The following is a 56722-nucleotide window of genomic DNA, read 5'->3' as shown; positions in this document are numbered from 1 at the left end:
AATGTGCTCAGTCACGCACTGGATTTTCCCCCACGCCTCGCGGCGCCGGTCAGCGGGCGCGAACCCGGCCGCCGCGCCGGTAGGTGCCGACCGCGGGAGAGCCGTCGATCCAGAACCGCCAGGGGATGTCCATCGCCGCCGCCACCCCGACCCGGGGGCCGGTGCGGATCCGCTCCTCGGGCACCGGGGTGCCGTCGAAGAGCCGCACGGACGAGTCCGGATCGGTGAGGTCGATGCCGTTGTGCGCCCTGTCCACGCCGAGCACCGACGTGAGCACGGCGGGGCCCTTCGCGACCGCGCCGTTGCCCCTCGCGGTCGGACGTCGCATCCTCGCGAGCTCGCTGCCCGTCTCCACCTCGCCCGCTCGCAGCAGCACCGCGCCGGGCTGTCCCTCGGTGAGCCCGACGATGTTGGCGCAGAAATGCATGCCGTAGACGAAGTAGACGTACAGGTGCCCGGCCGGGCCCCACATGACCTCGTTGCGCGGGGTCCGGCCCCGATAGCAGTGCGACGCCGGGTCGTCGAGCCCGCGGTAGGCCTCGACCTCGGCGAGCCGGACCCGCACGGTGCCCTGCTCGCTGCGCGACTCCAGCACGCGGCCCAGCAGCCGCCGGGCCAGCTCGACCGGATCGATCGCGAGCTCGTCCCGCGTGAGCTGACGGCTCATCGCGACCCGGACCTCTCGGTCGGCAACGGCACGGTTCCCCCAGCGGTCTCGGTCGGACAGGCCAGCCGACACTCTAAGAGCCCGCCGGGGCGAGCGATCACCGCGTCGCCCACTCCCGGTGCTCTGCCAGCCGCGCCACCAGCCGCTCGCGCTGCTCGGAGACCCGCGCGGGCGCGGTGCCGCCACGGGCGTCGCGCGAGGCCACGGAGCCCTCCACGGTCAGCACCTCACGCACGCTCGGGGTCAGCGCGGAATGGATCTTGGCCAGCTCGTCGTCGGTCAGCTCGTCGAGGCCCGTGCCCTTGCCCTCCGCGACGCGGACGCACTCGCCCGCGGCCTCGTGCGCGCTGCGGAACGGCACGCCCTGCCGCACGAGCCACTCCGCGATGTCGGTGGCCAGCGTGAACCCGGCGGGCGCCAGCTCGGCGAGCCGCTCGGTGTGGAACGTCAGCGTGCCGAGCATCCCGGCGATCGCGGGGAACAGCAGCTCCAGCTGCTCGACGGAGTCGAAGACCGGCTCCTTGTCCTCCTGCAGATCCCGGTTGTAGGCCAGCGGCTGCGCCTTCAGCGTGGCGAGCAGGCCCGTGAGGTTCCCGATCAACCTGCCCGACTTGCCCCTCGTCAGCTCCGCGACATCGGGGTTCTTCTTCTGCGGCATGATCGAGCTGCCGGTCGCCCACGCGTCGTCGAGCGTGACGTAGCCGAACTCGGCCGTGTTCCAGACGATGACCTCCTCGGCGATCCGCGAGAGGTTCACCGAGAGCATCGCCACGGCGAACGCGAACTCGGCCGCGAAGTCGCGCGAGGCGGTGCCGTCGATCGAGTTGTCCACCGAGGTGGAGAAGCCCAGCTCCTCGGCGACGGCCTCGGGGTCGAGACCGAGCGAGGAACCCGCCAGTGCGCCCGAGCCGTACGGCGACTCCGCGGCGCGCACGTCCCAGTCCCGCAGCCTGCCGACGTCACGCAGCAGCGACTGCGCGTGTGCCTGCAGGTGGTGCGCGAGCAGCACCGGCTGCGCGTGCTGCAGGTGGGTGCGGCCCGGCAGGATCGCCTCCGGGTACCGGCTCGCCTGCGCGACCAGCGCGTCGACGACGTCGAGCGTGCCGATGACGACCCGGCGGGCCGCGTCGCGCAGCCACATCCGGAACAGCGTCGCCACCTGGTCGTTGCGCGAACGTCCCGCGCGCAGTTTGCCGCCGAGCTCCGCGCCGGCGCGTTCGAGCAGACCGCGTTCGAGGGCCGTGTGCACGTCCTCGTCCGCGATGGTCGGCGTGAACGCGCCGGACGCGACGTCGTCGGCCAGCGTGCCGAGTGCGACGAGCATGGCGTCCAGCTCGTCGCCGGTCAGCAGACCCGCCCTGTGCAGCACGCGGGCGTGTGCCCGCGAGCCCGCGATGTCGTAGGGCGCCAGTCTCCAGTCGAAATGGGTCGAGGCCGACAGGGCCGCCATCGCTTCGGCGGGCCCGCTCGCGAACCGCCCGCCCCACAGGGCAACCGGCTGCCCGCTGTCCTTCTCGGTCACGCTGTCACTCTCTACTGTCGTTGCCGTCAGTTCTTGCTCTGCTGCCGCTTCGCGGCGATCTTGCTGGGCAGGCCCCACAACTGCACAAAGCCCTTCGCCAGCGACTGGTCGAAGGTGTCGCCCTCGTCGTAGGTCGCCAGGTTGAAGTCGTACAGCGACTCGTCGCTGCGGCGGCCCGTGACGGTGGCGGTGCCGCCGTGCAGCACGATGCGGATCTCGCCGGTGACGTGCTCCTGGGTCTTCGCGACGAAGCCGTCCAGCGCGTCCTTGAGCGGCGAGAACCAGAGGCCGTCGTACACCAGCTCGCCCCAGCGCTGCTCGACCTGCCGCTTGAACCGGGCGAGATCGCGCTCGACGGTGACGTTCTCGAGCTCCTGGTGCGCGGTGATGAGCGCGATCGCGCCAGGCGCCTCGTACACCTCACGGCTCTTGATGCCCACCAGCCGGTCCTCGACCATGTCGAGCCTGCCGATGCCGTGCGCACCCGCCCTGGTGTTGAGCTGCTGGATGGCCTCCAGCATCGTGACCGGCTTGCCGTCGATGGCCACCGGCACGCCCTTGTCGAACGTGATCACCAGCTCGTCGGGAGCCTGGAAGTGCACGGTCGGGTCCTGCGTGTAGGAGTAGACCTCCTTCGGCGGCGCGTTCCACAGGTCCTCGAGGATGCCCGTCTCGACCGCGCGGCCCCACACGTTCTGGTCGATGGAGAACGGCGACTTCTTGGTGACGTCGATGGGCAGGTCGCGCTCGTCGGCGTAGGCGATCGCCTTCTCGCGCGTCCACGCGAAGTCCCGCACCGGGGCGAGCACGTTCAGGTCGGGCGCCAGCGCGCCGATGCCGACCTCGAACCGCACCTGGTCGTTGCCCTTGCCCGTGCAGCCGTGCGCCACGGTGGTCGCGCCGTGGTACTTGGCGGCCTCGGCGAGGTGCTTGACGATCACCGGCCGCGACAGCGCCGACACCAGCGGGTACCGGTCCATGTACAGCGCGTTGGCCTGCAGCGCGGGCAGGCAGTACTGGTCGGCGAACTCGTCGCGCGCGTCGGCGACGACGGCCTCGACGGCGCCGCAGTCCAGCGCGCGCTTGCGGATCGTCTCCAGGTCCTCGCCACCCTGCCCGAGGTCGACGGCCACGGCCACCACCTCGGCCCCGGTCTCCTCGGCGATCCAGCCGATCGCCACCGAGGTGTCGAGCCCGCCCGAGTACGCGAGCACCACCCGGTCAGTCATGGTTGTTCTCCTCACTACCGTTTACGTCCGAAGTAGACGATCGCTGCGCCATGCCGGCGAAGCGGTCTGCCAGGTCCTTGCCCGACAGCGGTTCCCTGGCGATCACCGCCACCGTGTCGTCGCCCGCGATCGAGCCGACGACCTCTTCCAACGCCGCCCTGTCGATCGCACTGGCCAGGAACTGCGCGGCCCCGGGAGGGGTCCGCAGCACCATCAGGTTGCCCGAGGCGTCCACCGAGACCATCAGCTCGGCCAGCAGCCGCGACAGCCGTGACGTGCCACCCTGCACCCCTCGCACCGGGCTGCCGTCCTCCGGGATCACGTACACCGGCGCACCGGAGTCCGCGCCCCGCAGCTTCACCGCACCCAGCTCATCGAGGTCTCTGGACAAGGTAGCCTGCGTGACGTCGATGCCTTCGGCGGCCAGCAGCTTCGCGAGCTCAGTCTGGCTGCGCACGGCCATTGTGGACACCAGCTCGGTGATCCTTGCCTGGCGGGCGGCTCTGCTCATTGCGCCTCCGCCGGAGGGAGCACGTCGGCGCGGCTCATCGTCGTTCCAGCAACCACACCAGCAACGCCTTCTGTGCGTGCAGGCGGTTCTCCGCCTCGTCCCACACCGCGCTGGCCGGGCCGTCGAGCACCTCGTCGGTGATCTCCTGGCCGCGGTGCGCGGGCAGGTCGTGCAGGACGACCGTGTCCTTGCCCGTGCGGCCCAGCAGCTCGGTGTTGACCTGGTAGGGCCGGAACGGGCCGACCCTGTCCTTGCCGTCGTTCTCCTGCCCCATCGAGGTCCACGCGTCGGTGGTGACCACGTCGGCGCCGTCGACGGCGGCGTGCGGGTCGGTGAGCACCGTCGCGCTGCCGCCCGTCTCCGCCGCCCGCTTGGCCACCGTGTCGAGCAGCCACGGCGCCGGGTGGAAACCCTCGGGCGCCGCGACCCGCACGTGCAGGCCCGCGGTGACGCCACCGAGCAGCAGCGAGTGGGCCATGTTGTTGCCCGCGTCGCCGAGGTAGGTCAGCGTCAGCCCGGCGAGAGTGCCCTTGCGTTCCCGCACCGTCTGCAGGTCGGCGAGGATCTGGCACGGGTGGAACTCGTCAGTGAGCGCGTTGACCACCGGCACGCTCGACACCGACGCGAGCGAGTCGATCCGGGCCTGCGCGAACGTGCGCCACACCACCACGTCGACGTAGCGGGAGAGCACTCGCGCCGTGTCCTCGATGGTCTCCTCACGGCCGAGCTGCATGCTGCGCCCGTCCACCACCACCGGGTGGCCGCCGAGCTGGGCGATGCCCACCTCGAACGAGAACCGGGTGCGGGTCGAGTTCTTCTCGAAGAGCACCGCGACGGCCCTCGGGCCGGCCAGCGTGTCGCGGAAGGGCTGCTTCTTCAGCTCGTCGGCGAGGTCGAGCACCTCGAGCTGCTCGGCCGGGCTGAGGTCGTCGTCGCGGAGGAAGTGGCGGAGCATGTCAGTCGGTGTCCTTCGTGGTGGTGGAGTCGAGCGCGCCAGGAAGCGCGGTCAGAAACTCGTCGGCCTGCTCGTTGCCGAAGATCAGTGGCGGAGCGAGCCGGATCACGTCCGGCTGGATCGGGTTGATCAGCAGGCCTGCCCGCTGCGCCGCCGCGGCGACCTGTGCCGACACCCGCTCGCGCAGCAGGATACCGATCAGCAGGCCCGAGCCACGGACCCCGCCGATCAGCGGGTGGTCGAGCCGCTCGACGCCCGCGGCGATCTCCTTGCCGAGACCGGACACGTGCTCGAGCAGTCCGTCCGAGGCGATTGTGCCGAGCACCGCGAGTCCCGCCGCACAGCACACGGGATTGCCCCCGAACGTGGTGCCGTGCTGGCCGGGCTCGAACAGCTCGGCCGCCTCGCCCATCGCGATGCAGGCGCCCAGCGGCAGCCCGCCGCCGAGGCCCTTCGCGAGCGTGACGACGTCGGGCACGATGCCGGCCTGCTGGTAACCGAACCAGCTGCCCAGCCTGCCGATGCCCGTCTGCACCTCGTCCACCACCAGCAGCGCGCCGTGCTTCGCGGTGATCGCACGGGCGGCCTGCAGGTAGCCCTCCGGTGGCACGACGACGCCGTTCTCGCCCTGCACAGGCTCCACGACGAACGCGGCCGTGTCGCCGTCGACCGCGGCCTCCAGCGCGGCGACATCGCCGAACGGAATGTGCTCGACGCCGGGGACGAGCGGTTCGAACGGCGTCCGCTTGCCTGCCTGACCGGTGAGGGCCAGCGCGCCCATCGTGCGGCCGTGGAAACCCCCCTCGGTGGCGATCACCTTGGTGCGGCCGGTGCGCCGGGTCAGCTTCAGCGCCGCCTCGACGGCCTCGGCGCCGGAGTTGCAGAACAGGACCTTGCCCGCTCCGTCCACGCCGGACAGATCGAGCAGACGCTCGGCGAGCTTCAGCGCGGGCTCGTTGATGTAGAGGTTGGAGGTGTGGCCGATCGTGGAGATCTGCGTCGTCACGGCCTCCACCACGGCAGGGTGGGCGTGCCCGAGCGCGTTCACCGCGATGCCCGTGAGCAGGTCGAGGTAGCGGTTGCCGTCGGCGTCCCACACCACGGCGCCCTCACCGCGCTCCAGTGTCAGCTGCGGGGTGCCGTAGTTGTTCATCATCGCGGCCCGCCACCGCAGCTGGTTGTCCTCGTTGGACACTACGCTCCCCCGTCTCTCGGCAGGACCATCGTGCCGATGCCCCGCGACGTGAACACTTCGAGCAGAACCGAGTGCGCGATCCTGCCGTCGATGACATGCGCCCTGCTGACGCCGCCCTCGATCGCGCGCAGGCACGCCTCCATTTTCGGGATCATCCCGCTGGCGAGCTCCGGCAGCAGCTGCTCGAGCCGGTCGGCCTCGATGCGGTCGATCAGCGACGAGCGGTCGGGCCAGTTCGCGTACAGGCCCTCGACGTCGGTGAGCACCACGAGCTTCTCCGCGCCCAGAGCCGCGGCGAGCGCTCCGGCGGCGGTGTCGGCGTTGACGTTGTGCACCACGCCGTCGATGTCGGGCGCCACGGTGGACACCACCGGGATCCGGCCCGCGTTGACGATGTCCAGCACGGCGTCCGGGTTGACGCTGGCCACCTCACCGACGAGGCCGACGTCCACGGCCTCGCCGTTCACCGTCGCGTGCTTGCGCTCCGCGGTGAAGAGCTGGCCGTCCTCGCCGGAGATGCCGACCGCGTACGGGCCGTGCGTGTTGATCAGTCCCACCAGCTCACGGCTGACCTGGCCCACCAGCACCATGCGGACCACGTCCATCGTCTCCGGGGTGGTGACGCGCAGCCCGCCCTTGAACTCGCCCTCGATGCCGAGCCTGCCCAGCATCGACGTGATCTGCGGACCGCCGCCGTGGACCACCACCGGCCGCAGGCCCGCGATCCGCAGGAACACCATGTCCTGCGCGAAAGCCCGCTTGAGGTCGTCGTCGATCATGGCGTTGCCGCCGTACTTGATCACCACGGTGGCGCCGTGGAACCGCTGCAGCCACGGCAGCGCCTCGATCAGCACGCCCGCCTTCTCCGCGGCGGTCGCCAGCCGTTCGTCCGCGGGCACCAACGATTCGGCCCCGGTCATGTCGAGTACGCCGAGTTCTCGTGCACGTACGCGTGCGTGAGGTCGTTGGTCCAGATCGTCGCCTTCTCGGTACCCGCCTTGAGATCGACGACCACGTTCACGGCGCGCTCGGTCAGGTCGACCTTGTCGCGCGACTCCCCCGGCTGGCCGTCGCGGCAGATCCAGACGCCGTTGAACGCGACGTCCAGCGCGCCCGGTTCGAAGACCGCGTTGGTGGTGCCGACCGAGGCGAGGATGCGGCCCCAGTTCGGGTCCTTGCCGAACACCGCGGTCTTGAAGAGGTTGCTGCGCGCGATGGAGCGGCCCACCTCCACGGCGTCGTCCTCGGTCGCCGCGTTGACGACCTCGATGGCGATGTCGTGGTCGGCGCCCTCGGCGTCGCCGAGCAGCTGCTGGGCGAGGTCGTGACAGACCTCGGTGAGCCGGGTGGTGAGCTCGGCCTCGTCCGGCGTGACCCCCGAGGCGCCGCTGCACATCAGCAGCACGGTGTCGTTGGTGGACATGCAGCCATCGGAGTCGAGCCGGTCGAAGGTCGCCCTCGTGGCGGCGCGCAGCGCGCGGTCGGCGGTCTCGGAGTCCACCTGCGCGTCGGTGGTGACGACCACGAGCATCGTGGCGAGCGCGGGCGCGAGCATGCCTGCGCCCTTCGCCATGCCGCCGACGCACCAGCCGCCACCCTCGCGCAGTGCCTCCTTGCTACGGGTGTCGGTGGTCATGATCGCCTCGGCCGCGGCGAGCCCGCCGGTCCCGGAGAGCCCCGCGGCCGCCTCGGTGATGCCGCTCATGAGCTTGTCGGACCGCAGCTGCTCGCCGATCAGGCCGGTCGAGCACACGACCACGTCGATGGCACCGATGCCGAGCTTCTGCGCCACCAGCTCCGCGGAGGCGTGGGTGGTCTGGAAGCCCTCGGGGCCCGTGTAGCAGTTGGCGCCGCCGGAGTTGAGGACGACGGCCTTGGCCTTGCCGCCCTCCAACACCTGCTCGCTCCACAGCACCGGGTTGGCCTTGCAGCGGTTGGTGGTGAACACGGCGGCGGCGACGTCGGAGGGCCCGTCGTTGACGACTAGCGCGACGTCGGACTTGCCGCTGGGCTTGAGCCCCGCGGTGACGCCTGCGGCCCGGAAGCCCTGGGCTGCGGTGATCGTCATGGTGCGACTCCTACCGTCGGAAGCCCCGTGGTCTCGGGCAGTCCGAGTGCGATGTTCATGGACTGGACGGCACCGCCCGCGGTGCCCTTGGTCAGGTTGTCGATGGCGGCCACGACGACGAGGCGGCCGGCCCCCTCGTCGATGGCGACCTGCAGCTGCACGTTGTTGGAGCCGACGGTCGCCGCGGTGGTCGGCCACGAGCCCTCGGGCAGCAGCCGCACGAACGGCTCCGCGTCGTAGGCCTTCTCGTAGGCGGCCCGCACCGAGGCGAGGTCGGCACCCGGCCGCAGCGGTGCGCTGGCCGTGGTGAGGATGCCGCGCGGCATGGGCGCGAGCACCGGCGTGAACGAGACGGTCACGCGCTCACCCGCGACGAGCCCGAGGTTCTGGGCGAACTCCGGGGTGTGCCGGTGGGCTCCGCCGACGCCGTAGGCGCTGGCCGAGCCCATGACCTCGGAGCCGAGCAGGTGCGGCTTGAGGCTCTTGCCCGCGCCGGAGGTCCCGGTCACCGCCACGACGGTGACGTCGGGCCGCACCAGGCGCTCGGCGAAGGCGGGAGCCAGCGCCAGTGAGCCTCCCGTCGGGAAGCAGCCGGGCACGGCGATGCGCGCCGCTCCTCGCAGCTTCTCCCGGGCACCGGGCAGCTCGGGCAGGCCGTAGGGCCAGGTCCCGGCGTGGTCGCCGCCGTACCAGCGCTGCCAGTCGCTCGCGTCGGCGAGGCGATGGTCGGCGCCGAGGTCCACGACCAGCACGTCGGGCCCGAGCTTCGCCGCGATCTCCGCGGAGTGCCCGTGCGGCAGCGCGAGAAAGACCACGTCGTGGCCTGCGAGCGTCTCGGGGGACGTCTCGGCGACGATGCGCTCCGCGAGGGGCGCCACGTGGGGCTGGTGCTGCCCCAGCGGGGAGCCCGCACTGCTGGCGGCCGTCAGCGCGCCAATCTCGATTTCCGGGTGGGCGAGCAGCAGGCGGAGGAGCTCCCCGCCCGCGTATCCGGTGGCACCGGCCACCGCAACCTTCACCGTCATACGAATGATTATGCATCAGCACGAAATATCAATCAAACCGGTTTCGCGGTGACAGCTCCGTTGGCGCCGATCGCCGTTCAGGGGGCCGGTTCTGTCGGTGCCCCTTCCTACGGTCGGTCAGATCAGCGAGAACGACAACCGGAGGCATGATGACCGAGCACCGACACTCCGAGGAGAGGCAGACCGGGGATGACGCATTCGCTGGTCCGGGCGGTCCGCAACGGGCTGGCGGAGCTGGCCGACCCGGTCAAGGCACCCGACATGCGGCGGTACATGAAGTCGGAGCTGCCGTGTCGTGGAGTGCAGAAGCCCGCTCGGCAGCGGTTGGGCCGGAGGCTGTTCGCCGAGCACCCGCTGCCCGACGTGGAGACCTGGGAGTTGGTCGTCCGGCAGCTGTGGGACGAGGCGGCCTACCGCGAGGAGCGCTACCTGGCCGTCGATCTCACCGGCCACCGCTCGTACCACGGCTGGCAGAACCCGGAGCGGCTGGCGCTGTACGAGCGGCTGATCGTCACCGGCGCGTGGTGGGACTTCGTGGACGAACTCGCCATCCACCGCGTCGGCCCGATCCTGCGTGCCGAGCCCGCGACGGTGGCTCCGCGGCTGCGCACCTGGGCCCGCGACGACGACCGCTGGAGACGGCGCAGTGCCGTGATCTGCCAGATCGGGTCCAAGGGGGCGACCGATCGTGACCTGCTCGCGTTCTGCGTCGAGGCCACGGTGGGCGACCCGGACTTCTTCCTGCGCAAGGGCATCGGCTGGGCCCTGCGCCAGTACGCGCGCACGGATCCCGGCTGGGTCCGGACGTTCGTCACCGACCATCCGGAGCTGTCACCGCTGTCGCGGAGGGAGGCACTCAAGCATCTGAGCGCGTCGTGACATCGGCCACGGGCAGGAACGCGAACCGCCTCCGGCCCGGGTGGTCCGGAGGCGGTCGCTCGGTGTGCTCGGTGTGCTCCGTGTGATCAGCCGCGGAGCACGGCTCCGAAGCGCTCGGCCGCGGCGGCGACGGCGGCATCGCGGGCCTGTGTCGCCTCCTCGACGGTGAGCGTCCGGTCGGGAGCGCGGAAGCGCAGCTTGTAGGCCAGCGACCGCTTGCCCTCTCCGACCTGCTCGCCGGTGTAGATGTCGAACAGGGCGACGTCCTCGATCAGGTCGCCGGCACCGGTGCGCAACGTGTCGGCGAGCTCGGCCGAGGCCACGCCGTCGTCGGTCACCAGCGCCACATCCAGCAGCACGGGCGGGAAGGGCGAGATCGACGGCGCGGGCCGCGCGTCCCGCAGCGGCACGGCGTCGAGGTCGAGCTCCATGGCGACGGTGCGCTTGGGCAGGCCGAGCGCCTCGACGACCTTGGGGTGCAGCTCGCCGGCGTGACCCACGGTCGCGTCTCCGACCACCAGGCGCGCGCAGCGGCCAGGGTGCCACGGCAGTAGGTCGGCGGCCTCGGCGCGCAGCTCGACGCCACCGGCTTCGGCGACGGTCCGGGCGGCCTGCACGGCGTCGGCCCACGTGGCCGCGTCGCCGGAGCCCCACCAGCCGGAGCGCTGCCGCTGCCCGGTGAGCACCACGGCGACGTGCTGCGGCTGGTCGGGCACGGACTGCTCGAGCTCGGCGATCTCGTCGTCACTCGGCCTCGCGCCCACGCCGGGGTCGGGTGCGACGGCCTTGCCCTCCGCGGGCAGCACGACCTGTCCGATGTGGAACAGCGCCAGATCGCGGAACCCGCGCGAGATGTTGCGCTGCACCGTCTCCAGCAGTCCGGGCAGCAGCGACGTCGCGAGCTGGAACTTGTCGGCCTCGAGCGGGTTGCGCACGGTCAGCCCACGACGGCGGGCATCGTCGGCGGGCAGGCCGAACGCGTCCCACACCGACGGTGCGACGAACGGGAACGGCAGCACCTCGATGTAGCCGTCCTCGGCGAGCGCACGGGACACGGTGCGGCGGCGCCGCTGCGTCTCGGTGAGCCCCCTGCCCGCGGGCGCGGGCGGCAGGGTGGACGGGATGCTGTCGTAGCCCTCTAGCCGCAGCACCTCCTCCACCAGGTCGGCGGGCTGCACGAGGTCGCTACGCCAGCTGGGCGGCACGGCCGTGACCAGCGCGGTGCCGTCGTCGCCGCTGCCCACCGCGACCTTGCAGCCGATCTGGGTGAGCCTGCTGACGGTGACGCCGCGCTCGTAGCGCACGCCCGCGATGCGGTCGGGCAGGTTGATCGGCATGGTGATGGCCTGCGCGGCAGGCACCTCACCGACGTCGGTGCGGCCGGGCCGGATGGTCCCGTCGCCGTACTGCCTCAGCAGCCGGGCGGCCCGCTCCACGGCGACCGCGCACAGCTGCGGGTCGGTGAAGCGCTCGAACCGCTTGGCGGCCTCGGAGAAGAGCTTGTGCCTGCGCGCGGTGCGGCTGATCGACGCCGGGTCCCAGTGCGCGGCCTCGAGCAGCACGTCGGTGCTGTCGGAACCGATCTCGGTGCCTGCGCCGCCCATGGTGCCCGCCAGCGAGATCACGCCGCTGTCGTCGGCGATCACGACGTCGTCCACGTCGAGCGCGCGCTCGACGTCGTCGAGGGTCGTGAGCTTCTCGCCCTGCTTGGCCCTGCGCACCACCAGGTCGCCCTTGATGGTGCCGGTGTCGAACGCGTGCAGCGGGTGCCCGAGCTCGAGCATCACGTAGTTGGTGACGTCCACGGCGAGCGAGATGGACCGCATGCCGGAGAGCAGCAGCCTGCGCCGCATCCACCACGGCGTCGGCGCTCCCGCGTCGAGGCCCGTCACCCGGCGCAGCACGAACCGGCGGCAGCCTTCGGGGTCCTCGAGGTGCACGGGCCAGGCCTCGCCCTCGGCCTCGGGCACCTCGATCTTGGCCGGGTCGCCGAGCGGCACGTCGAGCGCGCACGCCAGCTCCCGGGAGAGCCCGCGGATCGACAGCGCGTAGCCGCGGTCCGGGGTGGGGGCGAGCTCGAGGATCGTGTCGGCCAGGTCGAGCACGTCGCGGGCGTCGTCACCGGGGCTGGCGGTGCCGGACGGCAGCACGAGGATGCCGCTGTGGTCCTCACCGAGGCCCAGTTCCTTGGCCGAGCAGATCATGCCCTCGCTGACGCGGCCGTAGGTCTTGCGCGCCGCGATCGTGAAGTCGCCGGGCAGCACGGCACCCGGCAGCGCGACGACCACCAGGTCGCCCTCGGCGAAGTTGCTGGCGCCGCAGACGATGCCGTTGGTGCGGGGGCGGCTGGGGTCGACGTCCTCGTCGTCCTCGCCGGACTCCTGCGCAGCGGTGTCGTCGGCGTCGGCGTCCGCGTCGTCCAGATCGTCGGGGTCGTCGAGGTCGACGTCGCCGACCTCGACCCGGCAGTACCGGATCGGCTTCTTGAACTCGGTCAGTTCCTCGATCTCGACCACGCGGCCGATGACGAGCGGACCGGTGACCTCACCGAGCGGCTCGACGTCCTCGACCTCGATGCCGATCCGCACGAAGGCGTCGACGAGCGCGTCGGTCGTGACGTCGTCGCTGAGCTCGAGGTGCTCCTTCAGCCAGCTGACGGGGACTCGCACTTGCCTAGGCCTCCGTTCCGAAAGGAAGGGTGAACCGCACGTCGCCCTCCACCATGTCGCGCATGTCCGGGATGCCGTTGCGGAACTGCAGGGTCCGCTCGAGGCCCATGCCGAACGCGAAACCCGAGTAGACGTCGGGGTCGACACCGCAGGCGCGGAGCACGTTGGGGTTGACCATGCCGCAGCCGCCCCATTCGACCCAGCCGGCGCCGCCCTTCTTCTCCGGGAACCACACGTCGACCTCGGCCGAGGGCTCGGTGAACGGGAAGAAGTGCGGCCGGAACCGCGTGCCGGACTCCTCACCGAACATCGACCTCGCGAAGGCGTCGAGCGTGCCCTTGAGGTGGGCCATCGTGATGCCCTTGTCCACGGCGAGACCTTCGACCTGGTGGAAGACGGGCGTGTGCGTGGAGTCGAGCTCGTCGGTGCGGAACGTCCGGCCAGGGCACACGATGTAGACGGGCAGGTCGCGGTGCAGCAGCGCCCTCGCCTGGACGGGCGAGGTGTGCGTGCGCAGCACCAGGTTCGAGTCCTCGTCACCCACGTAGAAGGTGTCCTGCAGCTGCCGGGCGGGGTGGTCCTTGCCGAAGTTCAGCGCGTCGAAGTTGAACCACTCGGCCTCGAGCTCGGGGCCCTCCGCGACCTCGTAGCCCATAGCCACGAACACGTCGGCGACGCGCTCGGCGACGGTCGTGATCGGGTGCCGGGCACCGCGCGGCGTCTTGCCCCACGGGAGGGTGACGTCGACGGCCTCCTCGCGCAGCACCCGCTCGTCCCGCTCGGCCTGCAGCGCGGCGAGCCGGGCGTCGTAGGCGGACTGCACGGCCTGCCGGACCTCGTTGACGCGCTTGCCGGCCTCGGCCTTGCGGTCCTTGGGCAGCGCGCCGATCTCACGGCGCGCGAGCGAGAGCGGGGCCTGATCACCCAGGTGGGCGGGCTTCACCGTGGCGAGCGCGTCCAGGTCCGCAGCGGCCGCGAACGCCTCCTTCGCCGCCGTGACGGCGGCGTCGAGCGTCTCGGAGGCGAGCGCGTCCACCTGTGTGGACTCTTGCTTGTCGACTTCGGACATGGCTCCTCAGCGTCCGCTGACAGTTCGGGAAGCACCACGCAGGCGCGAGCGAACGTGGGCAGAAGGACGGGGAGATTCTAAGTGATCCGGGTTGGCCACCCAGCGGTCACCCTCGGTCAGGGCTCGTTTCGCAAGGCGCTCGCGTAGAGGCAGACGGCGGCGGCGGTCGCGAGGTTCAGGCTCTCGGCCTTGCCGTAGATGGGCACCTTCACGACGCGGTCGGCCGCGGCCAGCACGTCGTCGGGCAGCCCGTGGGCCTCGTTGCCGAACAGCCACGCCGTCGGCTCGGCCAGTCCCGGCGCCGAGCGCAGGTCCTCGTCGGCGTGACCGTGGGCGGCGACCACACTCAGTCCCGCGCGCGAGCACGCGGTGAGCACGGCGGCCACGTCGCGTTCCCTGGCGACGGGCACGTGGAAGAGACTGCCGGTGGAGGCGCGCACGCACTTGCCGTTGTGCACGTCGACGGTGTCGCCCGCGAAGACCACCGCGTCGGCTCCCGCGGCGTCGGCGACCCTCAGCACGGTGCCCGCGTTGCCGGGGTCCGCGATGCCTGCCAGCACCGCGACCAGCCGTGGTGTCCCGGCCAGTGCGGTCTCCAGCGGCACGGTGACCGGATCGCACACGGCGACGAGGCCCTGCGGCGAGACGGTCTCCGAGAGCAACTCGGCAGCGCGCTGGTTGATCAGCGACACGCGCGGCGCGTCCGCCAGCAGGTCGGCGTGCCTGGCCGCGGCGGCCTCGGTGACGAACACCTCGTGCACGCGCCCGTACCGCAGCGCCTCGCTCACGGCCTGCGCTCCCTCGGCGAGAAAGCGGCCCGCCTCGTCCCTGCCCTGCCTGGTGGTCAGGCGCCGGGCAGCAACGACCCGGGGTGTCCGGTGCGTGAACACCGTGACGTCCCCGGGTCGGTTCTGGCCGGTGATCAGGCCGACTTCTTCTCTTCGGTGTTGACGTTCTGCTTCGCGACCTCGGCGAGCGAGGCGAAGGCAGCCGCGTCGTTCACGGCGAGCTCGGCGAGGATCTTGCGGTCGACCTCGACACCGGCGGCCTTCAGGCCCTGGATGAACCGGTTGTAGGTGATGCCGTTCTCGCGAGCCGCGGCGTTGATGCGGGTGATCCACAGCTGCCGGAAGTCGCCCTTGCGGGCACGACGGTCCCGGTAGGCGTAGTTGAGCGAGTGGAGCGTCTGCTCCTTGGCCTTGCGGTACAGCCGCGAACGCTGACCGCGGTAGCCGCTGGCCAGTTCGAGAGTTGCGCGACGCTTCTTCTGGGCGTTCACCGCCCGCTTGACGCGTGCCACGGGTCCATCCTGTCGATCAGGGGGCGCCTCGCGCCCCGGTGGTTACGGCGGGGTTCGTCTGCGGTCAGCGACCGAGGAGCTTCTTGATCCGCTTCACGTCGGAGGCGGCGACCTCGGTGGTGCCCTCGAGGCGGCGCGTGACCCGGCTGGACTTCTTCTCCATCAGGTGGCGGCGGCCGGCCTTCTGGCGGCGGACCTTGCCGCTGCCGGTGAGGCGGACGCGCTTCGACATCCCGCTGTGAGTCTTGTTCTTCGGCATTCTTTCCTCTTTCAGACGGCAGCACACCGAGAACCGGTGTGCTGCTGTGCGTGCATTCGGCCGACGCTGGCCCTCACGACTCGGCGGACTCGGTCTCCTTCGCCGCCTTCGACTTTGCCTTCGCGTTCTTGTGCGGCGCCAGCACCATGATCATGTTGCGGCCGTCCTGCTTCGCCGAAGCTTCCACGAAGCCGAGCTCGGCGACGTCGTCCGCGAGCTTCGCCAGAAGCCGGAAACCCAGCTCGGGCCGCGACTGCTCCCGACCGCGGAACATGATCGTCACCTTGACCTTGTTACCAGCGGCGAGGAAGCGGGACACGTGGCCCTTCTTCGTCTCGTAGTCGTGCTGGTCGATCTTGGGACGCAGCTTCTGTTCCTTGATGACGGTCAGCTGCTGGTTCCGGCGCGACTCGCGGGCCTTCTGCGCGCTCTCGTACTTGAACTTGCCGAAGTCCATGAGCTTGGCCACGGGCGGACGTGCTTGCGGGGCGACCTCGACGAGGTCGAGGTCTGCCTCCTGGGCGAGCCGCAGTGCGTCCTCGATGCGGACGATGCCGACCTGCTCGCCGTTCGGCCCCACGAGGCGAACCTCGGGGACACGGATGCGCTCATTGATGCGCGTCTCGGAGCTGATGGGGCCTCCTTGGTCCAAGTGTCGCTGTTCTCATCTCGACCCTGGTGCCCACATACCACGGGCCCCGGTCACACGTACTCTTCGTACTGGTGTGCGGGGCCCTTGATCCGATCGATGCCTGGGGGTACCAGGCGTTCCGCCAACGCAGGGAACGAATGAATCCGCTCGTACGTTGCGGGACCGGACCCGGCCGCCTCATCGTGCGCGGCGACTCGGGTGGGAGCGGGGCTCCACTTGCGGCCCCCGATCGCTCGGAGGCTGGTCGCTCGTGGAAGGGTACCAGACGTGGTGCACAACGCTTCTCAGCAGCCCGAAAATTCCCCGGAGGACCGCGAGCTCCGGGAAATCCCCAGCGTGGAGGTCATCAGCAGGGCGGCGGTCATGCTGCTCTCCGCGGGAGCGGAACGGCTCGGCCTCGCCGACCCCGACCCGGAGAACAGCCCGCACCGCGACCTCGACGAGGCCCGCAGGCTCATCACGGCGCTGGCCGGGCTGGTCACGGCCTCCGGTGAATACCTCGGCCTGCACGCGGCTCCGCTGCGCGACGGCCTGCAGTCCCTGCAGAAGGCGTTCCGGGAGGCCTCCGCGGTGCCGGACGCTCCGGGTCAGGGTCCCGGCGAGAAGTACACCGGTCCCGTCTACTGACCGGCGCTAGTCGAGTACAGCCAGCGCGTCGACCTCCACGAGCAGCCCCGCCGGGAGCCCGACGTACACGGTCGTGCGCGCCGGGTAGGGCTCGACGATGAGCTGGTTGTAGGTCTCGTTCAACTCGGCGAAGTGCGCGGTGTCCGTGAGATAGACGCGCATCATCACGACGTCGGCCATGCTCGCGCCCGCCGCCTCGAGCACAGCCTCGAGGTTGGCGAACACCTGACGGGTCTGCTCGGCGACGCCGCCCTCGACCACCGAACCGGTGGCGGGGTCGATGCCCACCTGACCCGCCAGCTGCAGGATGTTGCCCTTGCGCTTCGCCTGCGAGTACGCGGCGACCGGCTTCGGCGCGGCGTCCGTGCTGATCGCACCGTTCGTCATCGGCTGGTTCCTCCCTGTTCCTTCTTCGACCATCCACAGCGGACGGACGCTTCCTCCGCGGCAGCCAGCAGGTCCGGGACCAGTGCCAGCAGGCCGTCGATGTCGAGCAGCATCGTGGGCACCGACAGCGACAGCGCGGCGAGCACCTCGCCGCGGGCTCCGCGCACCGGTGCCGCGATGCAGTGGATGAAGTCCTCGTGCTCGGTGGCGTCGAGCGCGTACCCGCATGCGAGCACGCGGTCCAGCTCGGCGAGGTAGGCCTCGGCGTCGCCGATGGTGCCGGCGGTGAACACCGGGTACTCGAGCGAGCGGGCCAGTTCTTCGCGCCGGGCTGGCGGCAGCGCCGCGACCAGCACCTTGCCGACGGCGGTGCAGTGCAGCCGGGCGCGCTTACCGACGCGGGAGTACATGCGCACCGAGTGGTGGCCCTCGAACTTGTCGATGTAGACGGCCTCGTCGTCCTCGAAGCTCGCGAGGTGCACGGTGTGCCCGGTGCGCTCGTTGAGCGCGGCGAGCGCGGGTTCGGCGCTGCGCCGGACGTCGCGCTGTTCCAGCGATCGGTTGGCGAGATCGAACAGCGCGCTGCCGAGGCGGTAGTGCCGGGCACCCTCGCGGTGCACGAAGTGGTGGGACTCGAGCGTGCGCAGCAGGCGCAGGACGGTCGACTTGTGCACGCCGACCTCCTCGGCGAGCTGGTCGAGGGTCTTGGTCTCGTCGGCCAGCGCGGCGACGAGAGTGAGCGCGCGGTCGAGGCTCTGGCTCATCCGCGCACCGTCGCCTCGCCGGAGAGCCGGGCCGCCGCCCACGCGGGGTCGTCGGCGCGCAGCAGTCCGGCCACGACGTCGGAGGGAAGCGGCCTGCCGACGTCGTCGTGGGTGAGCAGCGTCGCGGCGGCCTGCAGGTGACCCGCACGCAGCCGTGTGCGGGCGTCCTCGCCGCGCAGGGTGGCCGCGAGGAACCCGGCGGCGAACGCGTCGCCCGCCCCGACGGGCTCGACCACGTCGACGGCCGGCGCGGGTTCGAACACCGGCGCACTGCCGTGCTCCAGCAGCGTTGCCCCGCGTTCGCCGTGCTTGAGCACCACCGTGGCCGGCGAGGGCAGCAGCTCCCGCAGCCTGCCGGGATCGCCGGTGCCCCACACGTGCACGGCCTCGTCGTCGCCGGTGAGCACCAGGTCCGCTTGCGCGGCGAGGTCGGCGACCTCGGCCGGGTCGCGGCCCGCCCACAGTGCGGGCCGCCAGTTGACGTCGAACGAGACCAGCCATTCCCTCGGCGTCGCCAGCAGCGCGCGAACGAGGTCGTGGCAGCCGGGCGAGAGCGCGGGCGTGATGCCGGACAGATGTACCAGCCTCGGCGCGAGGGAATCCACTGTGGACACCAGGCTCGGGTCCATGGCCGAGGCGGCCGAACCGCCGCGGTAGTAGCGCATCGGGCTGCCGGAAGCGGCACTTTCCTTGACGTAGAGCCCGGTCGGCCGCGCGGGATCGGTGTAGGCGCCGGTGACGTCGACGCCGTCGGCGGCGAGCTCGGCGAGCAGTGCCCGGCCGAACGAGTCGTCGCCGACCGCACCGGCCCACGCGCTCGGCACGCCCAGCGCGGCAAGTGCTCTGGCCACATTGGACTCCGCGCCGCCGATGGTCCGCCGCCAGGTGCGCACCGCGTGTGCGGGCCCCGGCTCGGCCGGCGCGAACACCGCCATCGCCTCGCCGACACACAGCACCTCGACCACGTGTTGCCCTCCGAATTCAAGCGTTGACCTTGCTGCGAGCGCGATGCTACACCTTTCGAATGCGTTCTACGCAATCAGCGTTGCACATGATGCAACGCACTCCCGCGACGCTGGACACCGACGCCCTGCGCGCCCTCGGCGACGAGCGGCTCGGCTGGCGGTTCAAGGCCCTGCCCTCGAACTGGGAAGGCCTTCCGCTCGCCGAGGCGGCGGCGAGCGGGGCCAGGCTCTTCTCCGACGGCTTCGTCGGGCCGATCGTGGTGCTCGACGGGCCCGCACTGGAACACAACCTGCGGGCGATGGCCGGCTGGTGCGCCGAGCACGGCGTGGCACTCGCCCCGCACGGCAAGACCACGATGGCGCCGCAGCTGTTCGCGAAGCAGCTCGAGCACGGTGCGTGGGGCATCACCGCCGCCAACGCCAGCCAGCTGCGCGTGTACCGCGCGTTCGGCGTCTCGCGCGTGCTGCTGGCCAACCAGCTCGTCGACCCCGTCGCCCTGCGCTGGCTCGCCGCCGAGCTGGACCGCGACCCGGGGTTCGAGTTCTGCTGCTGGGCCGACTCCGTGCGCGGGGTCGAGCTGATGGCCGAAGCGCTGGCAGGTGCGTCCCGGCCCGTCGACGTGCTGGTCGAGCTGGGCGCGAGCGGCGGGCGCACCGGTGTGCGCGACCGCGGGACAGCGCTCGCCGTCGCCGCCGCCGTGCGCGACAGCCCGGCTCTGCGGCTGCGCGGCGCGGGCGGGTACGAGGGCGCGCTCGCCCACGACACCGGCCCTGAGGCACTGGCCCGCATCACGTCCTACGTGAACGAGCTGCGGGCGCTCACGATCGCGCTGGCCGAGGGCGGCTTCTGCGCCGAGGACGAGCCGCTGATCGCCACCGCGGGCGGCAGCGCCTACTTCGATCTCGTCGCCCAGGGCCTCACCAGCGGGTGGCCCGCCGGCCTCAGCGTGCTGCCGGTCCTGCGCAGCGGCGCCTACCTGACCCACGACGACGGCATCTACCGCGCGAAGTCCCCGCTCGGGGCGACGCCGCGGGTGGAGGGCACGCCGCTGAAGCCCGCGCTGCGCGCGTGGGCGCAGGTGACGTCGCGGCCGGAGCCGGGCACCGCGCTGCTCACCCTCGGCAAGCGCGACGCGTCCTTCGACGAGGGCATGCCGGAGCCGCAGCTGCACCGGCCCCTCGGCGGGCCGGTGCGCGAACTGACCGGCCACACCGTCACCAAGCTCAACGACCAGCACGCGTTCGTGGCGCTGCCGCCCGGCTCCGCGCTGGAGGTCGGCGACTGGGTGGGGCTCGGGCTCTCCCATCCCTGCACGGTGTTCGACAAGTGGCCGGTCGTGCCCGTCGTCGGCGAGGACGGCGACACCATCGTGGATCTGGTTCGCACCTACTTCTAGGAGGCCGAGATGGACACGGTCCTGCGCGGCGCACTGATCGCCGACGGCACTGGTGGCGAGCCGTACGAGGGCGATGTGAGCATCGGCGAGGGGCGCATCGCCGCGCTCGGCGAGCCGGGCTCGCTCACCGCGACGCGCGTCATCGACGGCACCGGGCTGGTGCTGGCACCGGGGTTCATCGACATGCACGCGCACTCCGACATCCAGGTGCTCGCCGAGCCGGACCACCTCGCGAAGGTCTCGCAGGGCGTCACCACGGAGGTGCTGGGCCAGGACGGGCTCTCCTACGCGCCCGTCGACGACACGACGCTGGCGGCACTGCGCGCCCAGCTGGCCGGCTGGAACGACGACCCACCCGGGTTCGACTGGAACTGGCGCTCCGTGGGCGAGTACCTCGACCGGCTCGACGAGGGCATCGCCGTGAACGCCGCGTACCTCATCCCGCAGGGCTCGGTGCGGATGCTCGCGGTCGGGTTCGCCGACCGGCCCGCCACCGAGTCCGAACTGGACACCATGCGGCGGCTCGTCGCCGAGAGCATGGGCCACGGCGCGTTCGGCCTGTCGTCGGGGCTCACCTACACGCCGGGCATGTACGCGAGCACCGACGAGCTCGTGGCGTTGTGCACGGTGGCGGGCGAGCACGGCGGGTACTACAGCCCGCACCACCGCAGCTACGGCGCGGGCGCGCTGGAGGCGTTCGGCGAGATGGTCGAGGTGTCCCGGCGCTCGGGCTGCCCGCTGCACCTGGCGCACGCGACGATGAACTTCTCCGTCAACAAGGGCAGGGCGCCGGAGCTACTGGCACTGCTCGACGACGCGCTCGCCGACGGCTGCGACATCACGCTCGACACCTACCCGTACCTGCCCGGCGCGACGTATCTGTCCGCACTGCTGCCGAGCTGGGCCGCCGAGGGCGGACTGGACGCCACGCTCGCTCGACTGTCCGATCCGGACACTCGCGAGCGGATCCGCGCCGAGATCGAGGAGACCGGTTCCGACGGCGCGCACGGGGTGCCGATCGACTGGGCCGCCATCGAGATCAACGGCGTCCGCGACCCGGCCAACGCGCACCTCGTCGGCCACAGCGTCGCCGACTCGGCCACCGCACAGGGCAGGCCACCCAGCGAGCTCTACTTCGACGTGCTGCTGGCCGAACGGCTCGGCACGTCGTGCCTGATGCACGTGGGCCACGAGGAGAACGTGCGCGCGATCATGCTGCACCGCACGCACACCGGAGGCAGCGACGGGCTGCTGGTCGGCGATCGTCCGCACCCGAGGGCGTGGGGCACGTTCCCGCGCTACCTCGGCCACTACGTGCGCGAGCTCGGTGTGCTCTCGCTCGCCGAGTGCGTCGCGCACCTCACCGGCAGGGCCGCCCGCAGGCTGCGGCTGCCCGACCGCGGGCTGGTCAGGGAGGGCTACGCCGCCGACCTGGTGCTGTTCGATCCCGGGACCGTCGCCGACACGGCGACGTTCGACCAGCCGAGACAGCAGGCCGAGGGCATTCCGTACGTGTTCGTCAACGGCGTCGCCGCGATCGACGACGGCAGGCCCACCGGAGCCCTCGCCGGTGGCTCTCTGCGCTGCCCAGGGAGGACCGCGTGACGGGATTCGTGACCTGGCTCCAGGAGTCGACGGCCGGGCTGCTGACGCTGGCCGGGGTGTCGATCGCGGTGCTGTTGCTGCTGATCATCCGCGCGAAGCTGGAGCCGTTCATCGCGCTCATCGTGGTGGGCCTGCTGACCGCGCTGGCCGCGGGCGTGCCGGTGGGCTCCCTCGTCGGGTCGGCGCAGAGCGCGTCGGACTCGCTGCTGGAGTCCGGGTTCGGCGGCGTGCTCGGGCACATCGCGGCCATCATCGGGCTCGGCACGATGCTCGGCGCGGTGCTGGAGAAGTCCGGCGGCGCGCAGGTGCTCACCTCGGCACTGCTGCGGGCCTTCGGCGAGAAACGGGCTCCGCTCGCGATGGGCATCGCCGGGCTCATCTTCGGCGTGCCCGTGTTCTTCGACATCGGCATCTTCGTCCTGGCGCCGCTGGTCTACGTGGCGGCGAAGCAGGGCGGCAAGTCGATCCTGCTGTACTGCATGCCGTTGCTGGCCGGGCTGTCGGTGACGCACGCGTTCCTGCCGCCGCACCCGGGCCCGGTCGCCGCGGCGGGGCTGCTGGGCGTCGACCTCGGCTGGGTCATCCTCATGGGCGCCTTCGCGTCGCTGCCGGCGTGGTTCATCGGCGGCGTGCTGTTCTCGTCGTGGATCGGCAAGCGCATCGACGTGCCCGTGCCCGAGGAGATGCTGGCCGCGTCCAAACAGGAAGGCCCCGGCGCCGCCACCGGCGCGCCCTCGCTGGGGCTGGTCTCGTCGATCATCGCGGTACCGCTGGTGCTGATCCTGCTCGGCACGTTCGGCAGCATCTGGCTGCCCTCGGGCTCGACGCTGACCGGTGTGGCGACGTTCGTCGGCACGCCCGCCGTGGCACTGACGATCACGGTGCTGCTCGCGTTCTGGCTGCTCGGCACCCGGCGCGGCATGACGGCGAAGGATCTCAGCGAGCTGTCGAGCACGGCGCTGCGGCCGGTGGCGATGATCCTGCTCGTGGTGGGCGCGGGCGCGTTCTTCGGCACCGTGCTCGCGGAGACCGGCATCGGGGACGCCGTGGCGAACTCGCTCGACTCGGCCGGCCTGCCCGTGATCCTCGCCGCCTACGTGATCAGCTGCGGCATGCGCATCGCGCAGGGCTCGGCGACGGTCGCGATCGTGACCACCAGCGGCATCGTGGCGCCGACCGTGGCCCAGCTCGGCTACTCCCAGCCCCAGCTGGCACTGCTCGTGGTCGCCATCGCGGCGGGCTCGATCATCGCCTCGCACGTCAACGACGGCGGGTTCTGGATCGTCTCCCGCTACTTCGGGATCTCGGTGCAGGACACGTTCAAGACGTGGACAGTGCTGGAGACGATCCTGTCGCTGGTCGGCTTCGGCATGGCCGCGCTGCTGATGGTGTTCGTGTCGTGACGCGTCACGACAGCGGCGAGTACCTGACCTCGGGACGGCCCACGCTGCCGTAGTGCGGCCTGCGCTCGGCGAGCCCGTTGTCGGCGAGGTACTCGAGGTAACGGCGCGCGGTGACGCGCGAGACGCCCGTGGACGTGGCGACGGCCGCCGCCGACAGCCCGTCGGCGGCCTCGACGAGCACCGCGCTGATCGCGTCGAGAGTCGCCCCGCTCATGCCCTTCGGCAACGCGCCGTGGTCGGGCGTGCGCAGGGTCGCGAGCATCCGGTCCACATCGGCCTGTCCGCTGACCTCGCCCGGTTTGGCAATGTGCTCGCGGAACATGGCGTAGCGCTCCAGCTTGTCCCGCAGCGACGCGAACGTGAACGGCTTGAGCAGGTACTGCACCACCCCGGCCGACACCGCGGCCCGCACCACCGCGAGGTCGCGCGCCGAGGTCACGGCGATCACATCCACCGGCGTGCCCGCGGCGCGCAGGGCCTGGCACACGGCGAGGCCGTGGGTGTCGGGCAGGTAGAAGTCGAGGAGCACGAGGTCGACGCGATGCCGTCCGCAGAACCGCACCGCCTCGTTGCCGGCGTGCACCACCCCGGCGACGGTGAAACCGGCCACGCGCTCGACATACTGCCGATGTGCGTCGGCCGCGACCGGGTCGTCCTCCACCACGAGCACGTTGATCATCGGGTGACGTCCCTTCTCGCGGAACCGTAACAGCAGCTCACCGGAGCGGGATCCGCACGGTGAACACGGCGCCGGGATCGTTGACGACATTCACGGTGCCGCCGTGCCTGCGCACGGCCTGCCCCACCAGCGCGAGTCCGAGGCCCCTGCCCTCGGCTCCCCCGCCGGGTTTGGTCGACCAGCCCCTGCGGAAGATGTCCGTCGCGTCGGCGTCGGCGATGCCCGGCCCGGTGTCGGCCACGCGCATCAGCAGTTCGCCGTCGTCGGTCCGCACGGTGACCGTGATGCGGGGCGCGCGCTCCGCCGCCTCCTCGATCGCCGCGTCCACCGCGTTGTCGATCAGGTTGCCGACGATGGTCACCAGGTCGCGCGAGTCGATGTGCGGCGTGGTGTCGTCCATCGCCGTGTCCTCGGTGAGCACCAGCTCGACGCCGCGCTCGCTGGCCTCGCTGGACTTGCCCAGCAGCAGCGCCGCGAGCACGGGCTCCGCGACCGCGCCCACCACCCGGTCGGTGAGCTGCTGCGCCGTCTCGAGCTCCGCCGTGGCGAACTCGACCGCCTGCTCCACGCGGCCCAGCTCCACCAGCGACACCACGGCGTGCAGGCGGTTGGCCGACTCGTGCGCCTGCGAGCGCAGCGACTCCGCGAAACCGCGCACGGTGTCGAGCTCGCCGGTGAGACTCTGCAGTTCGGTGTGGTCGCGCAGGGTCACGACGGTGCCCATCGCGCGGTCGCGCGAGCGCACGGGCACGGTGTTGACCAGCAGCACCCGCGTCTCGGTCACGTGCAGCTCGTCGCTCGCGGGCTCTGTGGAGACGAAGGTGGACACGAGCTCAGGCGCGAGGCCGAGCTGGCCCACCGCCCTGCCCCGGATGTCGTCGGGCAGGGCGAGCAGCTCGCGCGCGGCGTCGTTGCACAGCACGACCCTGCCGTCCCTGCCGACGAGCACGAGCCCCTCGCGCACCGAGTGCAGGATCGCCTCGTAGTACTCGAACATGCCGCTGAGCTCCGCAGGCGCGAACCCGCGCGTCTGCCTGCGCAGGCGCGCGCTCACCAGGTAGCTGCCCGCCATGCCGACCACGAGCACACCGCCTGCCACGGCCAGCACGGGCGGCAGTCGCTGGCTCAGCTCGGCCGAGATGGCGTCCACGGTGATGCCCACCGACACCAGTCCGAGCACCTTGCGGTCGGTGCCGAACACGGGCAGTACCGCACGGACCGAGGGTCCCAGCGTGCCCGTGTAGGTCTCGGTGAACACCTCTCCCCGCAGCGCGGGCGCGGTGTTGCCGATGAACCGCTTGCCGATCAGCTCCGGATTCGGGTGGGTGTAGCGGATCCCCGCCCTGTTCATGATCGTGATGAAGTCGACGCCCGTGTCCGCCCTGACCTGCTCGGTGAAGGGCTGTAGCTCGGCGCTCGGATCAGGCGAGGTCAGCGCATCGCGGACGCCCGGAGAGTCGGCCAGCGTCGCCGCCACCGACACGACCTCGTCGGTCGCCTTCTCGTCGGTGGCCTGCGCCGCGTCCAGATAGGCGAGCAGGGCACCGCCGCCCACCAGCAGGCTCACCAGCACCACCTGCAGCAGGAGCAGCTGGCGGGCGAGGCTCCAGCCACGGCGGGACGGGTCGGTCGAACGCAGACGCACGCGCACATGACATCACAGCCACCGGCGAACGAAATGAACACAACCGTGACCCTCACCCGGCCGGTGCCGATAGTCGTCCTGACGAAATTTGACCCGAGGAGGCAACGTTGCCTGAACCGTCGACAACGGCAGGCCAGGCGCCGAAGCGTCGCGACCGCATGCACTACCTCTACATCGCGGTGATCGCCGCTGTGGTGCTCGGTATCATCGTCGGGTTCGCCGTTCCCGACTTCGCCAAGGAACTCAAGCCGCTCGGCAGCGGCTTCGTGGACCTCATCAAGATGATGATCAGCCCGATCATCTTCTGCACGATCGTGCTCGGCATCGGCTCCGTGACCAAGGCCGCGAAGGTCGGCAAGGTCGGCCTGCTGGCCGTGTCCTACTTCCTTGTGATGTCCACGTTCGCGCTGGGAATCGGCCTCGTGGTGGGCAACATCCTGCACCCGGGCGAGGGCATGCAGCTCGACCCCGAGGCCGCGGCGACAGTCCGCGACCAGGCCTCCGAGGGCAGCGAGAGCACCGTCGACTTCCTGCTCGGGATCATCCCCGAGAGCATGGTGTCGGCCTTCACCGACGGCTCGGTGCTACAGACGCTGCTCGTCGCGCTGCTCGCCGGGTTCGCGCTGCAGAAGATGGGCCGCGCCGGCGAGCCGGTCCTGCGCGGAATCGAGCACATCCAGCGGCTCGTGTTCCGCATCCTGGCGATGATCATGTGGGCCGCGCCGGTCGGCGCGTTCGGCGCGATCGCCGCCGTGGTCGGCGAGACCGGCTGGGGCGCGCTGCGCAGCCTCGCGGTCATCATGATCGGCTTCTACGTCACCTGCCTGCTGTTCGTGTTCGGCGTGCTGGGCTCGGTGCTGTGGTTCGGTGCGCGGATCAACGTGTTCAGGCTGCTGGGCTACCTCGGCCGCGAGTTCCTGCTGATCGTGTCCACCTCGTCGTCGGAGTCGGCACTGCCGAGGCTCATCGCGAAGATGGAGCACCTCGGGGTCAGCAAGCCGGTGGTCGGCATCACCGTGCCGACGGGGTACTCGTTCAACCTCGACGGCACCGCGATCTACCTGACCATGGCGACGCTGTTCATCGCCACGGCCCAGGGCAGCCCGCTGGGCATCGGCGAGCAGATCTCGCTGCTGGTGTTCATGGTCATCGCGTCGAAGGGCGCGGCGGGTGTCAGCGGCGCCGGCATCGCGACCCTGGCCGGTGGCCTGCAGTCGCACCGGCCCGAGCTGGTCGACGGCGTCGGGTTCATCCTCGGCATCGACCGGTTCATGTCCGAGGCCCGCGCCCTGACCAACTTCGCGGGCAACGCGGTGGCCACGGTGCTCATCGGATCGTGGACCAAGGAGTTCGACCGGGAGCAGGCACACCGCGTGTTCTCCGGCGAGGACCCGTTCAACGAAGCGACCCTCGTCGACGATCACAAACCCGAGGCGGATCCCGCCAAGGAACCGGCGACCGTCTAGCGCGGCTCCGGAGCCGGCGTACTCGTCATCCCCCGGCCGGCCCCGAGGAACTCCAGCACACTGGGGTTCGACCGACCGCCAGGTCCTGCTCGCGATCGCGGGCAGGACCTGGCGGTTTTCTCTGTCCGGACGGTTCAGTCGAGCCGCGCGCGCAGGCCATGCAGCCCACGCCGCATCATCGCCGCGTGGTTGACCCGGAACACCGGGTGCGCGACGGGCGAGAGCACGCGCAGCAACCGCTTGCGCACCACGACGTGCTGCGCGATCTCGAGCCACGTGCCGTCGGCGCACGGCTGGACGTGCCCGGTGAGCGAGCCCTCGAGGTCACCGGTCAGCGCGACGCCGAGCCGCCCCGCGCGCTCGTCCTGTTCGACGCGGGTCATCCGCAGCCGCAACGCGAACGGCAGGCTCGCCCTGCACACCAGCTCGGCCGTGCGCTCGTCGACGCGGCTCACCGAACGCACGTCCGGCCACCACACCGGGTAGTTCGCCAGGTCGACGAGCTCGGCGAACACCCGCGGCGCGGGTGCGCCGAGCAGCCACGCGGAACGAAACCGGTAACGGGTCAGCGGCACACCGCCAAGTATGCCGCGCGAACTCAGGCCAGTACCGGCTTGAGGAACTGCCCGGTGTAGCTCTCCTCGGTGTCGGCGACCTGCTCCGGGGTGCCCTCCGCGATCACCATGCCGCCACCGGAGCCGCCCTCGGGACCCATGTCGACGATCCAGTCCGACGTCTTGATCACGTCGAGGTTGTGCTCGATCACGATCACCGTGTTTCCCTTGTCCACCAAGCCGTTGATGACACCGAGCAGCTTCGAGATGTCCTCGAAGTGCAGGCCCGTCGTGGGCTCGTCGAGCACGTACACGGTCTTGCCGGTGGAGCGCTTCTGCAGCTCGCTGGCGAGCTTCACGCGCTGCGCCTCACCGCCGGAGAGCGTCGGCGCCGGCTGACCGAGCCGGACGTAGCCGAGGCCGACGTCCACCAGCGTCTGCAGGTGCCGGTGGATCGCCTTGATCGGCTCGAAGAACTCGGCGGCCTCCTCGATCGGCATGTCCAGCACGTCGGAGACCGTCTTGCCCTTGTAGTGCACCTCGAGCGTCTCGCGGTTGTAGCGGGCGCCCTTGCAGACCTCGCACGGCACGTACACGTCGGGCAGGAAGTTCATCTCGATCTTGATGGTGCCGTCACCCGCGCACGCCTCGCACCGGCCGCCCTTGACGTTGAACGAGAACCGGCCGGGCTGGTAGCCGCGCACCTTCGCCTCCGTTGTGGCGGCGAACAGCTTGCGCACGTGGTCCCACACACCCGTGTAGGTGGCCGGGTTGGACCGCGGCGTGCGCCCGATCGGCGACTGGTCGACGCGCACGAGCTTGTCGACGTTGTCCAGGCCGCGGACCCGGGTGTGCCTGCCGGGCACCTGGCGCGCGTTGTTCAGCTTGTTCGCGAGCACCGTGGCGAGGATGTCGTTGACGAGCGTGGACTTGCCGGACCCCGAGACCCCGGTGACCGAGATCAGGCAGCCGAGCGGGAACGACACGTCGATGCCGCGCAGGTTGTGCTCGCGCGCGCCGACGACGGTCAGCTGGCGCTTCTTGTCCACCGGGCGCCGGATCTGCGGCACATCGATGACGCGCCTGCCCGCGAGGTAGGCACCGGTGAGCGACTCCTTGTTGCGCAACAGCTTCTTGTAAGGTCCACTGTGGACGATCTTGCCGCCGTGCTCGCCCGCGCCGGGGCCGATGTCGACCACCCAGTCGCTCGACCGGATGGTGTCCTCGTCGTGCTCGACGACGATCAGCGTGTTGCCGAGATTGCGCAGGCGCGTCAGGGTCTCGATGAGCCGGTGGTTGTCGCGCTGGTGCAGGCCGATCGACGGCTCGTCCAGCACGTAGAGCACGCCGACCAGGCCGGAGCCGATCTGCGTCGCCAGCCGGATGCGCTGCGCCTCGCCACCGGAGAGCGTTCCGGCCGCGCGGTCGAGCGAGAGGTAGTCGAGACCGACGTCGAGCAGAAACCGCAGGCGGGCCTGGATCTCCTTGAGCACCGCGCCCGCGATGATCGTCTCGCGGGGACCGAGCTCGAGGTCGTCGAGGAAGCCGGAGGCCTCCGCGACCGACAGCGCGCACACCTCGGCGATGGAACGCTCGCCGTGCTCGGCGTGGGCCAACGTCACGGCGAGGATCTCGGGCTTGAGCCTGCTGCCCTGGCACGCGGGGCACGGCACCTCGCGCATGTAGCCCTCGTAGCGCTCGCGCGCGAACTCGGACTCGGTCTGCTCGTGGCGCCGCTCCAGGAACGGGATGACGCCCTCGAAGTTCGCGTAGTACGAGCGCCTGCGGCCGTAGCGGTTGCGATACTGGACGTGCACCTGCTCGTCCACGCCGTGCAGCACGGCCTTCTGGACCTTGGCCGGCAGTTTGCGCCACGGCTGATCCATGCGAAAGCCGACGGTCTCGGCCAGCGACTCCAGCAGCCGCTCGAAGTAGTCGGCGCTCTGGCCGCCCGCCCACGGGGCGATGGCGCCCTCGCCGAGCGACAGCTCGTCGTCGGGCACGACCAGCTCGGGGTCGACCTCTTTGCGCACACCGATACCGGTGCACTCCTGGCACGCGCCGTAGGGCGAGTTGAACGAGAACGAGCGCGGCTCGAGGTCCTCGATCGCCAGCGCGTGACCGTTGGGGCAGGCCAGGTTCTCGGAGAACCCGCGGACCCGGTGTGGATCGTTCTCGGGCAGGTCGACGAACTCCAGCTCGACCAGACCGTCGGCCAGTCGCAGCGCCGTCTCCACCGAGTCGGTGAGGCGCTGCTTCGCGCTGGTCTTGACCGCGAGCCGGTCGATGACCACCCCGATGTCGTGTTTTTCCTGCTTCTTCAGCTTCGGCGGCTCGGTGAGCGAGTACACCGTGCCGTCGACGCGGGCGCGCGCGTAGCCCTGCTGCTGAAGGTTGGCGAACAGGTCGACGTACTCGCCCTTGCGGCCGCGCACGACCGGGGCGAGCACCTGGAACCGGACGCCCTGCTCCATCTCCAGTACCTGGTCGACGATCTGCTGCGGCGTCTGCTTGCTGATCGCCTCGCCGCACTGCGGGCAGTGCGGCTTGCCGGCACGCGCGTAGAGCAGGCGCAGGTAGTCGTAGACCTCGGTGATGGTGCCCACCGTCGAGCGCGGGTTGCGCGAGGTGGACTTCTGGTCGATCGACACCGCGGGCGAGAGGCCCTCGATGAAGTCGACGTCCGGCTTGTCCATCTGGCCGAGGAACTGGCGGGCGTAGGCGGACAGCGACTCCACGTAGCGGCGCTGGCCCTCCGCGAAGATCGTGTCGAACGCCAGGCTCGACTTGCCCGAGCCGGAGAGCCCGGTGAACACGATCATGCTGTCGCGCGGCAGGTCGATGTCGACCCCGCGCAGGTTGTGCTCGCGGGCGCCGCGAACTACGAGGCGATCAGCCACCCGAAGGTCCCTTCACTGGTCTGTGGAGTGCCGAAAGAATCGGCCGCCACCATGCTAGGTCGCACCACCGACAGAAACCGTCGGCTCGGGGCTCGGCCGGAGCTGCGCCTCGGGGACGGACCTCTTCTTCCCGGGGCGCGAACCGGTGAGCACACGGTACGCCGGTCGTTCGACGAGGACGGTCACGAGCCAGCCCAGAACGACGGCGAACGCGACCACCACGGACAAGCGTAACCACCACGGCCCGAAACCGGCTTCCGAGAGGAGCCTGGCGAGCTGGAAACCCAGCGCCTGGTGAATGAGATAGATACCGAAGCTGATCCCGCTCAGCCACGCGATCGGCCTGCGCAGTTTCCGCAGTACAGCGACGTCCCAGTCGGGCCCCTTCGCCGCGAGGCACATGAGCGCGAGCATGACGGTGAACCCGATCACCGGCACGATCACGGATTCACCGGTGCGGAACGCGTACAACCCGATCGTGGCAATGATCATCGGCACGAGGTGGGCGGTCGAGAGCCGGTCGCGCTGCCACAGCCAGATGGCGAGCCCGACCGCGAAGAGGTGGGCGTAGTAGAAGCCGGAGGCCGTCGGCAGCACCTCGATGGCGAGGCTCAGCACCGGCGACGCCGCGGAGAGGCCGATCACGGCCCACAGCACCGTGTGCGGGCGGAACCGGTGCCGGGCGCGGCTGCGCCAGAGCAGCGCCGCACCCGCGAAGGCCAGCACCTGGATCGGCATCGTCCACCACGACCCGTCGATGCGGTGGTACGGATCCGGATTCCACAGGTGCAACAGCGTGCCGTGCAGGATCAGGTCGGCCAGGTCAGGCACGTGCCACGGCGGCAGCGTGCCCGGCGCGGGCTCGGCAGGCACGATCGGCGCGCCGAAGAGCAGTCCGGACAAACCGGGCGGATGCCGCCAGCCGTTGAATCCGACCACCAACAGGCGCGCCGACACGTAGGTGATCAGCAGGGCCACGAGGTAGGCGGGCAGCACCCGCGCCAGCCGGGCCCGGAACCACGTGCCCGCGGCGCCGCGGCGGATGGTCGGGCCGATGAAGTAGCCGGAGAGCACCAGCAGGGTGGCCGTGCCGAACGGAGCACTGAAGGCGACGGGATAGGGCTCGATACCGGGCACCCGTGCGGCCAGTGCCGTGACGTGACCCGTCACCACGAAGACGATCGCGATCACCCGGATGACGTCCCAGCTGAGCCGCCGCGACGACGCACGGTGAGACCGCGAGAACGTCGTCACAGATTTTCCTCATTGCCGGTGATCTCGATCAGCGCACACTAACCGGGAGTGCGGGCGTCCCCTCGATCGGGGCGCGATCACCTACTACCGTGGGCCTGGTGAACGTCGTTGAGGAGTACACCGGCCACGTCGAGCCAGGGGGCGACGCCGCGCGGCGCACGCTCGACGCGCTGACCATCACCAAGATCTCCGTCGGCCCGATGGACAACAACGCCTACCTGCTGGTCTGCCAGGCCACCAACGAGGCGCTGTTGATCGACGCGGCCAACGACTCGGAGCGCATCTCCGATCTCATCGGGCACGGTCCCGACCGGCCCGCGCTGCGCAAGATCGTCACCACGCACCAGCACGGCGACCACTGGCAGGCGCTGGGCGCGGTCGCGGGCGCGAACGGGTCCTACACCGCCGCCCACCCCGCCGACGCGGACCCGCTGCCGGTGCCGCCGGACTTCCTGCTGGAGCACGGCGACACCATCACGGTCGGCGACTGCACGCTCGAGGTCATCCACCTGCGCGGCCACACGCCGGGCTCGCTGGCGCTGCTGTACCGCGACCCGGCGGGCCACCCGCACCTGTTCACGGGCGACTCGCTGTTCCCAGGCGGCGTCGGCAAGACGAACTCGCCGGAGGACTTCACCTCGCTGCTGAATGACGTCGAGGAGCGGGTCTTCGGAGAGCTGCCCGACGAGACGTGGTTCTACCCGGGCCACGGCGACGACTCGACTCTCGGCGAGCAGCGCCCGAAGCTGGAGGAGTGGCGCGAACGCGGCTGGTGAGCGCGAGCCCGGCTCAGACGGCGATGATCTCGATCATGCCGCCCAGACCCTGGAAAGTCCCGGCATTGCGCGTGTAGAGCGGCAATCCCCGTGACGACGCGATCGCGGCGATCATGAGATCCATGCGCCGCGGTCGCGGATCCCGGTTCGCGGCGATGACCAGGGCGACCAACGTCCCGTACCTGGCGGCCGCGTCGCTGTCGAAGGGCAGCGGCACGAAATCGACGATGGCGGCGCCGAGCTTCTCGTTGCGCGCCGCGCGGACGACGGCATCCTGCGCCGTGGCCACGCCCTGGTGCAGTTCGGCGATGGTGATCGCGGTGAGCTCCGGAACGGTGGGCAGCGCCGCCGGGTCCAGCAGACCGAGGTCGATGTAGGTGCAGGTGTCGAGCACTCCGGTCTCGTGCTCAGCCACGACCGCGGTTCCACGTGTCGTCGGCGTCGACCTGGTCACCGCCGAGGAACTCGTCGGCTTCCTCTCGCAGGTGCACGGCGTCGACCGGCGCGAGCCTGCGATGCCGCTCGACCAGTTCCCCGGCGGTGAGACGACGCCGACGCGCAACCGGCCGGAGTTCCGCCACCTCCACGCCGTTGCGGGTGACGTGATAGGTCTCCCCCGCCTCGACGGCGTCCATGACGGCGGCGGAGTTGTTCCGGAACTCGCGCTGCGTGATCACCTTCATGCCCTCAAGCGTAGCCAGGTGTAGCACACGGGGCTACACCTGTGGCAGCTGTCGTCGGCGGTCCCGCGCTCAGCCCGCTCGGCCCGCCAGTGCTCTGATCGACTCCGTGCCCGGCCCCGACGGGAGGAACGGCAGCAGCGTCGACGTCGGTGTCGGCACCGACGCGCGGAGCCTGCGCAGTTCCGGTTCCTGGTAGCGCACACACTTGTCGTGCCATTCCAGGATTCCCGACATCCAGTCCTTCAGACCGTGGGCGTGGCGGGTCAGGATCTCGCGCACCGGCTCGTCCACGTCGTGCTCGGCGAACAGTGCGGGCAGGCCCTCCGCCACGAGCGTCTCGAACTGTCTCATCCGCTGTTCCATCAGGTGCGCCACCAGGTCGCGCGCGCGAATCCGGTCGGTGTTCAGGAATTTCTCGACCACCAGCACCATGTTGTGCACCTCGCCCTCGAACTCCACCTCCTTCTGGTACGAGTAGAGGTCGTTGGTGAAGCACGCGTAGTCCTGCGCCGCCGTCTCCAGCTCTCGCAGCACCCTGGTCTGGTACAGGAACGCGGGCACCTCGTCGGCGTGGGCGAGCCGTGCCAGGCCGATCGTCATGTCCGAGCCGAACGTCCTGCGCCGCATCTCCACGTAGTCCACCGGATCCGGGATCCGGTGCTGTGCCTGGTTCGCCAGCTCCCACAACCAGCTCGCCGTCATGTCGCGCACCGCGGTGCGGAACTGTTCGCGCGCGAAGCCGGGCATCGGTCGCGCCGTGCGCTGCCACAGGTCGGCCAGGCCGCGTTCGAGCGCGGTCAGCGGCTCCGGGGTCTCCCCCGCGTCGAGCGGCATGAACAGCGCCAGCCTGTCGTCACACGCCTTGGCCGCGGCGAGATCGCGGCTCGCGCCGAACACGGCCGGGTAGTAGTCGTCGCCGAAGGTGCCCCAGCTCAGCCAGTCCGTGGACAGGTACAGCTGCTCCGGTTCGGCGTCGGCGTGGATCATTGACGCGCAGTGCGCGAGGTCGAGGCCGGCGAAGCGCTGCTCGTCCCACACCCCACCGGCCTCGACGCCCGGCACCGAGTCGAGCAGCCCCACTTCTCGCGCCCACGCCAGCGAACTGCTGCGCGCGTCGTCGAGGTGGGGGCTCATGCGGAACGCGTACGGCAGGTAGAGCTCCGGCACCGGGAGCGGGCCCACGGGAGCGAACGGCACGTGGGAGTGAGCCCGGACCCGGTCGCGAACGCCGGGTGCGAGGTTGAGCCGCGCGGACCCGGCGGCACCCTCGTTCATGTACCTGCTGGACATCGCGTGCCACTCGTGACCGCCTGCCTGCCAGTCCTGCAGTCCCTTGGCGTAGGCGAGTACCGCGGCCTGCTCGTGCGGCGGCGCGGCGTGCTCGGCCAGCAGCGCGGGCACCTCGGTGAGCGCGGTGTTCTCGAACTGCTGCAGACGCGAGGTCAGCAGGTCGTTGACGAGGTCGGCCGCGCGCTGTGTCGGACAGTCGAGGAACCGCTCGAACACCAGCACCGCGTTGGAGTTCTCCCCCTCGTCACAGACCTCGCGCTGGTACGAGAACAGGTCGTTGCGCAGGTGGACGGCGTCGGAGAACGTGTCGGTGAGCACCCGCACCGGGCGGGCGTGCGCGAGCGAGGCAGGCAGTTCGGCGCGCACGGCGTACTCCACGAGGTTCGCCGACCACGGCGCCCCGCCGACCCTGCGCCGCATCTGGATGTACTCGATGGGGTTGGCGATGCGGCCCTGGTCGATGTTGTCGAGCTCCCACATCGACTCGACCATGAGGTTGTGCGTGCTGGTGCGGAATCGCCTGCGCCAGGCGGGCGACATCGCGGGCACGGTGCGTTCCCACAGGTCCCTCAGTCCCGATTCGGCGGGATTCTCCGGTTCGGGTGGCCGCTCGTCGTCGGTCATGAACAGCTCGAGCCGGTCGAGGTAGGCCTGCGCTCCGCCGAGGTCGCGGGAGTACTTGAACTGCTCGAGGAAGTGGTCGTCGAAGAAGAACACCCAGACGTACCAGTCGGTGATCACGTCGAGTGCCGGTCCCGAACAGTCCGGGTGGGTGAAGGCGCACATGAGCGCATAGTCCATTGTGGCCAGATCCTCGTCCGTCCACACCACACCGCCGCCGGGTTTCGGCGCGTCGAGCATGCCCATCCGGCGCGCCCAGTCGGTGCTGTGCGTGCGGGTGCCCTCCAGGTTCGGGTTGATCCTCGCGGGATGGGGCAGGTAGAAGTCCGGCAGCGTGAAAGCCTGCATGCGCGTTCCAACTCCTCGGGGCCGACGGCGGTGCTGCGCTCCGGACTCGACGCTCGCAGTCGCCCGCCGCACCGGGCTACGGCCGCGAGGGGGAACCGGCGGGACGGTGGGAGGACCCGGCGAGAACACGGTCCGTGACGGCAGTGGTGACTTCCTTCCGACTTTCGACGGGTTGCCGCCAACTGTTCACAGCCACCAGCCTGACCTCATGTCGAAGACTCGCCGGGTATCCGTCGCCGCCGCCGGCCTTGGCCTGCTCCTCGCAGCCACCGTGCCCGCGACCGCGCAGGAGTCAGCCGAATCGGTGTACGAAGCGCGTACCGCCACCGCCGAGCAGCGCAGCGCGATCGCCGCCACGGGCGTCGACGTGCTGGGCGCCCGCGACGGGACCATCACGTTCGTCGCCGACCAGGAACGAGCCGAGCAGCTGCGCGCCGACGGCTTCGGCCTCGAGCGCGTCGGCGACGCGCCCGCGCCGGACACCGCGAAGACCACGGAAACCACCGCCGCGGCGGACTTCCCCGAGGGCGACGAGGGTTACCACACCTACGCCGAGCTGACCGACAAGCTGGAGCAGGCCGCGAGCGACCACGGCGACATCGCCCAGCTGTCCTCGGTCGGCGACTCGTTCGAGGGCAGGGCCCTGCACCTGCTGAAGATCAGCGGCAACGCCGCGCAGGACGAGGACGAGCCCGAGGTCCTGTTCACGTGCAACCAGCACGCGCGCGAGCACCTGACCACGGAGATGTGCCTGCGCATCGTCGAGCGCTTCACCGACGGCTACGGCAGCGACCCCGCGATCACCGAGTTCGTCGACAGCCGCGAGATCTACGTGATCCCCACGGTGAACCCCGACGGTGCCGAGTACGACATCAGTGGCGGCGAGTACCAGGGCTGGCGCAAGAACCGGCAGGACCAGGGCACCGACGTCAACCGCAACTGGGGATACGAATGGGGCTGCTGCGGCGGTTCCAGCGACGATCCCGCCGACGAGACCTACCGCGGCACCGAGGCGTTCTCGTCACCGGAGGCCAAGGCGGTGGCCGACTTCGTCGACTCGCGCGTGGTCGGCGGCGCCCAGCAGATCACGGCGCACATCGACTTCCACACCTACTCCGAGCTCGTGCTGTGGCCCTACGGCTACACCTCCGACGACACCGCCGAAGGCATGACACCGGAGGAGGCCAAGCGCTTCGCCGACGTCGGCACCGAGATGGCCGAGAGCAACGGCTACACGCCACAGCAGTCGAGCGACCTCTACATCACCGACGGTTCGATCAACGACTGGATGTGGGGCGAGCACAAGATCCTGAGCTTCACCTTCGAGATGTACCCGGCCTCGGGCGGCGGCATCGACGGCTTCTACCCGCCCGACGAGCAGATCGGGCCGCAGACCGAGCGCAACGACGAGGCCGTGGACATCCTCCTGCGGGAGGCAGGCGGCACCGCGGCGTCCGCACGGTCCTAACCGGACTCGCGGCTGACCGTGCCCGTGCTCGCGGGCACGGTCGGCCGCGCTTCAGCCGTAGAGCTGGGCCAGCTCCTCGGCCCGGTCGAACGGTGACCAGTCGACGTCGCGGCCGTCCAGCTGGGCGAGCATCACCTCCAGGCCCGCGTGCCAGCCCGCGGCGGCGGGCGCGAGGGTGTCGCGGTCGTCGACCACGTTGGTGAAGACCACGTGGCAGCCGCCCTCGCCGTCGGACGTGAGCTCCCAGCGCAGCAGCTCCTCGCCCCACGTGAACTCCAGCAGCTTCGGCGGGTCGGCCCGCAGCACCTCGCCCTCGGTGACGTGGCCGGGATCCATGCCGTAGCGCCGGATCTGTTCCGGCGTCACGCCGAACCGCAGCCGCGCGCCGGGGCTCAGATCGAACTCCACGACGGCGGGAAACCACGACCGCAGGTGCTCGGGCTCGGTGATCGCACGCCACACCTTCTCCGGCGCGTGCCGCACGTGCCGCTCGAACCGCAGCGCGGGCCTGCCGTCACCGGTCTCGATGACGGAGCCCCGCTCCAGTTCGGCAGCATAGGCAACGCGCAGGCTCTCGGTGCGCTCGGCAGGCCACGGGCACCGGATGTCGCCGTGCAGCGCCGCGAAGAACAGCTCGAGATGCGTCTGCCACGCCGCGAGCGCGGTGGCGCGCCGCTGGGCCAGCTGCGCGGGCACGGTCTGGGTCACCACCAGGCGCGTGCCGACCGGCTGCTGCTCGCGCAGCTCGAACCGCACGTGCCCGGCGGGCGCGCCGTCGTGCAGCCACGCGTACTCGACGACGCGGCCCTGCTCGACGAGCGTCACCTCACCGGGCTCGTCATAACCGTGTGTGAACCGGATCGGAGCCTGCTCGCCCGCACTCGGCTCGTCGCCCTCGGCGAGCGCGCGCCACACGGATTCGGGCGCCTGCACCAGATCGCGCTCGAAACGGATCAGGTGGCCGGACCCCGTGGGCCTGGTCTGGCCTCGGCCGAGACCGAAGCGCTCGACGTAACGCTCGGCGCGGGCGAGGAACACCGCGGGGCCGATCTCGGGCGCAGGCGTGCCGTCGAGCCACGCGCTCAGCTGGCCGAGGCAGAGATCCCAGCCGGGAGCCTGCCGCGCCACCGACGGGACGTCGCCCGCCGTGCCGGTGCCGCCGAGTGTGTGGCTGAACCGCAGCAGGCAGCCCGCGCCGTCGGGCACCAGCTCGAACCGCAGCGCCGAGTCCGCCCACCGGAAGGCGTACACCCTGGGCGGGTCGAACTCGAGCACCTCGCCTTCGGCGAAGTCTCCCTCGGCGGCCTGCTCGCCGAAGCGGAAGCGCATCCGTGCGCCGATCGCGGGCTCGGTCTCGATCGCGGCGGGGAACCAGTGCGCCGACTCGGCGGGGTCGGTCACTGCGCGCCACACCTTCTCGGGCGCGTGGTCGAGCCTGCGTTCGAAGCGCAGCACCGGTTTTCCGGCCACGACGTCCAGCGTGCCCAGCGACTCGAGATCGCCGAGCACGGTGTCCACCAGCACCTCGAGACACTCAAGCCAGCCCTGCCGGGTCTGCTGGGCCCAGTCGTTGTCGGCGAACGAGTGCAGGAACGTGAGCACGCAGCCGGTGCCGTCGGACTCGAGCTCGAACCGGAGCCGGTGCGTCCCCGTCTCGTCGTCGAACTCGTCGAACGCGAACACCGACGGCTCGGTCAGCTCGGTGATCTCGGCGCGGACCTCGTTGCCCTCCTCGTCGCGGAACCGGATCACGCCACCGACCCTCGCGTCGAACTCGGCGGCGGCGAACGGGTACCACCGGCTCAGGTGCTCGGGTTCGGTGAGCGCGCGCCACACCTTCCGGCGCGGGTGCGCCAGGCGACGTTCGAAGCGCAGCTCCCACCCCTGGTCCACGCGCCGCATCTCGTCGTTCACGAGTCGTCCTTCCCATCGAGGTCGTCGTCGGGCATCGCGTCGAGGTGCCGCTCCAGCGCGTCGAGCCGCTCGTCCCAGAACCGCCGGTAGGGCGCGAGCCACGACTCGACCTCCAGCAGTGGTTCGGGGCGCAGCCGGTACCAGCGGCGCTGGGCGTCGTGCCGCACGTCGACGAGCCCGGCCTCGCGCAGCACCTTGAGGTGCTTCGACACGGCGGGCTGGGTCAGCGTGAGCCGGTCCACGAGATCGCCCACCACGCGCTCCCCGTCGCGCAGCAGGTCGAGGATCTGCCTGCGCCGGGGCTCGGCCAGGACCTCAAACGTTGTTGCCACTCCAGTAATATAACCAACTCGGAATACACGGGCAACCTCACGACCGCCGCCACTGCGCGTGCAGCCGGCGGAAGGCGACCAGCTCCACGGCGATCAGCACGGCCACCGATTCGGCGGCCAGCAACCCGATCAGCACGAGCAGCTGGGTCACGCCCGCCTGCACCGGCCCCGCGCCACCCAGCAGCACCCCGACGAACGCGCCGGGCAGCGTCACCAGCCCCACCGTGCGCGTCTGGTCGAGCGGCGGGATCAGCGCGTGACCGGCCGACGGCCTGCAGATCTCGAGTGCCGCGGCACGCTGGGGCAGACCGAGCGCGAGCGCGGCCTCGTACTCGCCGTAGCGGGTGCGCAGCTCCTCGACGGCCCTGCGCGCGGCCTGCGACGTCGCCGTCATCGCCCCGCCGATCACGATGCCCGCGATGGGCACCACGGCCACCGGGTGCAGCGGCACCACGCCCGAGGCGAGCACCAGCCCGAGCACCGGCACCACCCCGCCACCGAGCGCGAGCGCCACCCACGCCGCGTCCCTGGGGGCGCCGATGCGCTTCGCGGCGGTGAGCACCGCGATCGTGAACATGAGCAACACGAATCCCGTGGTCAGCCAGCCCGAGCGCAGGATGCCGACGATCACCAGCGAGACCGCCGCGAGCTGCGCGGCCGCCCGCACGCCGGCCACGAGCACCGAACGCCCGGACCCGAGCCCGCCGAGCCACACGACCACGGCGGCGATCGCGAGCAACAGCACGAGCACGACCACCAGCGCCGGACCGGCGACGACAGCACCATCAGTCACACCAAGAATCGTGGCCCACGACGGCGCTAACCTCGACCCCGTGACCCAGAACGAGGCCGCAGAGCCCGAGTACCCGCAGACCCGCTTCCAGCCCCCTCCCGGAGCCGCCAGCATCCTGCTGGTCCGCCACGGCGCGTCGGCCCCGGCCCGCGAGAGCGAACCGTTCCCGCTGGTCGGCGGCCAGGGCGACCCCGAACTCGCACCGGAGGGCCGCGACCAGGCCAAGCTCGTCGGCGAACGACTCGCGGGAGAGTCCTTCGCCGCGCTGTACGTGACGACCCTGCGCCGGACCGCGCAGACCGCCGCGCCGCTCGCGGACCGGCTGGGACTCACCCCGGGCGTGGTCGCGGACCTGCGCGAGGTGCATCTCGGCGAGTGGGAGAGCGGGATCTTCCGCAAGCACATCGCCGAGGGCCACCCGATCGCCCGCGAGCTGGCCGAGAAACAGCGCTGGGACGTCATCCCCGGGGCGGAGTCCACCGACGCGTTCGCGGCCAGGGTCCGGGGCGCCATCGACCGGCTGGCGGCAGCGCACGCCGGCGAGCGGATCGCGGTGTTCACCCACGGCGGGGTGATCGGCCAGGCCCTGGCGCTCGCGAGCGGAGCGAGGCCGCTGGTATTCGCGGGCGCCGACAACTGCTCGATCTCGGAGCTCGTGGTGACCGAGGGCCACTGGCTGGTGCGGCGGTTCAACGACACGGTCCACCTCGACTAGCGCGCGTCGTCCGGCAAGACTGTCGGACCCCGGCGGCATCATGGGCGCATGTACCGCGAAACCGCTGCTCCCGCCGGGCTGCGCGGCATCGTGCGCTGCCTGTGGGAGAGCAGGCTGGGCGGGCCGAAGCGGATCGTGCCCGACGGCTGCGCCGACCTGATGGTCGCGGGCGAGCGGGTGTTCGTCGCAGGACCGGACACCGGGCCGTGGGACAGCGACCTGCCCGAGGGCACCGTCGTGCACGGCATCCGGTTCCGGCCGGGCCAGGCGCCGCGGGCACTCGGGATGGCCGCGGCCGAGCTGACGAACCAGCGCGTAGCGCTGGCCGATCTGTGGGGCTCGCGCGGCGCCAACGCCACCGAGCAGCTGCTGCACCGCCCGGCCGCGCTGGCCGAGGTCGTGGCCGGTGTGGCCGACCCGCGTCGCGACCCCGAGTTGGAGCTGCTGCTCCACCGGCTCGACGCGGGCGCGCCCCGGGTGTCGGACGCCCTCGACGGGCTGGGCGTCGGCGAGCGGCAGCTGCGCCGCCGGTTCACCCTCGCCGTCGGCTACGGCCCGGCCACGTACCTGCGGGTCGCCCGCCTTCGGCGCGCGATCGCCCTCGCCGGGAGCAGCGGCGATCTCGCGTCGCTCGCCGCCGCGGCAGGCTACGCCGACCAGGCACATCTGTCTCGCGACTGCCGCGAGCTCACCGGCAGCACTCCCGGGGCCTACTTCGCCCTCAGCCGCGCGGCGTGACCGTTCTCTTCAAGACCGGGAGAGCGCGCGCTGACAGGCTCGCGGCATGAGCACCTCCGCACTCGAGCGCGCCCGCGACTTCCTGCTCCTCAATGCCAGGCTGCTGGAACGGCGCCTGGCCGAGCTCTGGCTCGGGGAACCGGCCCCTGCCGCGGCGCACGCCGTGCTCGCGGCGCTGGCCGCGTACCGCAATCCGGACGGCGGGCTCGGGCACGCGCTCGAACCCGACGCGCGGGCCCCGGAGAGCCAGCCGCTGGCCGTCGACTTCGCGCTCCGCGTCGTCGAGCAGGTGCTCGATTCGCCCGCGGGCGACGATCCCGGCGTGCGCGCCGAGATCACCGCGTTCGCCGCGAGCCTCGTGCCGTACCTGGAGTCGGTGGCGGCTCCGTCCGGTGGACTGCCGATCGTGCTGCCCTCGGTTGCCAGGTACCCGCGGGCGCGGCACTGGGGCGACGGTGTCTTCCCGCCGGGGCTCAACCCGACCGCCGGCATCGTCACGTGCCTGCGCAGGGCCGGGGTGCGTGCGGACTGGCTCGATGCCGCCGACGTGTTCTGCCGCGAGCGGGTCGACGCACTCACCGACCTCGACGGGCACGCCGCGCACAACGCGCTGCACTATCTCGGCCACGCCCCTGACCGGCCCTGGGCGCTGGCACACCGGGACGCCATCGCGGCACGGCTCGGCGAGCTGCCCTACTTCCACCTCTATCCCGGCGAGGGCTACGGCCTGACATACGGCCTGACGCCGCTCGACATCGCACCCCTACCGCAGGACCCGCTGCGGGAGCTGATCCCCGCCGGCGCGGTGGCCGCGCACCTGGCCGAGCTCGCGGCCGGGCAGCAGACCGACGGCGGCTGGGCGTTGTCCTGGGAGCCGCCGGGCCCGGCGGCCGAACTGGAGTGGCGCGGGGTGGTCACCCTGCAGGCCGCGCGCGTGCTCGCCGCGAACTGAACGACGGCCCCTCGACAGCGGCACGAACCGGCGGGACACTGAAATTTCGCCTACGCGGCGTGTTTGGCTTTGTGCATCGAGTATTACTTCCGGTGAAAGCTCGCACATTTGAGACAAAAAAGCGCACGAACCCGCACAGGCAGGTTAGTCTGGGCGCATGTCCGTTGCGCTCGAGAATGTCCTCGCCAAGGCCGGTCTGAGGGTCAGCACCTCGCAGTTCCTGGCGCTGGTCGAAGAGGCGGCCCGCAGGCTGTCGCCGCCGAACCCGGAGCCGGCGCACTACTTCTCCACGGAACAGCAGCAGGCGCTGAGCGACGTGGGCCTCGATCTCGCGCCCCACCGTCAGGGCGAGACCGACTACCGCGCCCGCAGCGTGGCCGAGCACGCCGTGCTCGCCGACTCCGCGCTCACCGTGCTCGAGGCCTCGCGCAGGCTCGGCGTCGACGACAGCAGGATCCGGCACCGGCTCACCAAGGGCAGGCTCACCGGCTGGAAGGACCAGGGCGGCTGGCGGCTGCCCGCGTGGCAGTTCACGGCCACGAGTGTCCTGCCCGGGGTGGAGACCGTGCTCAAGGCCGTGCCCGCCGACTCGCCCGCGCTCGTCGTCGCGGCGTTCATGGGCACGCCACAGCCCGATCTCGTGATCAACGACAAGCCGGCCACGCCGCGGCAGTGGTTGCTCGCGGGCGGCGACCCCGAACTCGTCGCCACGCTCGCCACCACGCTCGGCACCCCGGCCTGATCCCAGCGACCGCACGAAGGAACGGTTAGTCACGCCCCATGGCAAGGCTGCCACTGCCACCTGCGCGCGCCGTACTGCTCAACGAGCTGCGCAGAAACGAGGACATCGTCGCCGTGCACCCGGCCACCCGCCTGGTGCGCGTCTTCACCGCGCGCGGAAACCACCCGCAACGCTGGGACACGTTCCGCTACACCGGCCCCCTGCCCCACGGCCGCTTCGACCCACAGCAGCCGCGGCACGGCGAGTCGGTGCACGATCCGCACAACGGCGTCCTCTACTTCGGACTGTCCGTGCGCACCAGCATCGCCGAGGTGTTCCAGACCACCTCGACCGTCGACCGCAAGACACGTGGCCCCCACCTGGTCGTCGTCCGGCCCTCACGCACGCTGCGGCTACTCGACCTGTCCGGGCTGTGGCCCACGCGCGTGGGCGCCTCGCAGGAGATCTCCAGCGGCCCCAAGAAGATCACGCAGGCGTGGGCCAGGGCGGTGCGCGCGGCGTTCGGCGACCTCGACGGCGTCTGGTACCGCTCGTCGATGGACTCGGGCTCGCCCGCGATCTGCCTGTGGGACCCGCCCGCGGGCGGGGCACTGCCCGTCTCGCCGGACGTCCTGCTGCCGCTCGACCACCCCGGCCTCGACGTGCCGCTCAGCCGCGTCTGCCAGGAGCTGAACTACCTGATGCTCAACTAGTCCTTGACGGGCAGGTGCCGCGACCACCACTCCAGGATCGCCTCGAAGCGCTGGAGCCGGTGCCGCGGCGTGCCCGACCGGCTGAGCTCGTGGCCCTCACCGGGGAACAGCAGGAACTCCGTGGGCGTGCCGTTCTTCTTGAGCGCCACGAACATCCGCTGCGCCTGCTCCAGCGGGCACCGCCAGTCCTGTTCGGAGTGTGCCACGGCGAACGGGATGTCGATGTCGGCGGCGTAGCTCAACGGGCTGCGCCTGCGCTGTTCCGCCGGGTCGTCGCCGACGTAGCCCTCAGTGAAGAACCAGCCGATGTCGGAGCTGCCCGAGAACGAGTCCCACGCGTTCACGGCGCGCTCACTCCACGCGGCGCGGAATCGCTGTCCGTGGTGGGAGGCGAGCCAGCCGGTCATGAACCCGCCGTAGGAACCGCCCATCACGCCGACGCGTTCGCTGTCCACATCGGAACGCTCGAGCGCGGCGTCGAGCAGCGCCAGCAGATCGTCGGCGTCGACGGTGCCGAGTGCCCCGATCACCGAGCGGCCGTGCGACTCGCCGTAGCCCGCCGAACCGCGCGGGTTGCCGAGCACCACGGCGTAGCCGGCCGAGGCGTACACCTGGGCCTCGTCGAAGAGGCTCCACTCGTAGGGCGCGAACGGTCCGCCGTGGATCACGAGCAGGACGGGGTGGGGGCCCTCGCCCTCGGGCGCGACCAGCCAGCCGTGCACCGGGTAGCCATCCGGCGCGGTGGCGGTCAGCTCCTGGGCGGGCAGCAGTGCACCCTGGTCCCGCAGTGGCGCGGAGAAGTCCGTGAGGGTCTGCGTCGTGTCGCCGGAGACCAGCACCACCTCGCCCGCGTCGAGCGGCCCGGCCTGCACGAGGGCGATCCGATCGCCGGACACGGCGTAGGAGCGCACCGCGGCCTGCTCGCCCGCCAGCAGCGGGAGCGCGTCGAGCTCGGCGTGGTCGGCGGTACGGGGCACGGAGCGCAGCTCGGCTGCGCCGCGGTGACGCACCACCACGAGCACACCGTCGCCGTGCGGCACCGGTTCGCCCACGGACTCGGCGCAGTCGACGGTCTCGGGGTCGGTGAGCCTGCGCGGTTCGGTGTCGCCGCCGCGCCGCGCCGCCCACAGCCCCGCATTGCGCGCGACGCTGGCGAGTCCCTCGAACTCCGTGCCGAGGTAGTAGATGGTGCCGTCGTCGGCGACCGTCGGATGCGACGCGGCGCCGCGGGTGCGCACGGCCAGCACGGGCTCACCGCCGTCCGCGGGGACCTCGTACAGGTCGTCGTGCTGCGTTTCGACACGTCCCCAGTCGCGCGGGGCGACGACGAGCACGGCGCGGCCGTCGGGAGTCCACGCCGGATCGGCGACGTCGATCTCGCCGGTCGTCAGCTCGACGGGTTCGGCATCGGCGTCCAGCGCGTCCACGACGAACAGCCGCTTCGGCCGGTCGCGCAGGAAGCCGACGTCGTCGATGCGGTAGTCGTAGCGGGTGATCCGCCTCGGCGCCTCGGCGCCTGCCTCGGGCGCGGTGTCCTCGTCCTGGCGCGCGAGTCCGTAACGACCGGGCTCCGGCACGCGCGCGGTGACGGCGATCCGGCGCGAGTCGGGCGCCCACACGGGTGCGTCCGCGCCGAGCGGGAGTTCGGTGATCCGCCTGGCCTCGCCGCCCGCGACGGGCATGACGTGGACCTGCGGCTTCGAGAGCGGACCCGAGGTGCCGGTCGCGCGCAGGAAGGCGACCCAGGCGCCGTCCGGCGAGACGGCGGGTGCGCTGTCGCGCTCACCGTGGGTCCACGGGGTGTCGACGCAGTTCGGCCCGACCCGGCGCAGCGAACTCCGGTAGGAGTCGCCGGCCAGATCGGGCCGAGACAGTGCGACGAGGATCGAGTCACCGGCGAAGGCCGGCCTGCCGGGGGCGGCGATCAGTTCGAGGTCAACGGGGCGCACCACCCCGACAGTACCCGATCCTTAGCGAAACTAACGAGTTATTTCTCGGTGCGCGAGCCGGCTTCCTGCTCGCTGTTGTCGTCCTGCTCCTGCTCCTCACGCTGCTCCGGAGCAGACGCCTTGAGGTCCATCCCGCCCGAGGCGGCAGCCTCCGGATCGCGCTTGGCCTTCATGAGGCTGGCGATCGTGGTGATCGTCAGTACCGCCACGATGACGCCGAGCGACATCCAGTTGTTGATCTCCAGCCAGGCCGGCGTCACGTGGTACTCGTGCAGCGCGTGCAGCACCAGCTTGGCACCGATGAAGGCCAGGATGATCGCCAGACCGTAGGACAGGTAGACGAGCTTGTTGACCAGTCCGCCCAGCAGGAAGTACAGCTGCCGCAGACCCATCAGAGCGAACGCGTTGGCCGTGAACACCAGGAAGGCGTCCTGGGTGATGCCGAAGATCGCCGGGATCGAGTCCACCGCGAACAGCAGGTCGGCGCTACCGATGGCCACGATCACCACGAACATCGGCGTGATGTAGCGCTTGCCATCTTTCTTGACGATCGAGTGGTGACCGACGTAGTCGTCGGTGACCGGGAAGACCTTGCGCACCCAGCGGGTGACCGCGTTCTCGTTGTACTCCTCGTGCGAGCCCGCGCTGCGGACCATGCTCACGGCCGTCCACACGAGAATCGCGCCGAAGAGGAAGAAGATCCAGACGAACTGGTTGATGAGCGCCGCGCCGACGGCGATGAACCCACCGCGCATGACGAGCGCGATCAGGATACCGATCAGGAGCACGCGGTGCTGGTGGATCGCCGGCACCTTGAACGACGCCATGATCACCATGAAGATGAACAGGTTGTCGACGGACAGCGAGTACTCGGTGATGTACCCGGTGAAGAACTCGACACCAGGGTCGTGCCCGCCGAACACCCATACGCCGATGCCGAAGAGCACGGCGCACGAGACGTAGAACGTCACCCAGCGAGCGGCTTCGCCCGTCGTGACCTCATGTGGTTTGCGGTCCACGATCACGAGGTCGATGGCGATCAGGACGAGCAGACCACCAATAGTGGCGAACCACAGCCACAAAGGCACCGTCATGTAACAAATCCTCCGGTTAGCGGGATAGCGGCCACTACCCGGAGGTCTCTTCCACCGGATGCACCGGCCAACGGCGCCGGGTGCCCTGCCGGGCGGCCGTGCTGACGACGCCGTCGCGAAGGAATACTCCCCTCCACAACGCCTCCATCATCGCGGGTCGAACTCCGGAAAGCCAGACACGATCACGCACGTCACGTTGTTTACGTGCGTAACCTCTGTCACAGGCGGCAACCCTATTCCTCTTCGGCCGGGTATGCCCGTCGAGAGTTCTCAGGAAACGCCCAATACTGTGAACTCCGTGCCCCGAACTCCCCTGCCACGCAGCCGTCGTGGACGCCTGCTGACGCTGCTCGCCGTGGTCGCCGTCCTGGTCGCGGGCGGAGGCGTCTGGCTGAGCTCCGGCGACGAGCCCGTCCGGTTCAGCACCCAGGACGCGACGATCGACGTGGCGGCGGCGCCCGGCTCCGAGGAGCGCGTCCAGCTCGACGCGACGCTGTACGTGCCCGAGCAGACGCCCGCGCCCGCCATCCTGCTGCCGCACGGCTTCGGCGGCGACAAGAACAGCGTCAGCCGGGACGCCGAGGAGCTCGCCGACCACGGCTTCGTGGTCCTGACCTACTCGGCCAGGGGATTCGGCCAGAGCACCGGCCAGATCTCGCTGAACGACCCCGACTACGAGGTGGCCGACGCCTCCCGGCTCGTCGACCACCTGGCAGGACTGCCCGAGGTGCTCAAGGACTCCGACGGCGATCCGCGCGTCGGAGTCACCGGCGCCTCCTACGGCGGCGCGCTCGCCCTGATGCTCGCGGGCACCGACGAGCGGGTCGACGCGATCGCCCCGGTGATCACCTACAACGACCTCGCGCAGTCGCTGCTGCCCAACGCCGCGACCAGCGGCCAGATCCAGGCAGGCACGCCCTCACCCGGCGCGTTCGGCGACAACGGCGTGCTCAAGCAGGCCTGGGCGGGCACGTTGTTCGCAGCGGGCCTCGGCGTCCCCTCACCGTCGAGCGGTCCCGGGCCCGACGCCGTCGAACCCGGCGACGAGGGCGACAACGACGACGTCGGTACGAGCGGCGGCGCGGGCGGCGCCTCGTCCCCGGCGGCGGCACCGCGCGGACAGCAGCGGCCCGGCGCGGACCAGCGCAGCGGCACGTGCGGCAGGTTCACCCAGGAGGTCTGCGCGGCCTACACCGACGTCGCCACCGACGGCCAGGCTGAGCAGAGCACGCTCGACCTGTTGCGCCGCGTCTCCCCCGCCTCGGTCACCGGCGACATCACTGTGCCGACGATGCTGGTGCAGGGCGAGAGCGACACCCTGTTCGGGCTCGACCAGGCCGACGCCAACGCCAGGCAGATCGCCGAGGCGGGCGGCCAGGTCTCCACGATCTGGTACACGGGCGGTCACGACGGCGGCGGCCCCGGAGCCCAGCTGCGCGGCAAGATCGCCGACTTCCTGCACCACCACCTCACCGGCGAGGGCGACGACCCCGGCACGCCGTTCACCTACGACGTCCAGGGTTCGTTGCGGGCCAACGGCGCGCCCTCGGTGCGCAGCGTCGAGGCCCCCGCCTACCCGGGCCTGACCTCGGGTGTCACCCAGCGGCGCGACGTCGCGCTCACCGGCGGCGAGCAGCCGGTCGTGCGGCCGCCGGGCGGCACCCCGGCCGCGGTCAGCGGCATCCCCGGGCTCAACCGCGTGGTGGCGGGCTCGTCCCGGCTGTCCGGGCTGTTCTCGGTGGATCCGCCCGGCCAGTCCGCGACGTTCACCTCGCAGCCGGTGGACTCACAGCTGCTGGTCGCGGGCTCCTCGACGGTCCGGCTCCGCGTCGCCGCCGAGGGACCGGCTCCCGAGGGCGGCGCGGTCCTGTTCGCCAAGCTCTACGACGTCAACCCCGATGGCAGCCGCACGCTGCCCGGCAGCGCGATCGCCCCGATCCGCATCCCCGACCTGCCCGCCGACGGCTCTCCGGTCGAGGTCACCGTGACCCTGCCCGGCGTGGTGCGGCCGATCGAGTCGGGTCACGCGCTGCAGCTCGTCGTGGGCACCACCGACCAGTCCTACGCCACGCCCACCGCACCCGCCGCCTACCGCATCTCGCTGGCCGGGGATCCGGCGCTGGCGGTGCCCGTGGTCCCCGGCACCACGGTGACCTCCGGCTGGCCCGTGCCGCAGCTGCTCGGCATCGCGGGCACGCTGCTCGCGGCGGCCGTGGTGGCCGCGATCGGCGCGATGCGGCGCAAGCGCTCGCACCGGGTCGACCCCGAGCTGGCCGAGACACCGATGGTGATCGAGGGGCTCACCAAGTCCTACCCCGGCGGGCTCACCGCGGTGAACGACCTGTCGTTCCGCGTCGAACCCGGCCAGGTGCTCGGTCTGCTCGGCCCCAACGGAGCGGGCAAGACCACCACCCTGCGCATGCTGATGGGGCTGATCACGCCGAGCAAGGGCGAGATCAAGGTGTTCGGCTACAAGATCACCCCCGGCGCGCCCGTGCTCTCGCGCATCGGATCGTTCGTGGAGGGTTCCGGCTTCCTGCCGCACCTGTCCGGCGAGGCGAACCTGCGGCTGTTCTGGCAGTCCACCGGACGGCCCGAGGAGAAGGCGCACTTCACCGAGGCACTCGAGATCGCGGGACTCGGCGACGCCGTGCACCGCAGGGTCCGTACCTACAGCCAGGGCATGCGGCAGCGGCTCGCGATCGCCCAGGCCATGCTCGGCCTGCCGGAGCTGCTCGTACTCGACGAACCCACCAACGGGCTCGACCCGCCGCAGATCCACCAGATGCGCGAGGTGCTGCAGCGCTACGCGGCGACCGGGCGCACGGTGGTCGTGTCCAGCCACCTGCTGGCAGAGGTGGAGCAGACCTGCACGCACGTGGTCGTCATGCACCGCGGCAGGCTCGTGGCCTCCGGCGAGGTCCACGAGATCGTCGCCGCCGGCGGCGAGGCGACGTTCCGGGTCGACAACCCGGAGGCGGCCGCCGAGGCGCTGCGCGCGGTCGGCGGAGTGTCCGATGTCGACATCGAGGGCTCGCTCGTGCACGCCGATCTCGACGGGCTCGCCCGGTCCGAGGCCGTCGCCGCGCTCGTCCGAGCGGGCGTGTCGGTGGAGCAGGCGGGGCCGCGGCGCAGGCTCGAAGACGCGTTCCTGCAACTGGTCGGGGAAGAGAGCAGCTCATGAGCAAGGCGAGCAATGCGGCCGAGGACAACGCCCGCCTCGACCACGGCGTGCACACCGACCCGTCGGCGCTGGAGGAACTGACCGACGCGGCCAGTGCCGAGGCCACAGCGGTGGCCGAGGACGGCGCCGTCGGCGGCTACCGCGCGAGCCGGACCCTGCGCCTCGGCGTCGAGCTGCGCAGGCAGCTGCGCAGGCGGCGCACCCAGCTCGTGTTCGCCATGGTGGCGCTGCTGCCGTTCATCCTCGTGGTGGCGTTCGAGATCGGCGACGCGAACCCGAACCAGCGTTCGGGCGGCTTCATCGACCTCGCCACGGCGAGCGCACCGAACTTCGTGGTGCTGGCGCTGTTCGTGTCCGGCTCGTTCCTGCTGCCGATGATCGTGGCGCTGTACTTCGGAGACACGGTGGCGAGCGAGTCGTCGTGGTCGAGCCTGAAGTACCTGCTCGCGATCCCCGTTCCACGGCACCGGCTGCTGCGGCAGAAGGCCATCACCTCGGCACTGCTGTCGGCGATGACGCTCGCGGTGCTGCCGCTGGTGTCGCTGCTCGTGGGCGTGCTCTGGTACGGCGCGGGCCAGGCGATCAGCCCGACCGGCGACTCGATCTCGTTCGGACAGAGCCTGCTCGCGATCCTGTTCGGCAGCGTCTACATCATGATCCAGCTGTCGTGGGTCGCCGGGCTGGGACTGCTGCTGAGCGTGTCGACCGAGGCACCGCTCGGGGCGGTCGGCGGCACGGTGCTGGTGTCGATCCTGTCGCAGATCCTCAACCAGATCACCGCGCTGGGCGACCTGCGGCAGTTCCTGCCGACGCACTACTCGTTCGCCTGGATGGACCTGATCGCCACCGACATCGACTGGACGCAGATGGCCAGCGGCGCGCTCTCGGCCGTCGTCTACGCCACGATCTTCGGCCTGCTCGCGGCGCGCAGATTCGCTACAAAGGACATCACCAGCTAGCCCGTCCGAAGGGATCCCGATGACGTCGATCCACCTGGAACCAGCCGACGGGGTCGCCGTGCTCCGCATCGAGCACGGCAAGGCGAACGCGCTCGACACCGAGTTGTGCCGCGACCTGGTGGCGCGTCTGGACGCGCTGGCCGGCGACGACACCTACCGCGCCGTCGTGCTCACCGGAACCGGCGGCGTGTTCTCCGCCGGAGTCGACCTGAAGCGGATCGCCGACGGCGGCGCCGAGTACGTCGCGGAGTTCCTGCCCGCGCTGTCCGACGCGTTCCTCAGCGTGTTCGACTTCCCTCGGCCCGTGGTGGCCGCCGTGAACGGGCACGCGATCGCAGGCGGCTGCGTGCTCGCCGCCGCCAGCGACCACCGGGTGATGAACTCCGAACACGGCCGGATCGGGCTGACCGAGCTCCTCGTCGGCGTGCCGTTCCCGCTCGTGGCCACCGAGGTCGTGCGCTGCGCGTACGGCACGCAGCGCCTGCCCGCGCTGACCTACACCGGCCAGACGCTGCGGGCGGCCGACGCGCTCTCGCTCGGCGTCGTCGACGAGGTCACCGGAGCCGACCAGGTGCTGCCGAGCGCGCTCGAGGTGGCCCGCACGCTGGGCACAGCCTCGGCGTCGGCGTTCGCGCACACCAAGAACCAGATCCACCGGCCCTACCGCGTGCGCATCAGCGAGCAGCGCGCCTCCGACGACGCCAGGGTCGAGGAACTCTGGTCGGCGCCGGAGACGCTCGCCGCCATCAAAGAGTACGTGCGCTCCGTGCTCGGCTGAGGGGTCTCAGCCCCACTGGTACTTCAGGAACTTGCCGTCGAGGGTCACCACCACGCGCTCGCCACCGGGGTCCTCGCGACGGTCGACGTCGAGCTTGAAGTTGATGGCGCTCATGATGCCGTCGCCGAACTTCTCGTGGATCAGTTCCTTGATCGTCGGCCCGTAGACCTGAAGCACCTCGTAGAAGCGGTAGATCGTCGGATCGGTCGGCACGGCGTCCTCGAGCGCGCCGCGGGAGGGCTGGGCCCGCAGGGCCTCGACGACGTCGGGCCCGAGTTCCAGGACGCTCGCGGCCGCCTCGGCCTGCTCGGCGCTCATGGGGTGTTGCCCGAGCAACGCGGCGGTGGTCCACGCGAGTGGCGCGTCCAGGACGTCGGCGAGCTTCTGCCAGGTCAGCCCCAGCCGCGTCTTCGCCTCGACGACGGCACGGCCTGCTTCCATCTTCGTCAGCATGGCGCCGAACGTAGTGCCGCCGTGTTGCGCGAACGTTTCGGCGCGAGCGGTGCTGGAAAACGGTTTGACCACATGCCCGCCGCCCGCCGAGCATGACGCGACCGATCGAGCACCGAGGAGCGTGTGAAGCCCGTGGCACTGACCCCAGCACAGGTCGAGCAGTTCGTCCGCGACGGCTTCGTGCGCCTCGACAGGGCCTTCCCCAGCGACGTCGCCGGCCAGTGCCTCGACGAACTGTGGGCGGAGACCGGGTGCGACCGGAACGACCCGGCCACGTGGACCCGGCCCGTCATCCGGCTCGGCGGGTTCGCCACCGAGCCGTTCCAGCGGGCCGCGAGCACCACGGCGCTGCACACGGCGTTCGACCAGCTTGCGGGCGAGCGCGCGTGGGTGCCCAGGCTCGGACTCGGCACGTTCCCGGTGCGCTTTCCCGTGCCCGGCGAGCCCGGTGACGACGGCTGGCACCTCGACGCGAGCTTCGCGGGGCCCGAGGGAGAGGCCCGCATCAACCTCCGGTCCAGGGAACGCGCGCTGCTGATGCTGTTCCTGTTCTCGGAGGTGGGCCCCGACGACGCCCCGACCCGGATCCGCGTCGGATCCCACCTCGACGTGCCGCCGCTGCTGAAGGACGACGGCGACGAGGGCCGCGAGTGGCTGCCGCTGTGCCAGGACGCGGTCGCCGCCTCCGAGCACCGCCCGGTCGAACTGGCGACCGGCGATCCCGGCGACGTCTACCTCTGCCACCCGTTCCTGGTGCACGCCGCGCAGCCGCACCGCGGGCGGACACCGCGCTTCATCGCCCAGCCGCCCCTGCACTCCCGGGCCCCGCTCGACCTGGACGCCGAGCGCCCGAGCCCGATCGCGCGAGCGGTGCTGGACGGTCTGAACGCCTGAGCTTCACTGCACGCAGAACTCGTTGCCCTCCGGGTCCTGCAGCACCAGACAGCGACCGGCGGGCTCGTTCACCTCGCGCAGCACCGAGGCACCGGCCTGCTTCAGCACCTCGGCCCGCGCCAGCACCTGCTCCCAGCCCTGCTCGGTGCCGTGGTGCGGCGCGCTCGCGTTGATGTCGAGGTGCACGCGATTCTTCGCCGTCTTCCTTTCGGGAACGCGCTGAAAGAACAACCGCGGCCCCTGGCCCGCCGGGTCGACGACGGCGGACTTCGAGTCCCATTCCTCGGGTGGGAACCCGAGCTTCTCCGCGAACTCCTCCCACGACGCGAACCCCGGAGGAGGCGGCTGCACCTCGTAGTCCAGTGCCAGCGCCCAGAACTCAGCCAGCTTCCGCGGATTCGCCGCGTCGAAGGTCACCTGCACGCCCAGAGCCATGTCGTCTCCCCGTTCTGTCGGGGCCCAGTGTGCCCGGGGGCACCGACAATTCCGGGGGGCCTACATCGACCGCCACGTCGCGACCAGCGTCTTCGCCAGGTTCGCCGGTGTCCCTGGCAGGCGACGGAGGTTGTCCTGCCCGTCCGCGAAGACCAATACGCGACCCTCGTCCCGGACATCGATCACCGAGAACGGTTTGCTGCGACGGAACCGGCCGTCCGCGACGCCGGCCGCATAGACCTGGTGCACCGCATCCCGCGGCGCGGCGAGCTGCTTGGCGAGTTCCTTCGCCGGGTTGGGCCCGGAGTCCAGCGGGTCCCCCAGCTCGTGGCGCGCCTCGAAATCCCGCGTCGCGACCGCCAGCTCCCGCACGGGCGCGGCCGGAACCCGCGGCAGCTCCTCGACGAACTCCTCGACCAGCCGCCGCTCGTCGATCGGCACGATCGACACGGTCTCCCCGCGCACCTGCATCGCCACGGCCTCGCCGCCGCTGGCACTGGCCAGGAGCTTGCGATCCAGGCGATCGTCGGCGTGGGCGCTCCAGCAGTAGAGTTCCCGGTCCGACGACGCCAGCACCCGCAGCACGACCCGGAAATCGCGGGTGAGTGCCCCGTTCTGGGCGAGCCCGAGCTCGGTAAGCGCCCGGAAGCACTCGCGCGTGAAGTCGCCACGTGCGTCCTGCGGCACGAAGAGATCGAACCCGCCGAGCACGGGATGCGCGTCGCCGAGCTGCTCGAGCTCCCACAGGTACAGCAACACGGCGCGCGGCACCGTGATGGGACGGGTCAGTACAGGCACGGCCGGTCAGCCACCGATGGTCGGCGGCGTGACGACAGCGCCGGTGTTCGGGTCGCGCAGGGGCTCGTCGTCGTCGGTGAGGCTGAACGCCTCGTCGGTGTCCTGCACGTACTGGCGCTGGTGTTCCTCGTCGTCGGAGCCGCGGCCACGTCCGGCGCCGCCGCCCATCGCGCCCATGCCGCCCATGCCGCGTGCGCCGCCGCTTCCGCCTGCCGAGCCGCCGACCGCGCCGCCGGCCTGACCGCCGGGGCCGAAGGGAGCCGCGCCGGTGCCCTTGCCAGCGCCGAGGCCACCGGCCGCGCCACCGGGAATCCCACCGCTCCCGACCCGACCCGCGGCGCCGCCTGATCCGCTTCCGGACCCGCTACCGACTCCACCGACGGAACCACCCGAAGCACCACCCGCACCGGGCCCGGAGAACCGGCCGCCCGCCGCACCTCCGGGAGGCCCGAATCCGGGCGGAGCGTAGGCGTTGCCCGAGCCGAAGTTCGATCCCTGACCGCTCCCTGGCTGGTAACCGGGTGTCTGCACGTTCGGCGAGTACCCGCCGGGACCGGTGCCGCCCGGCGGCGTGTAGCCGGCCGCCGAGGTCGAGTCATCGGGCTGGGACGCCGCGGGCAGGTTCGACGCGAAGTTCTGGCTGCCGCCGGTGTTCACCTGACCGCCCGAGCCCCCAGGACCAGCCGGAGTCACGGACGACCCTCCCGGCTGCGCCTGCTGCTGACCGCCAGACTCGTTGAACGTGATGACCCCGGTACCCGAGCTTTCCTTGCCGGTGGTCCCCGTGCCGAAGTCGATCTTGCCGAGCCCGCCGTCGAGCGGCCCGAGGGACCCGAAGTCCTTCTGCACGCCCTGCTGCGAGGACTTCATGGTCTGCTCGTAGGCCTGGTAGGTCTGGCGGTTCTGCTCGAGCTGCGCCTTGTACTGGTTGATCTTGTCTTCCTGGTCGGTGTCCCAGGGAGTCAGGTTGTCCCATGCGCTGCGCTCCGGCGCCTGGTCATCCATGGCCGTGAGCTGCGAACGCACGTTGTCGAAGGCGTGGGCGCTGTCGGTGTACTGGCGGGCGTTGGCGCCGTAGACCTCCGAGGAGGTCTGGGTGGCCTTCAACCCGGCGCGGATCTTGTCGGCCGCGGCCTCGGCCCCGTCCCCGGTCCACGCACTCTCGAGGCCGCGCAACATGCGAGTACCGCGGTCACCGGCGTCATCATGACCTGTCACCAGGCCGTTGGCCTGTTGCGCAGCCTCGTGCCACCGCGCCGAGTCTCCCTGGTGCACGCGCCGGACCAGCTCCGGCAGCGGCATGATGCCCTGCTCAGCCAGGAGCTCCCACATCACCCCGGTGGCAGCCGCCTGATTACCGAACAGCCCCATCGCTACTCCCCCTTGAGGTTCCCCACAGCCATGGCCGCGACCCGCTTCGCGGGCTCGCACGCGTCGTTGCCTTCATTCGCCCGGCTCAACGTCACCACGATGCCTACCGCGTACTCATCAGCCAGGCCGACCGCGAATCCGCATGCGACGTCGTCCTCGGTTGTCTTGTATTCGACCGCTGGAAGGCCGTCAATGGGCCCAGCGTCTCGAAAAACCGCCGACTGTGGCTGAGTATTCGCGTAGTAAGCGCTCAAACCTTGGCGCGTCTGATTGCTGAAGGTCAATGAGAAACCGCCCCCGGTGGTGGGGTCAGACCAAGAACACCGTGGCCCCACGTCGTCAAGATCCTTGCGCTCGCCCTGAGAGGCACCGTCGCCCAAAGCTTCTTCAACCTGTTGCGCCGTCAGCGCCTCGCATGGATCGCCCGAGATCACGGCCTCTGGTAGTGGGTTCGCCACCGCAGGTGCCCCGCTGTGCGGCAACTCGGAATTATCGGACGACGCCCCCGTAGAAGAGGTTCCCGACGACTGCGGCGCCGGCAGCGCCTCGCCACCGGTTCCCCCTGAGCATCCGGCCACCAAAAGCACGCTGAATCCCACCATCGCCGTGGAAACGCGCCCCATCAGATCAACCCTCCGCCTGAATCCTTCTGCCTGCCGGACTTGCCGATGTCCTGGCCAGCTTGTTCGTCAGCTTCCTGGTAAACCCCGAGTGCCTTCTCCAATGCCGTTACTAAGCTGCGCCAGTAGTCCCGCTCCGCCGCAACGTGCTGAGCCCCGTTGCCGAAAGCCTCAAGGCCAACCTGGTTGAACCCCATCGTGGCCGGATCGTCAGCCGGTGCTTGAGTCTGCTGCAACTCCATTGCACCTTCCGCCTGCTCCGCCAGGTCGGCGGCGACACCTCGGGCTTCTTCCAGCGCGGCCTCGGCTTCTTCTCGGCTCATCGAGAAGCCACCACCCGCGCCCGGGCCCGACGACGACTTGCCGTCGACAATGAAATTCATGTTGTTGAACGTCGCAAGCGCGCCACCCACCGCGGCACCACCCGGCATCACCGACATCGCAGCCTGCGCCGCGGCGGTATCCACCTGACCGTTC

Annotated in this window: 55 protein-coding genes (1 of these 55 cut by a window edge); 17 read left to right on the top strand and 38 right to left on the bottom strand. The window is 70.9% G+C overall.

Going from position 1 to position 56722, the window contains the following annotated elements:
• The 10 genes from tyrS to argC all read right to left on the bottom strand — a co-directional run.
• Window positions 1-15 carry the 5' end (the start) of a tyrosine--tRNA ligase gene (tyrS, locus tag JHE00_RS29915; protein ID WP_200324566.1) on the bottom strand. The gene continues 1260 nt to the left of window position 1, outside the view, so 15 of the gene's 1275 nt are visible here — the first part of the coding sequence; the start codon lies at window positions 13-15; its stop codon lies beyond the left edge, outside the window.
• Between the two features lie 34 nt (window positions 16-49).
• Window positions 50-667: a DNA-3-methyladenine glycosylase gene (locus JHE00_RS29910; protein WP_200324564.1), complete on the bottom strand. Its 618-nt coding sequence runs from the start codon at window positions 665-667 to the stop codon at window positions 50-52.
• Window positions 668-764: 97 nt separating this feature from the next.
• Complete coding sequence (argH, locus tag JHE00_RS29905) at window positions 765-2189, bottom strand: argininosuccinate lyase (protein ID WP_200324562.1); 1425 nt, start codon at window positions 2187-2189, stop codon at window positions 765-767.
• Window positions 2190-2215: 26 nt separating this feature from the next.
• Window positions 2216-3418 carry an argininosuccinate synthase gene (locus tag JHE00_RS29900; protein ID WP_200324560.1) on the bottom strand — a complete coding sequence of 401 codons (1203 nt, stop codon included), beginning with the start codon at window positions 3416-3418 and terminating at the stop codon, window positions 2216-2218.
• Window positions 3411-3929 (bottom strand): arginine repressor, encoded by a 519-nt coding sequence (locus JHE00_RS29895; protein ID WP_200324558.1) that lies wholly within the window; start codon window positions 3927-3929, stop codon window positions 3411-3413. Before JHE00_RS29895 ends, JHE00_RS29900 begins: the two co-directional genes overlap by 8 nt.
• A 34-nt stretch (window positions 3930-3963) precedes the next feature.
• Window positions 3964-4884, bottom strand: coding sequence for an ornithine carbamoyltransferase (gene argF, locus JHE00_RS29890; protein ID WP_200324556.1), 921 nt, complete (start codon window positions 4882-4884; stop codon window positions 3964-3966).
• Window position 4885: 1 nt separating this feature from the next.
• Window positions 4886-6079, bottom strand: coding sequence for an acetylornithine transaminase (locus JHE00_RS29885; protein ID WP_200324553.1), 1194 nt, complete (start codon window positions 6077-6079; stop codon window positions 4886-4888).
• Window positions 6079-6999, bottom strand: coding sequence for an acetylglutamate kinase (gene argB, locus JHE00_RS29880; protein ID WP_200324551.1), 921 nt, complete (start codon window positions 6997-6999; stop codon window positions 6079-6081). The genes JHE00_RS29885 and argB overlap by 1 nt, the downstream gene beginning before the upstream one ends.
• Window positions 6996-8147: a bifunctional glutamate N-acetyltransferase/amino-acid acetyltransferase ArgJ gene (gene argJ / locus JHE00_RS29875; RefSeq protein WP_200324549.1), complete on the bottom strand. Its 1152-nt coding sequence runs from the start codon at window positions 8145-8147 to the stop codon at window positions 6996-6998. Before argJ ends, argB begins: the two co-directional genes overlap by 4 nt.
• Window positions 8144-9172, bottom strand: coding sequence for an N-acetyl-gamma-glutamyl-phosphate reductase (gene argC / locus JHE00_RS29870; protein WP_200324547.1), 1029 nt, complete (start codon window positions 9170-9172; stop codon window positions 8144-8146). The genes argJ and argC overlap by 4 nt, the downstream gene beginning before the upstream one ends.
• A gap of 189 nt (window positions 9173-9361) precedes the next feature.
• Between argC and JHE00_RS29865 the strand changes: the two genes are divergently transcribed.
• A complete protein-coding gene (locus tag JHE00_RS29865; protein WP_200324545.1) occupies window positions 9362-10051 on the top strand; it encodes a DNA alkylation repair protein in 690 nt (229 codons plus the stop codon).
• Window positions 10052-10137: 86 nt separating this feature from the next.
• Here JHE00_RS29865 and pheT read toward each other — a convergent pair whose 3' ends face one another.
• The 6 genes from pheT to infC form a co-directional block, all read right to left on the bottom strand.
• Complete coding sequence (gene pheT, locus JHE00_RS29860) at window positions 10138-12720, bottom strand: phenylalanine--tRNA ligase subunit beta (protein WP_200324543.1); 2583 nt, start codon at window positions 12718-12720, stop codon at window positions 10138-10140.
• A 4-nt stretch (window positions 12721-12724) separates the two neighbouring features.
• On the bottom strand, window positions 12725-13789 hold the full coding sequence (pheS, locus tag JHE00_RS29855) for a phenylalanine--tRNA ligase subunit alpha (protein WP_200324541.1): 1065 nt from the start codon (window positions 13787-13789) through the stop codon (window positions 12725-12727).
• Between the two features lie 116 nt (window positions 13790-13905).
• A complete protein-coding gene (locus tag JHE00_RS29850; protein WP_200324539.1) occupies window positions 13906-14679 on the bottom strand; it encodes a TrmH family RNA methyltransferase in 774 nt (257 codons plus the stop codon).
• A 32-nt stretch (window positions 14680-14711) separates the two neighbouring features.
• Complete coding sequence (gene rplT, locus JHE00_RS29845) at window positions 14712-15089, bottom strand: 50S ribosomal protein L20 (protein ID WP_200324537.1); 378 nt, start codon at window positions 15087-15089, stop codon at window positions 14712-14714.
• 64 nt (window positions 15090-15153) lie between these two features.
• Entirely contained in the window at window positions 15154-15348 is a 195-nt protein-coding gene (rpmI, locus tag JHE00_RS29840; protein WP_200324535.1) for a 50S ribosomal protein L35, read from the bottom strand.
• Window positions 15349-15421: 73 nt separating this feature from the next.
• The gene (gene infC, locus JHE00_RS29835; protein WP_200324533.1) at window positions 15422-16000 is read right to left on the bottom strand and encodes a translation initiation factor IF-3; all 579 of its coding nucleotides are present in this window, start codon (window positions 15998-16000) and stop codon (window positions 15422-15424) included.
• A gap of 267 nt (window positions 16001-16267) precedes the next feature.
• On the opposite strand from infC, the gene JHE00_RS29830 reads away from it, so the two are divergent.
• Complete coding sequence (locus tag JHE00_RS29830; protein ID WP_200324531.1) at window positions 16268-16627, top strand: DUF1844 domain-containing protein; 360 nt, start codon at window positions 16268-16270, stop codon at window positions 16625-16627.
• A 6-nt stretch (window positions 16628-16633) separates the two neighbouring features.
• Here the strand turns inward: JHE00_RS29830 and JHE00_RS29825 are convergent, their stop codons facing one another.
• Genes JHE00_RS29825 through JHE00_RS29815 form a run of 3 tightly spaced genes read right to left on the bottom strand, consistent with a single transcriptional unit; the run spans window position 16634 to window position 18743 of the window.
• Entirely contained in the window at window positions 16634-17014 is a 381-nt protein-coding gene (locus tag JHE00_RS29825; protein WP_200324529.1) for a Rid family detoxifying hydrolase, read from the bottom strand.
• Window positions 17011-17778, bottom strand: a complete 768-nt coding sequence (locus tag JHE00_RS29820; RefSeq protein ID WP_200324527.1) for an IclR family transcriptional regulator — start codon at window positions 17776-17778, stop codon at window positions 17011-17013. Before JHE00_RS29820 ends, JHE00_RS29825 begins: the two co-directional genes overlap by 4 nt.
• Window positions 17775-18743 (bottom strand): sugar kinase, encoded by a 969-nt coding sequence (locus JHE00_RS29815; protein WP_307832178.1) that lies wholly within the window; start codon window positions 18741-18743, stop codon window positions 17775-17777. Before JHE00_RS29815 ends, JHE00_RS29820 begins: the two co-directional genes overlap by 4 nt.
• An 89-nt stretch (window positions 18744-18832) precedes the next feature.
• Between JHE00_RS29815 and JHE00_RS29810 the strand changes: the two genes are divergently transcribed.
• Genes JHE00_RS29810 through JHE00_RS29800 form a run of 3 tightly spaced genes read left to right on the top strand, consistent with a single transcriptional unit; the run spans window position 18833 to window position 23148 of the window.
• Complete coding sequence (locus JHE00_RS29810; RefSeq protein WP_200324626.1) at window positions 18833-20140, top strand: amino acid deaminase; 1308 nt, start codon at window positions 18833-18835, stop codon at window positions 20138-20140.
• 9 nt (window positions 20141-20149) lie between these two features.
• Window positions 20150-21745 carry an N-acyl-D-amino-acid deacylase family protein gene (locus JHE00_RS29805; protein WP_200324525.1) on the top strand — a complete coding sequence of 532 codons (1596 nt, stop codon included), beginning with the start codon at window positions 20150-20152 and terminating at the stop codon, window positions 21743-21745.
• Window positions 21742-23148, top strand: coding sequence for a GntP family permease (locus JHE00_RS29800; protein WP_200324523.1), 1407 nt, complete (start codon window positions 21742-21744; stop codon window positions 23146-23148). Before JHE00_RS29805 ends, JHE00_RS29800 begins: the two co-directional genes overlap by 4 nt.
• A gap of 4 nt (window positions 23149-23152) precedes the next feature.
• On the opposite strand, the gene JHE00_RS29795 is transcribed toward JHE00_RS29800, so the two are convergent.
• Window positions 23153-23827, bottom strand: a complete 675-nt coding sequence (locus JHE00_RS29795; protein ID WP_200324522.1) for a response regulator — start codon at window positions 23825-23827, stop codon at window positions 23153-23155.
• A gap of 37 nt (window positions 23828-23864) precedes the next feature.
• Window positions 23865-25472 carry an ATP-binding protein gene (locus tag JHE00_RS29790; protein ID WP_372440513.1) on the bottom strand — a complete coding sequence of 536 codons (1608 nt, stop codon included), beginning with the start codon at window positions 25470-25472 and terminating at the stop codon, window positions 23865-23867.
• Between the two features lie 158 nt (window positions 25473-25630).
• Here JHE00_RS29790 and JHE00_RS29785 point away from each other — a divergent pair, with 158 nt between their 5' ends.
• Entirely contained in the window at window positions 25631-26938 is a 1308-nt protein-coding gene (locus tag JHE00_RS29785) for a cation:dicarboxylate symporter family transporter (protein ID WP_200324623.1), read from the top strand.
• Window positions 26939-27072: 134 nt separating this feature from the next.
• Here JHE00_RS29785 and JHE00_RS29780 read toward each other — a convergent pair whose 3' ends face one another.
• The 3 genes from JHE00_RS29780 to JHE00_RS29770 are packed head-to-tail and all read right to left on the bottom strand — an operon-like array spanning window position 27073 to window position 31646.
• Entirely contained in the window at window positions 27073-27513 is a 441-nt protein-coding gene (locus JHE00_RS29780) for an SRPBCC family protein (RefSeq protein WP_200324520.1), read from the bottom strand.
• Window positions 27514-27536: 23 nt separating this feature from the next.
• Window positions 27537-30392 carry an excinuclease ABC subunit UvrA gene (uvrA, locus tag JHE00_RS29775; RefSeq protein ID WP_200324518.1) on the bottom strand — a complete coding sequence of 952 codons (2856 nt, stop codon included), beginning with the start codon at window positions 30390-30392 and terminating at the stop codon, window positions 27537-27539.
• A gap of 54 nt (window positions 30393-30446) precedes the next feature.
• Complete coding sequence (locus tag JHE00_RS29770; protein WP_200324516.1) at window positions 30447-31646, bottom strand: acyltransferase family protein; 1200 nt, start codon at window positions 31644-31646, stop codon at window positions 30447-30449.
• A 98-nt stretch (window positions 31647-31744) separates the two neighbouring features.
• On the opposite strand from JHE00_RS29770, the gene JHE00_RS29765 reads away from it, so the two are divergent.
• The gene (locus tag JHE00_RS29765) at window positions 31745-32422 is read left to right on the top strand and encodes an MBL fold metallo-hydrolase (protein WP_200324514.1); all 678 of its coding nucleotides are present in this window, start codon (window positions 31745-31747) and stop codon (window positions 32420-32422) included.
• A 13-nt stretch (window positions 32423-32435) separates the two neighbouring features.
• On the opposite strand, the gene JHE00_RS29760 is transcribed toward JHE00_RS29765, so the two are convergent.
• The 3 genes from JHE00_RS29760 to JHE00_RS29750 all read right to left on the bottom strand — a co-directional run bounded on the left by JHE00_RS29760 (window position 32436) and on the right by JHE00_RS29750 (window position 35364).
• A complete protein-coding gene (locus JHE00_RS29760; RefSeq protein WP_307832177.1) occupies window positions 32436-32837 on the bottom strand; it encodes a type II toxin-antitoxin system VapC family toxin in 402 nt (133 codons plus the stop codon).
• On the bottom strand, window positions 32830-33105 hold the full coding sequence (locus JHE00_RS29755; RefSeq protein ID WP_200324512.1) for a type II toxin-antitoxin system Phd/YefM family antitoxin: 276 nt from the start codon (window positions 33103-33105) through the stop codon (window positions 32830-32832). Before JHE00_RS29755 ends, JHE00_RS29760 begins: the two co-directional genes overlap by 8 nt.
• Window positions 33106-33174: 69 nt before the next feature.
• Window positions 33175-35364 (bottom strand): terpene synthase family protein, encoded by a 2190-nt coding sequence (locus JHE00_RS29750; protein ID WP_200324510.1) that lies wholly within the window; start codon window positions 35362-35364, stop codon window positions 33175-33177.
• Between the two features lie 208 nt (window positions 35365-35572).
• Between JHE00_RS29750 and JHE00_RS29745 the strand changes: the two genes are divergently transcribed.
• Window positions 35573-36832 carry a M14 family metallopeptidase gene (locus JHE00_RS29745; RefSeq protein ID WP_200324508.1) on the top strand — a complete coding sequence of 420 codons (1260 nt, stop codon included), beginning with the start codon at window positions 35573-35575 and terminating at the stop codon, window positions 36830-36832.
• A 51-nt stretch (window positions 36833-36883) separates the two neighbouring features.
• On the opposite strand, the gene JHE00_RS35355 is transcribed toward JHE00_RS29745, so the two are convergent.
• The 3 genes from JHE00_RS35355 to JHE00_RS29720 are packed head-to-tail and all read right to left on the bottom strand — an operon-like array spanning window position 36884 to window position 39871.
• Window positions 36884-38746 carry an SRPBCC domain-containing protein gene (locus tag JHE00_RS35355; protein WP_307832176.1) on the bottom strand — a complete coding sequence of 621 codons (1863 nt, stop codon included), beginning with the start codon at window positions 38744-38746 and terminating at the stop codon, window positions 36884-36886.
• Window positions 38743-39078: an ArsR/SmtB family transcription factor gene (locus JHE00_RS29725; protein ID WP_200324506.1), complete on the bottom strand. Its 336-nt coding sequence runs from the start codon at window positions 39076-39078 to the stop codon at window positions 38743-38745. Before JHE00_RS29725 ends, JHE00_RS35355 begins: the two co-directional genes overlap by 4 nt.
• A gap of 37 nt (window positions 39079-39115) precedes the next feature.
• A complete protein-coding gene (locus JHE00_RS29720) occupies window positions 39116-39871 on the bottom strand; it encodes an ABC transporter permease (RefSeq protein ID WP_200324504.1) in 756 nt (251 codons plus the stop codon).
• A gap of 40 nt (window positions 39872-39911) precedes the next feature.
• Here JHE00_RS29720 and JHE00_RS29715 point away from each other — a divergent pair, with 40 nt between their 5' ends.
• The 5 genes from JHE00_RS29715 to JHE00_RS29695 all read left to right on the top strand — a co-directional run bounded on the left by JHE00_RS29715 (window position 39912) and on the right by JHE00_RS29695 (window position 43710).
• Entirely contained in the window at window positions 39912-40586 is a 675-nt protein-coding gene (locus JHE00_RS29715) for a histidine phosphatase family protein (RefSeq protein ID WP_200324502.1), read from the top strand.
• Window positions 40587-40634: 48 nt separating this feature from the next.
• Window positions 40635-41324: a helix-turn-helix domain-containing protein gene (locus tag JHE00_RS29710; protein ID WP_200324500.1), complete on the top strand. Its 690-nt coding sequence runs from the start codon at window positions 40635-40637 to the stop codon at window positions 41322-41324.
• A 46-nt stretch (window positions 41325-41370) separates the two neighbouring features.
• Complete coding sequence (locus JHE00_RS29705) at window positions 41371-42276, top strand: hypothetical protein (RefSeq protein WP_200324498.1); 906 nt, start codon at window positions 41371-41373, stop codon at window positions 42274-42276.
• A 157-nt stretch (window positions 42277-42433) separates the two neighbouring features.
• A complete protein-coding gene (locus JHE00_RS29700; protein ID WP_200324496.1) occupies window positions 42434-43018 on the top strand; it encodes a DNA-binding protein in 585 nt (194 codons plus the stop codon).
• A gap of 38 nt (window positions 43019-43056) precedes the next feature.
• Complete coding sequence (locus JHE00_RS29695; protein ID WP_200324494.1) at window positions 43057-43710, top strand: RES family NAD+ phosphorylase; 654 nt, start codon at window positions 43057-43059, stop codon at window positions 43708-43710.
• On the opposite strand, the gene JHE00_RS29690 is transcribed toward JHE00_RS29695, so the two are convergent.
• Window positions 43707-45659 carry a S9 family peptidase gene (locus JHE00_RS29690; protein ID WP_200324492.1) on the bottom strand — a complete coding sequence of 651 codons (1953 nt, stop codon included), beginning with the start codon at window positions 45657-45659 and terminating at the stop codon, window positions 43707-43709. The two genes, JHE00_RS29695 and JHE00_RS29690, sit on opposite strands and share 4 nt — an antisense overlap.
• Window positions 45660-45697: 38 nt before the next feature.
• A complete protein-coding gene (locus JHE00_RS29685; protein WP_200324490.1) occupies window positions 45698-46753 on the bottom strand; it encodes a TerC family protein in 1056 nt (351 codons plus the stop codon).
• Window positions 46754-47006: 253 nt separating this feature from the next.
• Here JHE00_RS29685 and JHE00_RS29680 point away from each other — a divergent pair, with 253 nt between their 5' ends.
• From JHE00_RS29680 to JHE00_RS29670, 3 genes are read left to right on the top strand one after another with little or no spacing between them, the layout of a single operon-like run.
• On the top strand, window positions 47007-49937 hold the full coding sequence (locus JHE00_RS29680) for an alpha/beta fold hydrolase (RefSeq protein ID WP_200324488.1): 2931 nt from the start codon (window positions 47007-47009) through the stop codon (window positions 49935-49937).
• On the top strand, window positions 49934-50896 hold the full coding sequence (locus tag JHE00_RS29675) for an ABC transporter permease (RefSeq protein WP_200324486.1): 963 nt from the start codon (window positions 49934-49936) through the stop codon (window positions 50894-50896). Before JHE00_RS29680 ends, JHE00_RS29675 begins: the two co-directional genes overlap by 4 nt.
• A 19-nt stretch (window positions 50897-50915) precedes the next feature.
• On the top strand, window positions 50916-51674 hold the full coding sequence (locus JHE00_RS29670; RefSeq protein ID WP_200324484.1) for an enoyl-CoA hydratase/isomerase family protein: 759 nt from the start codon (window positions 50916-50918) through the stop codon (window positions 51672-51674).
• A gap of 6 nt (window positions 51675-51680) precedes the next feature.
• Here JHE00_RS29670 and cynS read toward each other — a convergent pair whose 3' ends face one another.
• Complete coding sequence (cynS, locus tag JHE00_RS29665; protein WP_200324482.1) at window positions 51681-52127, bottom strand: cyanase; 447 nt, start codon at window positions 52125-52127, stop codon at window positions 51681-51683.
• A 132-nt stretch (window positions 52128-52259) separates the two neighbouring features.
• Between cynS and JHE00_RS29660 the strand changes: the two genes are divergently transcribed.
• Complete coding sequence (locus tag JHE00_RS29660) at window positions 52260-53021, top strand: phytanoyl-CoA dioxygenase family protein (protein WP_200324480.1); 762 nt, start codon at window positions 52260-52262, stop codon at window positions 53019-53021.
• A gap of 3 nt (window positions 53022-53024) precedes the next feature.
• Here the strand turns inward: JHE00_RS29660 and JHE00_RS29655 are convergent, their stop codons facing one another.
• The 5 genes from JHE00_RS29655 to JHE00_RS29635 all read right to left on the bottom strand — a co-directional run.
• Window positions 53025-53456, bottom strand: coding sequence for a VOC family protein (locus tag JHE00_RS29655; protein WP_200324478.1), 432 nt, complete (start codon window positions 53454-53456; stop codon window positions 53025-53027).
• Between the two features lie 60 nt (window positions 53457-53516).
• Window positions 53517-54254: an ESX secretion-associated protein EspG gene (locus JHE00_RS29650; protein WP_200324476.1), complete on the bottom strand. Its 738-nt coding sequence runs from the start codon at window positions 54252-54254 to the stop codon at window positions 53517-53519.
• 6 nt (window positions 54255-54260) lie between these two features.
• The gene (locus JHE00_RS29645; RefSeq protein WP_200324474.1) at window positions 54261-55625 is read right to left on the bottom strand and encodes a hypothetical protein; all 1365 of its coding nucleotides are present in this window, start codon (window positions 55623-55625) and stop codon (window positions 54261-54263) included.
• 2 nt (window positions 55626-55627) lie between these two features.
• The gene (locus JHE00_RS29640; RefSeq protein WP_200324472.1) at window positions 55628-56248 is read right to left on the bottom strand and encodes a DUF3558 domain-containing protein; all 621 of its coding nucleotides are present in this window, start codon (window positions 56246-56248) and stop codon (window positions 55628-55630) included.
• On the bottom strand, window positions 56248-56722 hold a 475-nt coding region (locus JHE00_RS29635; protein WP_307832175.1), incomplete at its 5' end, for a hypothetical protein. The genes JHE00_RS29635 and JHE00_RS29640, both read right to left, overlap by 1 nt.

The organism is Prauserella cavernicola (assembly GCF_016595675.1).
In the GTDB taxonomy this organism is placed as follows: Bacteria; Actinomycetota; Actinomycetes; order Mycobacteriales; family Pseudonocardiaceae; genus Prauserella_A; species Prauserella_A cavernicola.
Note: the sequence above shows the minus strand (reverse complement) of the source record. Positions and strands in the feature narration are given on the sequence as shown.

Coding starts and splice junctions, on each gene's coding strand:
- JHE00_RS29750 (WP_200324510.1), bottom strand. CDS start 35,364: ATGCAGGCTTTCACGCTGCCGGACTTCTACCTGCCCCATCCCGCGAGG.
- cynS (WP_200324482.1), bottom strand. CDS start 52,127: ATGCTGACGAAGATGGAAGCAGGCCGTGCCGTCGTCGAGGCGAAGACG.
- argC (WP_200324547.1), bottom strand. CDS start 9,172: ATGACGGTGAAGGTTGCGGTGGCCGGTGCCACCGGATACGCGGGCGGG.
- JHE00_RS29895 (WP_200324558.1), bottom strand. CDS start 3,929: ATGAGCAGAGCCGCCCGCCAGGCAAGGATCACCGAGCTGGTGTCCACA.
- JHE00_RS29805 (WP_200324525.1), top strand. CDS start 20,150: ATGGACACGGTCCTGCGCGGCGCACTGATCGCCGACGGCACTGGTGGC.
- JHE00_RS29670 (WP_200324484.1), top strand. CDS start 50,916: ATGACGTCGATCCACCTGGAACCAGCCGACGGGGTCGCCGTGCTCCGC.
- JHE00_RS29655 (WP_200324478.1), bottom strand. CDS start 53,456: ATGGCTCTGGGCGTGCAGGTGACCTTCGACGCGGCGAATCCGCGGAAG.
- JHE00_RS29820 (WP_200324527.1), bottom strand. CDS start 17,778: ATGAGCCAGAGCCTCGACCGCGCGCTCACTCTCGTCGCCGCGCTGGCC.
- JHE00_RS29910 (WP_200324564.1), bottom strand. CDS start 667: ATGAGCCGTCAGCTCACGCGGGACGAGCTCGCGATCGATCCGGTCGAG.
- JHE00_RS29810 (WP_200324626.1), top strand. CDS start 18,833: ATGCAACGCACTCCCGCGACGCTGGACACCGACGCCCTGCGCGCCCTC.
- pheS (WP_200324541.1), bottom strand. CDS start 13,789: ATGTCCGAAGTCGACAAGCAAGAGTCCACACAGGTGGACGCGCTCGCC.
- JHE00_RS29900 (WP_200324560.1), bottom strand. CDS start 3,418: ATGACTGACCGGGTGGTGCTCGCGTACTCGGGCGGGCTCGACACCTCG.
- JHE00_RS29695 (WP_200324494.1), top strand. CDS start 43,057: ATGGCAAGGCTGCCACTGCCACCTGCGCGCGCCGTACTGCTCAACGAG.
- JHE00_RS29745 (WP_200324508.1), top strand. CDS start 35,573: ATGTCGAAGACTCGCCGGGTATCCGTCGCCGCCGCCGGCCTTGGCCTG.
- JHE00_RS29785 (WP_200324623.1), top strand. CDS start 25,631: ATGCACTACCTCTACATCGCGGTGATCGCCGCTGTGGTGCTCGGTATC.
- argJ (WP_200324549.1), bottom strand. CDS start 8,147: ATGACGATCACCGCAGCCCAGGGCTTCCGGGCCGCAGGCGTCACCGCG.
- JHE00_RS29825 (WP_200324529.1), bottom strand. CDS start 17,014: ATGACGAACGGTGCGATCAGCACGGACGCCGCGCCGAAGCCGGTCGCC.
- JHE00_RS29700 (WP_200324496.1), top strand. CDS start 42,434: ATGTCCGTTGCGCTCGAGAATGTCCTCGCCAAGGCCGGTCTGAGGGTC.
- JHE00_RS29705 (WP_200324498.1), top strand. CDS start 41,371: ATGAGCACCTCCGCACTCGAGCGCGCCCGCGACTTCCTGCTCCTCAAT.
- JHE00_RS29865 (WP_200324545.1), top strand. CDS start 9,362: ATGACGCATTCGCTGGTCCGGGCGGTCCGCAACGGGCTGGCGGAGCTG.
- rpmI (WP_200324535.1), bottom strand. CDS start 15,348: ATGCCGAAGAACAAGACTCACAGCGGGATGTCGAAGCGCGTCCGCCTC.
- argF (WP_200324556.1), bottom strand. CDS start 4,884: ATGCTCCGCCACTTCCTCCGCGACGACGACCTCAGCCCGGCCGAGCAG.
- JHE00_RS29645 (WP_200324474.1), bottom strand. CDS start 55,625: ATGGGGCTGTTCGGTAATCAGGCGGCTGCCACCGGGGTGATGTGGGAG.
- JHE00_RS29710 (WP_200324500.1), top strand. CDS start 40,635: ATGTACCGCGAAACCGCTGCTCCCGCCGGGCTGCGCGGCATCGTGCGC.
- JHE00_RS29795 (WP_200324522.1), bottom strand. CDS start 23,827: ATGATCAACGTGCTCGTGGTGGAGGACGACCCGGTCGCGGCCGACGCA.
- JHE00_RS29675 (WP_200324486.1), top strand. CDS start 49,934: ATGAGCAAGGCGAGCAATGCGGCCGAGGACAACGCCCGCCTCGACCAC.
- JHE00_RS29685 (WP_200324490.1), bottom strand. CDS start 46,753: ATGACGGTGCCTTTGTGGCTGTGGTTCGCCACTATTGGTGGTCTGCTC.
- JHE00_RS29680 (WP_200324488.1), top strand. CDS start 47,007: ATGCCCGTCGAGAGTTCTCAGGAAACGCCCAATACTGTGAACTCCGTG.
- argB (WP_200324551.1), bottom strand. CDS start 6,999: ATGACCGGGGCCGAATCGTTGGTGCCCGCGGACGAACGGCTGGCGACC.
- JHE00_RS29640 (WP_200324472.1), bottom strand. CDS start 56,248: ATGGGGCGCGTTTCCACGGCGATGGTGGGATTCAGCGTGCTTTTGGTG.
- JHE00_RS29755 (WP_200324512.1), bottom strand. CDS start 33,105: ATGAAGGTGATCACGCAGCGCGAGTTCCGGAACAACTCCGCCGCCGTC.